Raw genomic sequence first — 57,671 nt, forward strand, 5'->3', positions numbered from 1 at the left:
TACCTATTCGCACGGTGATATCGCGCGCATCCTATCGACTTACGGCGACGAGCGCTTCGCCGGCAAGATCGCCTCGGCAGTCCTGCGTGAGCGGGAGAAGGAACCGTTTACGACTTCCGGTCGTCTGGTTGAGCTGCTCTACGAAACCATTCCGGCGGCATCTCGTCGTAAGGGCGGACACCCGGCCAAGCGTACGTTCCAGGCTCTTCGTATCGAGGTAAATCGTGAGCTTGAAGCTCTGGAAAATGTGCTGCCGCAGGTCTGCGATGCACTCGCAGTCGATGGGCGTGCAGTGTTCATGAGCTACCAGAGCCTGGAAGACCGCATCGTCAAGAAGGACTTTGCGGAGCGCGTGAAGTCGACAACCCCACCGGGGCTCCCGATGGAGCTTCCGGGGCATGAACCGCACTTTGCTCTCATCACGAGAGGTGCGGAAAAGGCGTCGGCAAGCGAGATCGAAGACAACCCCCGAGCCGCACCGGTGAGAGTTCGCTGTATCGAGCGAATTCGAGCCGATTGACCCAAACCTTTCAACCGCACCAAACGCACCCTTCACAATCTAAGTACTGGGAGAACTTTCGAGCATGGCAACGACAATCACGGAGCACGCCCCCACCCGGCGCACCTCCCGCGGCGCATCTGCAACCGTCGCCGGTGCCAAGACGAAGACTCGTCAGCGCGGCCGCAGCGCCCGCACGAAACAGGATCTTTATCAGCGCAGGCGGTTTGGGCGCACAGGTTCTCAGCAGGTCATCTCGGTGCGTGGGCGTCGCGTTACGACGTCCTCGAGGGATAACCACAAGTTTGCCGGTGCGGCCGTGATGATTATTCTCGTCGTTGCCGGAATCGTGGCGGCGATGTGGCTGTCGGGTATTTCGACCTCGACATCCTTGCAGCTGGATGCTGCGCAGACCAAGGAAAAGGAGCTGCGTAACCAGCTGGAGGTGCTCGAGCGGGATGTTGCTTACATGAAGTCAACCGGTGCTATCGCGCAGCGTGCTGTGGAAGAGGGCATGGTCAATCCGGAGCAGCCTGCCGTTTTGACGACTGATCCGGAAGGCAAGGTCGTGGAAGTGCGACCGGGCGATGAGAAGCAGCAGAAGATTATCGACCTCAACAGTGAGTCGCCGAATGTTCCGCATGCGCCGTCGTCGAACCCGAAGGACACCGAGAATGTTCCAGGGATGCAGGCACCGGCCATTGAAGAAGCGCACCCACGTCCCAACGGGTTGCCGGCAACCGCTCCGTATGCGCCGCAGAACCATGAGCCCGCACCAGCACCTGCGCCGGCTCCGGCACCCGCGCCTGAGGCTGAAGCTCCAGCGCCAGCTCCGGAAGCGCCCGAAGCGCCAGCCTCGGTGCCGGAAGTACCGGAAGCACCGGCACCCGAGCCAGCTCCAGCACCGTAGGAACTTAGAAACTAAACACGGCCAAACTGGCCAACTGTCCGATATTCTGGCGGTTCCACTGTTTCTGGTCAGGCGACTGTAGACTAATTAATTCAGTACTCGCGATGGCAGGGAATACCGCCTAACGTTATCGCGCGCGGGAGAATCGACTTAGTAGAAAGCACTAGCGCATGATTCGATCTGAAGACGACTACCCCAACCGTGGAGGGGGGTATGACTTCGGCGAACGTGCTTACCGAATTACATCCCGTGAGCGCAGAGACCAAAGTCGAGTTCGGGATGGTCAGCGCAGCCGGAGGCTCGATGCTAATACCAACCGAAGCGTGCCCCCGCGCGAAAAAATGCGCATTAGTAATAAGGACTTCATCCGGCGTCGCAACTGGCTGCAGTTTATAGGCGCTATCGCAGTCGTAGTGCTGGTCTCCCGTTTGGCTTGGGTGCAGCTCGTCGCAGGTCCTGACCTTTCTGCGGCGGCACAGAATCAGCGCACGGTGGAAGTTGTTGATGCAGCTCGGCGCGGTGCGATTCTCGACCGTAATGGAGCTCAGCTTGCCTTCACGATGGAGGCACGCAGTATTACCGTGCACCCGAACACTTTGCGCAAGTGGATTGGGGACGCACATAAGCAGCGCCCGGATGATGTCGCTGCCTACGATGAACGCCTCGAGCAGATCGCCAAGGATTTGCCGAAGCTACTCGACGTGGCCGACATCGACGCGGAGAAGTCGGGAAGCAGTCGCCGTCGTCAAGCGGAACCCGAAACCGAGGAGAACTCGGTGATGAGCGCGCCGTCCCGGGTGAGCTCGAAGGACATTCTAGAGAAGCTGCGCAATGAGGACAGCACCTACGAGGTGCTCGTGCGTAATGTCGATCCGGACAAGGCCGCCGCCATCGTGGAAAAGTATCCGGAACTGGTGGCGGAGCGTCAGGATATTCGCCAGTACCCGAATGGGGCGACGGCGGCTAACGTCATCGGCAAGATTGGCATGGATGGCGTCGGCCAGTTCGGCTTTGAAGCCTCTCGTGATGCCACTTTGCAGGGTATTAACGGTGGCAAGACCATTGATATCGCCTCCAACGGCGTGGCAATCCCGGGATCCACGCGCGATGTTCACGCGGCTGTGGACGGTACGACATACGAGCTGACCCTGGACCTCGACATGCAGTACTTTGTCCAGCAGCAGGTCAACCAGGCGAAGGCCAACTCGGGAGCGAAAGATGCGTCGGCAGTTGTGCTCGACGCGAAGACCGGCGAAGTGCTAGCAATGGCGCAGGCGGACACGGCTAACCCGAATAAGGATATGGGGGCCGAGCTCGAAGAGGGGCGCACTATCGGAAACTCCGCTGTATCGAACCCATTTGAGCCGGGCTCTGTAGCAAAGATCATTACCGCCGCGGCCGCTATCGAAGATGGCAAGACCACACCGGATGAGGTTCTGCAGGTCCCGGGCACGATTGATATGGCGGGTGTCACCGTGCGCGATGCATGGGAGCACGGCACGGAAGCTTTCACGACGACCGGTGTATTCGGCAAGTCCTCCAATGTCGGCACCCTAATGCTGGCAGAGCGTTTGGGTCAGGACCGCTTCGCTGAGATGCTGCATCTCTTCGGGCTGGGGCAGTCCACGGGTATCGAGTTGCCCAGTGAATCGTCCGGCTTTGTGCCACAGCGTCCGCAGTGGTCCGGCGGTACATTTGCGAACCTGCCCATTGGTCAGGGTATGGCCATGACACTGCTGCAGATGACAGGAGTTTTCCAGGCAATCGCCAACGATGGCGAGCGCATCCCGCCGCGTATGATTCGTTCGACAATTTCCCCGGACGGCACGAAGACGGCAACAGAGCGCCCGGAAACAGTGCGTGTGGTTAGCCCGGAGACCGCCCAAACTGTGCGCGCTATGTTTGAAGGCGTTATGCAGTCTGATCCCACGGGGCAGCAGTCGGGTACCGCGGCCGGCAATAGTATTGAGGGATACTCGCTCACAGGCAAGACAGGTACGGCGCAGAAGTTTGACCCCGACACCGGCGCGTACTCGAATTCCAAGTACCACATCACGTTTGCAGGCATCGCGCCTGCCGACGATCCCCGTTTTGTCATTGGCATTATGCTTGACGAACCCCAGCGTGGTGTCCATGGTGACGGCGGTCAGTCAGCAGCCCCACTGTTTAAGGACATCGCCGCTTGGGCGCTTAACCGCTACAACGTACCGCCGTCGCCACCCCGCGAGGGCAAGTTGTTGCTGCAGCCGTAACGAGGTCACCACCACAATGAAGTTACCGCGACAGCACTAATACACAGACTTTTATTACTTTGGTTTCTGCAAAGTGAATCTCTTGAATTTTTCCAACCTGTTGTACACCAACGACTGACTTGAAAGAGGGAACAGCCAATGACCGCCACCCTTGCGAAATTGTGTAACCTCGCGCATGGCCGACTTGACGGCATTACCGAATCCGCGGCGGCAGGAGCGGATATCGCCGCAATCGAACTCAACGCTGCCGAAGTGCCTGAAGGCGGAATGTTTGCTGCCGTCCCAGGTACTCGCACGCATGGTGCGCGCTACGCGCAGCAGTCGGCTGCTACAGCGATCCTGACTGATGAGGAAGGTCTGAAAATCCTGCGGGAAGCAGGGGAGACTCGACCAGTCCTGGTTGTCGACGATGTCCGGGCCGTCATGGGGCACGTTGCTGCAGAAATCTACGATCACCCCTCGGATTCACTGACCATCATTGGGGTTACCGGCACCTCTGGCAAGACCACCACGACCTACATGCTGGAGGGCGCGCTCCTGGCAGCTGGATGCTCGACAGGCATCATTGGTACTACCGGCACGCGCATCAATGGCCGTGCCGTTCCGTCGAGCCTGACTACCCCAGAAGCTCCGGCCCTCCAGCGCCTGTTCCACCAGATGCTCTCCGAGGGGGTGACGCACGTTGTCATGGAGGTTTCTTCTCACGCACTGTCGTTGGGGCGTGTAGACGGAGTCAGTTTCGAGGTCGGGTGTTTCCTCAACCTCTCGCAGGATCATCTGGACTTCCACAAGACCTTGGAAGAGTATTTCCAAGCCAAGGCCAAGCTCTTTGATCCCGCAGGTCCGACACATGCACCGAAGGCTGTCGTGTGCATCGACGACGACTGGGGTGTCCGCATGGCAGATATCGCTGCCGGCGACCCGGATGTCCAAGTCACCACTGTCCATACTCAGCATCGCGTAACCGACAAGACGCCAGCTGCCGAGGTCTTTGCAGAATGGCACGCCGCTGCAGCCACTGTCGCCACCAACGGTGTCCAACATGTGGAGCTAACGCGAAATAACACTGACACAGTTGAGGTGGAAGTTCCTCTGCCGGGTGCTTTCAACGTTGCCAATGCCGCAGTCGCATGGGCTGTGCTCGATGCGATTGGGCATGCCAATCACGCGGCCAAGAGCGGTCTGGCACAGGTGCGTGTGCCAGGCCGCATGGAGCGCATCGATCGCGGACAGGACTTCCTGGCTGTGGTGGACTATGCCCACAAGCCAGCCGCAGTAGCTGAAGTGTTGGCCACCTTGCGTGCACAGACCGAAGGTCGCGTGCTGGTTGTCGTCGGCGCCGGTGGCGACCGCGATAGTGCCAAGCGTCCAATTATGGGAGCTGAGGCTGCATACGGTGCCGATGTCGTCATCATCACCGATGACAATCCACGCTCCGAGGTGCCCTCTGAAATCCGTGCGGCCGTGGTCGCCGGTGCGAAGGAAGCGGTTGCCAGCGGCAAGGCCAGTTCTGACACGGTTGTTGAGGAAATCGGCGATCGCGGCCAGGCAATTCGCCGTGTCGTCGAGCTCGCCCACAGCGGCGACAGCATCGTGGTGGCAGGCAAGGGACACGAAACCGGCCAGAATATCGGTGGCGTAATTCACCCGTTCGATGACCGTGAACAGCTGGCCGAAGCACTCACACAGCGACTGGAGGGATCCGCTGATTGAGATTGCTGAAATCGCTGAGGAAGCGCACCACCTGACATGCCTACCGCGAACCATTCGCGGTAGGCGAATAAAATCAAGAAATCATCCTTTACTAGGCGCCTGGAACTCTAACCAACAAGGACTATAGACATCATGATTGCCCTGACCGCCGCGGAAATCGCTCACATCGTGGGAGGTGAACTCGCCCACGTCAATGATGACGCCACAGTGACTCAGCCCGCAGAATTCGACTCCCGAAAGATTCGCGAAGGCTCGCTCTTCCTCGCCCTGCCGGGCGCGCGTGTCGACGGCCACGACTTCATCGATCAGGCTGTAGCAGCTGGAGCGCCGATGGCACTGGCGGCACGAGATGTTGGGCAACCTGCGGTCGTCGTCAAGCCTCTTGGTAAGCAGGACTCCAATGCCGACGCATTTGCACACGATCCGGATGGTTCCGGGGCGGCGGTGCTGGAAGCGCTTGGTAAGTTGGCGCGTTACGTCGTCGACGAGCTGAAGAAGGATCAGCTGCATGTCGTCGGTGTGACGGGTTCGGCGGGAAAGACGTCGACGAAGGACATGATGGCGACGCTGCTGCGTACCGACGGTCCGACGGTGGCGCCGAAGGGGTCGTTTAATAACGAAATTGGGCATCCGTACACGGTGCTGCAGTGCACTCCGGAGACGAAGTACCTAGTTGCGGAGATGAGTGCGCGCGGAATTGGGCATGTGGCCCACCTTGCGCGCATCGCACCACCGACGATCGGTGCGGTGCTCAATGTTGGTACGGCGCACCTTGGTGAGTTTGGCTCGCGCGAGGCAATCGCGCAGGCTAAGGGCGAGCTCGTGGAAGCGCTGCCGGCTGCGGAGCAGGGCGGTGTGGCCGTACTCAATGCCGACGATGACTATGTCACTGGCATGGCTCCACGTACCCAGGCGAAGGTGGTGTTCTTCTCTGCCGATGAGAACTCCGAACGCCACGCAACCGCGGATTACCGCGCCACGAATGTGCAGCTCGATGATTTTGCTCGTGCATCTTTTGACCTGCATGTACCGGATGGGCGTACATTCCCGATCCAACTGCAGGTCTATGGTGCGCACCAAGTGGCCAATGCCCTGGCGGCGATTGCGGTGGCAGTGGAGTCCGGTATTGATGCTGAGCAGGTCACAAAGGCGATGGCCGCGCATGTGGCAGCGTCAGAGCGGCGCATGGATGTCCAGCAGCTCACTGGCAATATCGTCGTAATTAACGACTCCTATAATGCCAACCCTGATTCGATGCGTGCGGGGATTGACGCTCTGGCACGTACAGCAGCTAGCCCAACGCACCAGGACGCCTCATCGTGGGCCGTGCTGGGACAGATGGGTGAGCTTGGTGATTCCGCTGAAGATGAGCACTCGTCGCTTGGCGAGTACCTTGTGGGCCGCGGCATCGATCGACTAATTGCAGTCGGAGAGAGTTCTAATGTGCATGCCCTGGCCGACAAAGCGGAAGAGTTGGGGTTAAATACTTCTAGGGTGCCGGATACATCCACTGCCGCGGATTTGGTGGCGGCCGAGGTGCGTCCGGACGATGTGGTGTTAGTCAAGGCCTCCTATGCGGACGGTATGTGGCGGGTCGCGGACTCGCTGGCTGCCAAGGTTGGGACTACGCCCGAAGGTGAAAGCGGAGAGGAAAAGTAAGTGATTCAACTTATTCTCAGTGGTGCGATTGCATTCCTGGTGAGTGTCTTTTTAACACCAGTGCTTATTCGCAAATTCTCTGCTGAAGGTCTTGGCCAGGAGATTCGTGAAGAAGGGCCGAAGAGCCACCTGCGCAAGCGGGGAACTCCGACTATGGGCGGCATCGCCATCATCGCCGCAATCGTCGCTGGCTATTTCCTCTCACACCTCGTTACGTATATCCAGACTGGCGTGGGGCCGTCCGCCTCCGGTCTGTTGGTGATGTTCCTTGTTCTGGCGATGGGCGCATTGGGTTTTGCCGATGACTTCATCAAACTCTACAAAGGACGCAACCTGGGGCTGAACAAGACAGCGAAGCTGGTTGGGCAGCTGGCGGCAGCACTGATTTTCGGCGTGCTGCTGCTGCAGTTCCCGGATGCGTCTGGCTTGACTCCCGGTTCGACGAGCTTGTCGCTGATTCGAGATATTCCGTTCCTGAATCTGGCACCGGGGCCTGTGTGGTTCGGCATGATTGTCTTCCTGGTATTTGTCTTCATCGTCATTGCCGCATGGACGAATGCCGTCAATCTCACTGATGGCCTTGACGGCCTGGCCGCTGGCGCCACCGCGCTGCTACTGGCCACCTACACGCTGATTTCCTTCTGGCAGTTCCGTAACTCTTGCGAGGCTTCGCTGGGCAGCGGTTGCTACAACGTCCGCGATCCGCTGGATATCGCCGTTATTTCCGTCGCGGGTCTGGGCGCCTGTTTGGGCTTCCTGTGGTGGAATGCAGCGCCGGCAAAGATCTTCATGGGAGATACCGGTTCGCTGGCTCTTGGCGGTTTGGTAGCGGGTCTGTCATTTGTCACCAAGACTGAGCTGCTGATGGTTATCATTGGCTTCATCTTCGTGATGGAAGTTGCTTCCGTGGCAATCCAGATCGCGGTTTTCCAGACGACTGGCAAGCGCGTATTCCGCATGGCTCCTCTCCATCACCACTTCGAAAACGGAGGTTGGGCGGAGACAACTGTTGTCGTTCGCTTCTGGCTACTCGCAGGCATTTTCAACATGATTGGCGCAGCCATCTTCTACAGTGACTGGCTCTCTCAGGTAGGCGTATTTCAATGATTAACTCACCAGACCCGACCAACCTCACCGATATCCGAAATCTCGACTTAGTCGCTACGGTGCGCTCTGGTCGAGTTCTGGTGGCAGGAGCCGGAGTTTCCGGTCGCGGTGCCATTGCGATGCTCAAGGACATCGGCTGTCCGGAAGTTGTCGTCGTGGACGACTCCGCGCTCGGCGCACTGGTTGCCGCTGACTTTTCGGTTCGGCATGTCACAACCGCAGACGCTCGCGACGAGCTTGCCGACGCGGTTGCGATCGTGACCTCCCCGGGGTGGCGTCCGACCAGTCCGCTGTTCGGCGCCGCCGCTGAGGCCGGTGTCCCGGTATTCGGCGATGTGGCGTTGGCTTTCGCCGGCGACTGTGCCCAGCTGTGGGGTCCGAAACGGACCTGGCTGGTAGTCACCGGCACTAACGGCAAGACCACAACCACCTCCATGCTGGCCGCCATGCTCGGGGAGCAGGGCGCAGCTGTGGGCAACATTGGTGTGGCTCTGTACGACGCACTGACTGCTGAGCCTCGTATCGAGGTGTTGGCCGCAGAGCTGTCCAGCTTCCAGCTGCACTGGGCTCCAAACATTCGCCCAGATGCGGGAGTACTGCTGAACCTGGCGGAAGACCACATCGACTGGCACGGTTCTTACGAAAACTACGGTCTGGACAAGACCCGTGCGCTGCGCGGTACTGTCGCAATCTACGGTGCGGATGACGCAGATGTCGTCGAGCACGTGGAAAAGATGCTGAAAAACGACGAGCTCGGCAACTCCGTCGTGGGCTTTACCGATGGTCCCCCGGAGGCACACCAGGTCGGAGTTCGCGACGGCATGATTGTCGACCGTGCTTTTGGCGGCGGCGATGCCGCAGCTGACGACTCTGGTCCGGGCATTGTCATCGCACCGGTAGCGGGAATTTCTCCTCCCGGCCGGGCAGGTGTTCTCGACGCGGTGGCCGCCACTGCGATGGCGCGCAGTATCGGTACCTCACCGGAGCAAATTGCAGCGGAATTGGAGACTTTCGAAGTTCGCGCACACCGCGGTCAGATTGTCCATAAGGCAAATGATGTCGTGTGGATTGATGACTCCAAGGCCACCAACCCCCACGCTGCCGACGCTGCACTGTCCGGTCATGAGCGTGTCGTTTGGATCGTCGGTGGTCAGCTCAAGGGCGCGGAAATCTCGCCGCTAGTGGCGAAGCATGCTCATCGCCTGCAGGCCGCCGTGGTTCTGGGCGTCGATAGGCAACTAGTCAGCGATGCGCTCTCCCGCATCGCACCTGCTGTGCCGGTCGTTGTCATTGATGACACTGACAAGGTCGATGCCATGGCAAAGGTCTGTATGGCAGCTAGTGAATATGCCAACCCTGGGGATGTGGTGCTGTTGGCACCAGCTGCCGCCAGCTTGGACATGTACTCCGGAATGGCTGAACGTGGCGACTTGTTCGCGCAATGGGCGCAGAAGGTGACGTCAACTGATGGATAACTCCCGCAAGGCTCGTAATTTAAGCGCTAGTGCCGCGACGGCACAAAAGGGGACGAAGGCTACCAGTTCACAGCGGCCCTCGTCGTCTAGCTCTAGTGCTCGAGAGCGGCCGGCGTGGGTGGAGCGTTTTAACGACTGGAAGTCGCGTCCGCTGTTCGACTACCACCTGCTGATGATTATCGTCGCGCTGCTGACGTCAATCGGACTGGTGATGGTGCTGTCGGCATCCATGGCCAGCGCGGGTAATGACTCGGGCAGCGTGTGGTCGGTGTTCATCCGTCAGCTGGTCATGGTGGTGGCGGGTCTTATCTCCATGTGGATTGTGCTGCGAATGCGGGTGGAATTGATTCGCTCGCTATCGACAGCAGCGCTGATTTTGTCCTTTGTGCTGCTGGTTTTGGTGATTATCCCTGGTATCGGCATCGGCCTGGAGGAAACCGGTGCGCGTTCGTGGCTGAGTATTGGTGGTATCACCATGCAGCCATCAGAAATCGCGAAGATCGCGCTGGCACTGTGGGGTTCGAAGCTGCTGGCTGAAAAGGTCCGCACTGCTGTGTCCTATACCGATTTGTTCGGGCTGTTCGGTGCGGTCAGCTTCGTGGTATTGGCACTGGTGATGCTGCAGCGTGACCTCGGCATGGTTGCTTCCATGGCGTTCGTCGTGGTGGCGTTGGCGTGGTTTGCTGGCCTGCCGCGAGTATTCATCACCGGGCTGCTTGCCGCTGCGGCTTTCGCCCTGGTGATTTTTACCGTCACCGCGGGTTTCCGTTCGGCGCGAATCAGGGTCTACTTGGACTCGCTGCTCGGTAACTTCAACGATGTGCAGGGAGATGCCTACCAGTCCTACCAGGGCTTTCTTTCGCTTGCCGACGGATCTCTCACCGGTGTCGGTCTCGGTCAGTCGAGCGCGAAGTGGGGATACCTACCGGAGGCGAAGAATGACTTCATTTTCGCCATTATCGGTGAGGAGACTGGTTTTCTCGGCGCGCTGATGGTTATTTTGCTCTACGCAGCGCTCGGCTGGGTGGGACTTCGTATCGCCGGTCGTCAGAACGATCCGTTTCTCCGTCTGCTCGCGGGCACGATTACTGCTGCAACCGTGGTGCAGGCTTTCATCAACATCGGCTACGTCGTTGGTGCGTTGCCAGTGACTGGTCTGCAGCTGCCGCTGATTTCCGCTGGTGGTACATCGGCGATGGTGACGTTGTTCTCGATGGGTCTGCTGGCCACATGTGCCCGCCACGAATCGGAGGCAGTCTCTGCAATGCAGACTTCGGGACGTCCGGGGCTGGACAGGTTCCTGGGTATTCCGGAACCAATCCCGTATGACGAATCGCGTCGCCACGCGCCGAAGGTGCGTGCCCATCGCGATCCGCAACGCTTTGGTCCGCCCGTGGTGACCAGTGGAGCGCGTACTCCACGTGGCGAGGGGGCGCAGGTGCGGGAAACCTACAGTGGCCGAGCTGACCGACCCAACCGGGCCGGCCGTAGTGGAGGCAGCCGCAGTGGCCGAGGTGCCACCCCGCAGCGTGGCTTCCGAGCGTCCGGAAGCTCCGGAAACTCGGGCAGTGTTCGTGGCCGCGAAGTGGATTATTCCCCTCGTAGTGACGACGGACGGACGCGGGGTTTTACAGCGAGGTCGCCGCGGACTGGACGGTCACAGGGCTCCTGGTCGTCGTCAAGCTCAGGCCGGGGCAGTAGGATTCGGGGCGAAGGTCGTGGCGGACAGTCGCGTTCGCGCCAGCGCCCGGGCCGAAACAATAGGAACGGCGGTTCAGCACCGCGGAGGAGGAATCGATAACACCATGGCAGACAAGAATCTGGGCGCAGCCGCTGGGGCGAAAGGCGCTTCGGAGTCTGAGCAGTTTCTTAAGGAAGATGGCTCTGCTCCGACCATTGTGGTGGCCGGCGGTGGTACGGCTGGCCATATCGAACCCGCATTGGCTGTGGCGGATGCGATTTTGAACCTGCAGCCGGAAGCCCGCGTCATTGCACTCGGTACGAATCGGGGGTTGGAGTCAACCCTCGTACCGGCGCGAGGCTATGACCTGGAGCTGATTCCGCCAGTGCCGGTGCCGCGCAAGCCGACTGCGGATTTGTTCAAGCTGCCTCTCAACGTCGCTCGTGCAGTGCGTGAGACCCGCAAGGTTTTCAAGCGCATTGACGCTGATGCGGTCATCGGCTTTGGTGGCTACGTATCGGCACCGGCCTACATGGCGTGCCGTGCGGGGAAGAAGATTCCGTTCCTGGTTCACGAGGCCAACGCCCGTGCGGGTCTGGCCAATAAGCTCGGTGTCGCACTCGGGGGCGTCGGCTTGGCCGCCGTGACTGGCTCTGGTCTGAAGGCCGAGGTCGTTGGCAATCCCGTGCGTGCCAGCCTCGCGGCGCTGGATCGCGACGCCAAGCGTGCCGAGGCCCGCGAGTTCTTCGGTTTACCGCAGGAGGGACCGGTGCTCTTTGTCACCGGTGGTTCGCAGGGGGCACGTTCCATCAACGAAGCTGTTACCGGTGCAGCCGCAGAGCTCGCCAACGCCGGTGTATCTGTACTGCATGCCTACGGCAAGAAGAATCACGTCGAGGTCGAGGCTATCCGCGAGGACGCCCCCTATGTCGCTGTGCCGTACATCGACCGGATGGATCTGGCATACTCCGCCGCCGACCTGATTTTGTGCCGTTCCGGTGCGATGACGGTGGCTGAAGTCTCAGCTGTCGGCTTGCCTGCGGTGTACGTTCCGCTGCCACACGGAAATGGGGAACAGGCGCTCAACGCCACCGATGTCATCGATGCTGGTGGCGGTATTCTCATCGCCGACGAGTCGCTGACTGCGGCATCAGTTTCGGATATCGTGATTCCGCTGGTCACGTCCCCAGAAAAGCTTGCCGACGGGCGCCGCGCCCTGGCCAACATTGGACATGGTAACGCTGCGGAGAACATCGCCCGTCGGGTGCTGTCTGCGGCTGTGAACTCTAAGAAGTAAAGCGAGCATAAACATGAACGTTAATTTCGATGACTTTCAGCCGGTAACGGGAGAGCTGCCCGCAAGTGTCCACATGATTGGCATTGGCGGTGCCGGTATGTCCGGTATCGCTCGCATCCTGTTGGCGCGTGGCATTCGTGTTACCGGTTCCGATGTCAAGGAGTCCCGCGCGGTGGTGGGACTACGTGCGATGGGAGCCACCATCGCCATTGGGCATGACCGTGCGAATCTCGAGCTTGCTGGCGAGGGAGAGCTGCCGGACGCAGTGGTCATTTCCTTCGCTGCTATCCCGAAGACGAATCCGGAGCTGGCCGGTGCACATGAGCTGGACATTCCGGTGCTCAAACGCTCCGATGTGTTAGCGCTGTTGATGCAGGACCCCAAGGCTCTCCTGATCGCCGGTACTCACGGCAAAACCTCGACTACATCGATGACCGTCGCCGCTTTGCAGGCAGCTGGTTTGGATCCGTCTTTTGCCGTTGGCGGTCTGATGAGCAAGGCCGGTGTCAATGCTCACCAGGGCAGTGGCGATGTCTTTGTTGCTGAGGCCGATGAGTCGGATGCCTCGTTGTTGACCTACCAGCCGGAAGTGGCCGTAATTACCAACATCGAGCCCGATCACCTTGACTTTTTCGGTGACGACGAGACCTACTACGCCGTCTTTGACGCTTTTGCAGAGCGCATTAAGGATGGCGGTCATCTGGTCATCTGTGCTGAGGATCCGCATGCGGCCGCATTGGGCGAGCGCGCGGTGGAGCGCGGCATTAACGTGCTGGCTTATGGTGGGGAAGAAGCCTTGGCTCAACACCCGACGCTGCCGGTCGGTGCCGTTTTGCACGGCTGGACTCCGGTCGGTGGTGGTGCCCGCGTGGAGGCCACTGTTGGCTCGACATCGGTGAGGTTTGAACTTCATCAGCCCGGCCGTCACATGGCGCTCAACGCGCTGGCTGCAATGGTCGGTGGCGACTGCGTCGGGGCAGATTTGGGGCGTATGGCGCGCGGTCTCGGTGAATTCACCGGTGTCCGTCGCCGCTTTGACTACCACGGCAGTATCGGCGAGGGGCCATTTGTTGGCGCTCGTATCTACGACGACTACGCGCATCACCCGACCGAGGTCTCCGCAGTTCTCGGCGCAGCTCGGGAGTTGGTCACCGAGGCCGGTCGTGGCAAGGTCATCGCTGTGTTCCAGCCTCACTTGTACTCGCGTACTCGCAACTTTGCCGACGAGTTCGCTGCCGCCCTGTCTCTGGCGGACAAGGCCGTATTGCTCGATGTCTTCGGCGCCCGCGAGGAGCCACTGCCGGGCGTCGACGGCGCGCTCATTGCCAACAAAATGACCATCCCTGTGACGTATGAGCCGCATTTCACCAGCGTCCCGGCTCGCGTTCGCGAAATCGCCGAACCGCACGACGTCATCCTGACCATCGGCGCTGGCTCTGTGACGATGCTTGCCGACGAAATCGTGCGCGAGCTCAGCGGAGACAACGACGAACAGGTGGAGTCGTAGCACTGTGAAAACCAGCCGAAAGCAATCTCAGCAGACCGACGGTGCAGGCCGGGGCGCAACAGCGTCGCGGCGTCGGCGTTCAGCGCGCGCCCCGCGACGCGGCTGGCTCGTCGGCGGTGGCCTGGTCGCGATTATCGCCATCGTTGCAACGGTGGTGTGGTTTTCGCCGTGGCTGGTTGTGAAAAACATCGATGTTGAGGGCGTCGTCCACGGGGATAAAGACGCGATTGTCGAGGCCAGTGGTATCTCCGAGAATCAAAAGCTCATTCGCTTGGACACGGATGCCTCAGCGCGCTCCGTGGCGGGGCAGCCGTGGGTCGATAGCGTGACTGTCAGTCGTTCGTGGCCGCAGGGCGTGACTATTTCGGTACGAGAATTCACCCCGGTGGTGTTTGTCCGTGCCACTGACGGAGAGCATCTGTTTTCCGCAAATGGTCAGGAGTTCGTCACGGCAGCCCCGCCGGCGGGTGTCATCGAGGTTGTTGATGCACCTCGTGTGGATGAGCCAACAGACGGCAAAGTTGACCCCGAACCGCGCGTTATCAAGGCGGTTTTGAACGTCGTCAAGGCGTTGCCAGAGCCCGTTGCACACCGTGTGGAGCGGATTAGCGCTCCTTCCGAGGCAGAGATCAAGCTATTTCTGACCGATGGATACGAGGTGTACTTCGGGTCCTCGGATAATGCGGCAGAAAAGGCACGCGCGACGGAGATTGTGCTGAACCGTGGCGAGAAGATTTGGAATGTCTCCAACCCCCGACTACCCGCTGCTAAGGGAGAGTAGAGAATGGTGGTGTCTGGAGTGATTTCTGTGGCTAAACACTATCCCTCAAGTGCAGGTTTAAGGTAGCGACACGCGCTAAAAGGTCGCTGAATTATTTGCAGTTTTCGACCACAATGGGGTCAACAGCTTTTCGGCCATGATGCACTTCTTCCGTGCGGTGTCATGGAGAGCTGTACTGCCCGGCGGTGCCAATGCTGTCGTGCGGCCCATGTGCAACGTGGCTAGATGAAATTATTTAGGACCTATAGGAAAGGGCGAGAAACGCGCAATGACCTCCCCGAATAACTACCTCGCCGTTATCAAAGTCGTCGGTGTCGGCGGCGGTGGCGTCAATGCTGTCAACCGCATGATCGAGGAGGGGCTGAAGGGTGTCGAATTTATCGCAGTCAACACCGACTCGCAGGCCCTGATGTTCTCCGACGCTGATGTCAAGCTCGACATTGGGCGTGAGGCAACTCGTGGTCTGGGAGCTGGCGCTAACCCCGAGGTTGGCCGCACTTCCGCGGAAGACCACAAGGACGAGATTGAAGAGACCCTCAAGGGCGCCGACATGGTCTTCGTTACCGCAGGTGAGGGCGGTGGAACCGGTACCGGTGCAGCTCCGGTTGTCGCGAGCATCGCCAAGAAGTCCGGTGCCCTGACCGTCGGCGTGGTAACCAAGCCGTTCGACTTCGAGGGCAAGCGCCGTGCGCGCCAGGCCGCTGAGGGCATTGAAACCCTCAAGGAGGTCTGTGACACCCTTATCACCATTCCGAACCAGCGTCTGCTGCAGATTGGTGAGCAGGATCTGTCCATGATGGACGCGTTCCGCTTTGCCGACGAGATTCTTTACAACGGTGTCCAGGGTATTACTGACCTGATTACCATTCCGGGCATGATTAACGTCGACTTCGCCGACGTCCGCTCGGTAATGGCTGAGGCTGGCTCGGCTCTGATGGGCGTTGGCTCCGCACGCGGCGACGACCGTGTGATGAATGCCGCGACTCAGGCCATTAACTCCCCGTTGCTGGAGTCCACCATGGATGGTGCACAGGGTGTGCTTATTTCCGTCGCCGGTGGCTCCGATCTCGGCCTGATGGAGGTCAACGCCGCCGCGTCCATCGTGGAGGAAAAGGCTGATTCGGATGCCAACATCATCTTCGGTACCATTATCGACGACAACCTCGGTGACGAAGTTCGCGTCACTGTGATTGCTACCGGTTTTGAGCAGGGTAACGGCAACCCGCTGGACAAGCCAGCTGCAGGTGCCGCTGCACGTCCGGCTGCACAGGATGCCGAGGCGCGTCCGGCCGCTGAGCAGGCACCGCGACAGGGCAGCGCACTGCCGGGCGGTGACAACCTCGGCGCTCCGGCCCCGCGTGTGGAGGAAGAGCGCCCGGTCGCACAGCCGCGCGAGCGTGAGGATCGCGACCGCTTTGTCCCGCGCACCAACCCGAACAGCGGTGGTCTGTTCACCGATAACCCGACACCGCGTACGCAGGAAAACCGCAACTACCGTGGTGCTCACCGCGATGACCGCGACGACCGTCGTGGCGGCTACCAGGCTTCCAGTGACCTGCCGGAGTGGGGCTTCTAAGAAATCATGACTGAATCCCGCCGCAGCCGAAAAATTCTGACGAATCGGCGCGGCGGGTTTTCGCTGCCACCATATGATTCCTTCAATCTTGGAGATCATGTCGGCGATGACCCGTCCGCAGTCGAACGCAACCGCCAGCGCTTGGCCGATTCTCTGGGAATCGACCGTGCCCGCTTCGTCTACATGGAGCAGCTTCACACCAACACGGTCACCGTCGTCAACGAACCACAAACTGAGCCTGTCTCGGCTACCGACGCCATCGTCACGACCACGCCGGGTCTCGCGCTGGTAGTGCTCGTTGCCGATTGCGTTCCCGTCTTGCTTTCCGACGATTATGCGGGTGTCGCCGCTGCGGTACACGCAGGGCGGACCGGTGCCCGCAACGGAATCGTTCGTAAATCTGTCGAGAAGATGATTGAGCTCGGTGCCACGCCCGAGAATATCCATGCGCTTCTCGGTGCGGCGGCTTCTGGCCACAATTACGAGGTGCCTGAGTCGATGGCCGATGACGTCGATAAGCATTTGCCCGGAGCGAAGATGCGAACGAAGCAGGGGACTGCCGGTGTCGACGTGCGCGCCGGCCTGATGCGTCAGCTCTATGACCTCGGTGTACGGCATGTCAATGTCGAGCCCAGCTGCACTATTGACAATGAGCAGTACTTTTCCTACCGGCGGGAGGGGAAGACTGGCCGTCAGGCGGGCATCGTAATCCTGCCTGAGCAGGGCTAAGTTTCAAAGTTGTAATTTTGGCGCGCCAAATTTGCGCGTGTCTATGCGATATTGCCAACCCAGCCGGTAGGTTGTGGGTAGCACAGACTTAAATTCGCACACTAAGAAGGACGTAGCAGAAGATGGCTGATTTCTTCCGTGGGGTTTCAAATTTTTTCGGTCTTACCCCGACTGATGACGCGGCTTACGACGAGCACTACGACGAGTTTGACCGCCGTGACGAGGAGCGTTTTGATGACTCCTATGCCGACTCGCGTCGTGCGGAGCGCCACCGCTACGAGCTGCGCGAAGAGGCTCCACGTGAGACTGCAAGTGTGAACTCCCGCGAGGAGGACTACCGCTACGGCAACCTGCACTCCGTTGCTGAGACCAAGGAACCGGAGCAGGTCTTCATCAAGCCGGAAAGTGGTTTCCAGGACAAGTACTCCAAGGCTCCGGACATCGGTTCGCACTTCCGCGACGGTGACATTGTCACCTTCGATCTGAGTGAGCTTGACCCATCTGAGGCTAAGCGCTACGTCGACTTCGTTGCTGGACTGGTTTTCGGTCTGCGCGGTCGAATCAAGGCTGACGGCTCCGTGTTCACCCTGTACCCGCATGGCTGCGATGTCAACGAGGGCCAGTTCGACCGGATGTCCGGCTAGTCAGCCGGCTCGCATGGCTTGTTAGTGTTTCGTATTTCGATTAATTAGCTAGACTGTTTATTCGTGTCTTCACTACTGCTAGTTCTGCTAATCCTGCTGAAGCTTTTCACCTATCTGCTGTTGGCTCGCATTGTGATTGAAATGATTCAGTCATTTTCTCGCTCTTGGCGACCAGGCAGGGTGTTTTCGTCGATTGGCGAAGTTGTTTTTGTCATTACCGACCCGCCGGTGAAGCTGTTGCGCCGACTCATCCCGCCTATGCCGATGGGCAACGTGATGGTGGACATGTCTGTGCTTGTTTTGTTCTTCATCCTTATGATTCTGCGAATGGTGCTGCAGGTAGCTCTCGGCGCGGTGGCGTAAATATCGCTAACTGTTTGCTTGGGATCCACAATGTGGATTTCGGTGGAGCTGTGTTGTTTTGACTGTCCCGAATGCGATGTTCTCGGGCATTGAATTGCCGCCGGGGGTGTTAATCGGGGGCAACAATAGGAACCCGTTGGGGAATGTAATCCCCAATGGGTTTTTATTGTGTCGGGGGTAAAGTTCTGTGGCTAAAGGTGCAGGGTAAGGGCGAGGTTTAACGTTTTACTAGAACTTTGCCATTGGTTAGAACGTGGGGGATAGAGTCCTGCCCAAAATAAATGGGGTGAGGACTGTGACTAGAGCAGGTAGGATTGGCCGGGTAAACAGTACTACTGGAAATAATTCTCTTAAGATTTCTTAAGAACTGTCCGCTCAAAGTGTTAGGGGAACTCACCATGCCGTTGACTCCGGCTGATGTGCATAATGTGGCTTTCAGCAAGCCTCCGATTGGCAAGCGTGGTTACAACGAGGACGAGGTCGATCAGTTCCTCGACCTCGTAGAGGACGCACTGGGTGAGCTCCAGGATGAAAACGCTGAGCTGCGCCAGCGGGTTGAGGACCTTGAGGGTCAGCTAGAGCAGGGTGGCGGCGCAGACTACGCTGCTTCCGGTGCTGCCGCTGCGGCGCCGGCTGTCGATGAGGACAAGCTGCGCAAGGAAATTGAGCAGGAGCTGCGCGCTGAGTACAACGAGCGCCTGAGCGCTCAGCAGCAGGAGATTGAGGCTCACTACCAGGATCGTCTGGATGCTCTTGAGAAGCGTGCTTCTGAGGCAGAGGCTTCTGCACAGCAGGCTTCCTCCGCAGCTGCGGAGCAGCCGCAGGCAGTTGCAGCAAGCACCGGCACCGAGTCGCAGGAAGTTAGCCTCCGCGCTGCTCGTATCCTGCAGGCTGCTCAGGACACCGCTGATCGCGTCACCACTGACGCCGACGCTGAGGCCAACAAGCTTGTCACCGAGGCTCGTGAAAACGCTGACCGCACCGTGGCAGAGGCCAATGAAGAGGCCGAGCGCACTATCACCAACGCTCGCAATGAGGCAGAAGCAACTTTGGCTGATGCCAAGAAGCGCAGTGAGCAGCTGTTGGCTGATGCCCGTAACGAGTCTGAGTCGACCCTCACTGACGCTCGCCAGCGCAGCGAGCAGATGATCAGCGACGCAGACGCTCGCTCTAACGCCACCATCACCGCAGCGCAGCAGAAGGCAACCGCGCTGCAGGACGATGCAGAGCGCAAGCACCACGAGATCATGACCACCGTCAAGGAGCAGCAGACCGCTCTGGAGGGGCGCATCGAGGAGCTGCACATCTTCGAGCGCGAGTACCGCACTCGCCTGAAGACCTTCCTGGAGTCCCAGCTCGACGACCTGAACTCTCGCGAGTCGGCTGCCCCGGCCGACGGCTACAACAACTAATTACGTAGCCAACACGTAGAAAACCACCACGCTCGGCTCCCCAGGGAGGGGAGGCAGAGCGCGGTGGTTTTTGCTATCTTTCCCTGCGAACCAATCGCATTCTTTGTTCCGGTCAGGGTTGTAGTAGTTGCCTGAGACACTGCTATACTGACACCCATACGCGCAATGAGCCGGCCATCACCGGGGAGCGTTTCGGAAGAACAGTCCAGTAGAAAATGGGCCCAGTAGAACCGAACGGTTTGGCACCGTTACAAAGCCTTATTAAATAAGCGGGCTATCGCGTGAAGCCGCATGGTTCTTGTTCGCAAGAACCGTCGTAAAGCGTGATGCCAAGCGGGGTGGTACCGCGCGAGACTCCTTTTCAGCGTCACCAGTAACAACGCTGAAGGGGCTAGGCATGCGTCCCCGTGGTGAGTATTAATGATGTTCGACCACGGAAGTGACGTAGAAACGGTGTCTAATTCGAACGATGTAAATGCCTCTGCTGAGGCCACTCCGGCAGGTGGCGCGTATCCGCGCACTGCTGACTTTGGTAAGTACACCTCCAGCCCGAAGTTTCCGGAACTGGAGGAAAAGGTTCTGGAGTACTGGGGCAAGGACAGCACTTTCCAGGCCTCTATCGATCAGCGTAATGGTGCTGACGAATACGTCTTTTATGATGGCCCGCCGTTCGCCAACGGTCTACCGCACTACGGTCACCTGCTGACCGGTTACGTCAAGGACATTGTTCCGCGTTACAAGACCATGCGTGGCTACCAGGTTGGTCGCGTCTTTGGCTGGGACTGCCATGGTCTGCCGGCTGAGCTGGAGGCAGAGAAGCAGCTCGGTATTAAGGACAAGGGCCAGATCGAGGAAATGGGTCTGGCTAACTTCAACAAGTACTGCGCTGAGTCGGTGTTGCGGTACGCGGGCGAGTGGAAGGAATATGTCACTCGTCAAGCGCGTTGGGTTGATTTCGACGGCGGATACAAGACCATGGACATGAGTTACATGGAGTCCGTGATTTGGGCCTTCAAGGAGCTCTACAACAAGGGCCTGGTCTACCAGGGCTTCCGCGTGCTGCCGTACTCGTGGGCAGAGCACACCCCGCTGTCCAACCAGGAGACCCGCCTGGATGACTCCTACAAGATGCGCCAGGATCCGACCCTGACCGTGACCTTCCCGTTCACCGGTGCCAAGGCAGGCTCGGCAGCGGAGAAGACGCTGGCGGATACCCCGGTGCTCGCTGACACTGCGGCTATCGCTTGGACCACCACACCGTGGACGCTGCCGTCCAACCTCGGTCTGGCCGTTAACCCGAAGGTCACCTACGCCGTAGTTAAGGTCGGCGAGGATTCCTCCGTGCCGGAGTTTGCAGGTAAGACCTTCCTGCTGGCAGAAGCACTGATTGGTGCCTACGCCAAGGAATTGGGCAAGGAACACGAGGTCGTGGCTACCGTCGCTGGTGCTGACCTGGAAGGTCTGACCTATCAGCCGATCTTCGACTACTTCGCAGATCACCCGAACGCTTTCCAGATCATGGTGGCCGACTATGTCACCACCGAGGACGGTACTGGTGTGGTCCACCAGGCGCCGGCCTTCGGTGAAGACGATATGAACACCTGTAATGAATACGGCATTGATGTCATCATTCCGGTGGACATGGACGGTAAGTTCACTTCGCAGGTGCCGGAGTACCAGGGCAAGTTGGTCTTTGACGCCAACAAGGACATCATCCGTGACCTGAAGGCCGCTGGCCGCGTCGTCCAGCACCGCACCATCGAGCACTCCTACCCGCACTCCTGGCGCTCCGGCGAGCCCTTGATCTACATGGCACTGCCGAGCTGGTTTGTGTCCGTTACCAAGATTCGCGAGCGCATGGTGGAGCTCAACCACAACGAGATTGAGTGGATGCCGGAGCACGTCCGCGACGGTCAGTTCGGCAAGTGGCTCGAGGGCGCACGTGACTGGAACATCTCCCGTACCCGCTACTGGGGTTCGCCTATTCCGGTGTGGGTTTCCGACAACGACGAGTACCCGCGTGTCGACGTCTACGGTTCCCTCGATGAGCTGGAGGCGGACTTCGGCGTTCGCCCGACCACACTGCACCGCCCGGAGATTGACGAGCTGGTTCGCCCGAACCCGGACGACCCGACAGGTAAGTCCATGATGCGCCGCGTTCCGGATGTCTTGGATGTCTGGTTCGACTCCGGTTCCATGCCGTTTGCGCAGTTCCACTACCCGTTCGAGAACAAGGAGTGGTTCGAGTCCCACGCACCGGCCGACTTCATTGTGGAGTACATCGGCCAGTCCCGCGGCTGGTTCTACCTGCTTCACGTCCTGTCGGTTGCACTGTTCGACCGCCCGGCGTTCAAGAAGGTTGTCGCTCACGGCATCGTGCTGGGCGATGACGGCAACAAGATGAGTAAGTCCAAGCGCAACTACCCGGACGTCAACGAGGTCTTCGACCGCGACGGCTCCGATGCCATGCGCTGGTTCCTCATGTCCAGCCCGATTCTGCGCGGCGGTAACCTGATTGTCACCGAGCAGGGTATTCGCGAGGGCGTACGCCAGGCGCTGCTGCCGATGTGGAACGCATACTCGTTCCTGCAGCTCTACGCCTCCAAGCCGGCCGAGTGGTCGGTGGACTCCGACAACATCCTGGACAAGTACATCCTGGCCAAGCTTGCAGCAACCGTCCGTGCTGTCACTGAGTGCCTGGACAACACTGACATTGCTGCTGCCACCGATGAGGTCCGTCAGTTCTGTGACGCACTGACCAACTGGTACGTGCGTCGCTCCCGCGACCGCTTCTGGGCCGGCGATGTCAAGCACCCAGAGGCCTTCAATACCTTGTACACGGTGCTGGAGGTTCTCACCCGTGTGGCTGCTCCGCTTCTGCCGATGGCCACCGAGGTCATCTGGCGCTCGCTCACTGGCGGCCGCTCGGTGCACCTGGAGGATTGGCCGGACGTCGACAAGCTGCCGACCGATGACGAACTCGTTGAGTCCATGGACATTGTCCGCAATGTCTGCTCGGCAACATCGCGCATCCGCAAGGCCAACCAGCTGCGCAACCGTCTGCCGCTGAAGAAGCTGACCCTGGCATTCCCGGATGCCGAGCGTCTGCGTGAGTACACCGACATCGTTTCCTCCGAGGTCAACGTCGACAAGGTGGAGTTCACCTCCGACGTGGACTCGGTGGGACGATTCGAGGTCTCCGTCAACGCTCGCGTGGCCGGTCCGCGCCTGGGTAAGGACGTCCAGAAGGTCATTAAGGCTGTGAAGTCTGGCAACTACGAGGTTGTCGACGGCGCGGTTGTCGCCGATGGCATTCCGCTGCAGGAGGGCGAGTACACCCGCAACCTGGTCGCGATCTCGCCGGATTCCACCGCTGAGGTCGACGGCGTCAATGGTCTGGTCGTGCTTGACACTGAGCTCGACGAGGACCTGGAGTCCCGTGGTTGGGCCGCTGACCGCATCCGTGGTCTGCAGGATGCCCGCAAGAACGCTGGCCTTGAGGTCACCGACCGCATTTCGGTGAAGCTGCAGGTCCCGGCCGAGCGTGAGGAGTGGGCCAACCGCCACGCTGACCTCATCGCCCGCGAGGTTCTCGCAACCGCTTTCGAGGTCGTCGCTGGCGGAGAGTCGCTGAGCTACGACGTGGCGGACGGCTGCTCGGCGGATATTGCCAAGCAGTAGGGGAGAGTAATCTCTATGCCGACTTCCGGGCGGTGGGTTCTGCACATCGACATGGACGCGTTCTTCGCGTCCGTCGAGCAGCTCACTCGCCCGACTCTGCGCGGGCGGCCAGTTCTCGTCGGCGGACTGGGCGGTCGAGGTGTGGTCGCCGGTGCCTCCTATGAGGCCCGCGCGTACGGCGCACACTCGGCTATGCCGATGGCTCGCGCACGTCGTCTCATGCCACCGACCGCCGTGACGGTCAGCGCGCGCAAGGGCATCTACGGGCCGGTGTCGCGCCGCGTGTTCTCTGTAATCCGCGAGCGCGTGCCCGTGGTCGAGCAGCTCAGCGTCGACGAGGCTTTCATGGAACCCGAAGAGCTTCAGGGAGCCTCGAAGGAGCAGGTCATTGCCTGGGCGGAGCAACTGCGGGCAGATATCCGGCGGGAGACCGGCTTGGCCTCGTCGATAGGCGCGGGCGCGGGCAAGCAGTTCGCGAAAATTGCGTCAGGCCTGGCGAAACCCGATGGCGTGTACGTGCTGGACCCCGCACGCAATCACGAGCTTCTACACCCATTGCCGGTAGAGAAGCTCTGGGGCATCGGCCCTGTCACCGCTGCAAAATTGCACACGCTGGGTGTGGAGACGATCGGTGATTTTGCCGCCATGTCCCAGCGTGATGTCGAGGTTTCGCTGACATCCAAAACCGGTGTGATGCTGTGGCAGCTGGCGCAGGGGACGGACGATCGGCCGGTTAAGGAGCGCGATGTCGCCAAGTCTGTATCGGCGGAGTACACCTATCCTGAGGATTTGGAGTCGCAGGCCCAGCTCCACACCGCCGTCGATCGCGCAGGTGAGTCCGCATTTCGACGGCTCAAGAAAGATGGCCGTGGTGCTCGCACCATCACTTGCAAGGTGCGTCTGTCTGACCTGAGCATCCATACCCGATCTGAGACGCTCGCCTACGCCACACAGGATTTCGACACCCTCATGGCGGTGGCGCACCGAATCGCGTTCACGCCCGCGGAGGTCGGCCCAGTGCGACTGGTGGGCGTCGGTTTCTCCGGGCTGGATTCGCACATACAAGAAGTCCTGTTTCCTGAGCTCGACCGTGCTATCACCGTCGAAGATCGAGTGCCAGCACCTGCGCTTTCCGACGCTCCCGCCGGCCTGGTCGAGCTATCCGGAACCGGTGCGTTGCCGACCGTTCGGCTTTCCGATTCCAAGTGGGCACCTACCTCGGATGTGCACCACAGCGAGTATGGACATGGTTGGGTACAGGGTTCGGGGCACGGGATTGTGACCGTCCGCTTTGAAAGCCGCACCAGTGGCCCCGGGCGCATGATTACGCTGAAGGAAGACGACCCGGAGCTGCGCCCGTGCTCCGCGGTGTGCAGTTTGGACTGGCCGGAGTGGCTGGCATCCGACGAAGCAGCAGCTCTCGACTTGCCGCAACCTGAACGGGAAAGCGAAGACGAACTCGGCCCCGACGCGGATGCTTGATATGGCTGACTGCCTCGATGCCGTTCGCGGCGCTCTGTTTATGCGCTGTCCGTAAACTGGGGCACTATGACTACCGAATCCCGCATTGCAGAGCTTGAGACAGCTCGCCGCGCCTCGTTGCGCAACACCGATCGAGATCCGAATCCGTCGACCACACTTCCCGACGACGGTCTGGATAACCGCCAGCGCATGCTGAACGGTCAGTGGTATATCGCCGATCATCCGGAATCACAGGCTCTGAACGCGCGAATTGGCCAGGTGGCCGCTGAATTTGAGGTCGCATTCCGCGAAGACCAGCAGGCAGCACAGCAAGTGCTAGCACCGGCACTGGGGTCTTTCGGAGAGAGCAGCACCGTTCGCCCGCCGATCTACCTGGACTACGGCGATAACATCCACATCGGCGACAACGTTTTCATCAACTTTGGGCTCACCGCACTTGACGTGGTGAAGGTAACAATCTGCGACTATGCGCAGCTCGGGCCCAACGTACAGCTGCTTCCACCAGTACACCCACTGGGAGCTGAGGCCCGAGCCGCTTATCTAGAGTCTGGAGATGAAATCATCATCGGACGCAATGCCTGGATCGGTGGCGGAGCCATCATCCTGGGCGGTGTTCACGTCGGCGACAATTCTGTGGTCGCCGCGGGTGCCGTGGTGACTAAGGACGTTCCCGCGGGCGTAGTCGTGGCTGGAAACCCGGCGAAAATCATCCGCATCATCGAGGCGTGAATTAGAACAGCGTCTGCGGATGCACATTCGCAGCCAGCGCGGCGGCGAGAATGATGCGCGCCTGCGGTGCATGCACGCAACCAGCGCTAATCACACCGTGCCGAGCCAGCGTCGCACCGCCACCGGCACCGCCGTAGGCGGCGTGGACATCACCGCGCGGAACGCGCGTTGCCATCACGACGGTCACATCAGCCGCAATGGCCCGGTCAATGGCAGCGGCAAACTCATCGGAGACATTGCCCGACCCCAGGCCCTCTACGACAATGCCGCGTGCACCGGCGGCGACTGCCGAATCCAGCAGTGATCCATCTGCACCCAAGTAGGCGGGGATAATCTCTACCTTCGAGCCCGCCAAAGCCGCCAGAGGCAGCGGATCTGGACGAACCGGCTCCTCCGGTGCATTAGTGGCAAAAGCCAAAGGATCGGTTGTGTGCCACTTCGTCGCACCTCGTACCGGCAAGACTGCGTGGCCAAAGACAATAAGAACGCCAATTCCCTGCGCAGAGGCATCGGAAGCAATGGTCACGGCCTCAAAGAGGTTCCCCGGCCCGTCGGTTTCCGGATGATCATAGGGAAGTTGTGCACCAGTAAAGACAACCGGACGCGAGTCAGCATGGAAAATATCGGCAGCCATGGCCGTTTCCTCCATCGTGTCCGTGCCATGAGTTACGACGACACCGTCCACGGAGTCGTCGTCAAGCACTTCGTGAATAGTGGCGAGAATACGGTCAACGTCGGTGAACGCGAGATTCGACGAGTCCAGCATCCCGAGCTCACGAACCTCCAGCTCTAACATGCCCTCTGGATAACGCTGCGCGACCGCTGCGACAAGCTCCGTGCCCGAGATGGTCGGGGTTAGCGCACCGCTGTGATCCGTGGTGCAGGCGATGGTGCCGCCGGTGGTGATGACAACGATTCGGCGAGGGGAGGCCGTGCTAGACGAGGCCGAGCTAGCCGGGGAATGATCCTGAGTCGACATGTCCACCATCTTACCCAGGCGATGTTTTGGCCTTGTGTAGGATTATGGAAGGCGTGAAGCCAGCAAATCTTCATGCAGATTTTATTGGAGTAGTGCACATATGAAAGTCCCCTGCAACCAGCGCGTTAGCGGAATGCGTTGGCGCACAGCGCGTGGTGTGACAGTAGCGGCGATTGTCTCGGTCAGCGCACTTGGGCTCGCTGCCTGCGGTGGCGGCAATACTGCAGCGCCGACGACTGAATCGAAGACATCCAGCTCGGCGGAACCAGTCATCATGCTGCCGACGCGCGCAGAGCTTAACGACGTCCTCGCACGCCTTATCAACCCCGATTTACCTATCGAGGAAAAGGCGCTGACCATCGAGGACGGAGATACTGCCGGCGATTTCTTCGACATTGTCACCAATAGTGCCAATGAGCAGGAAATTAGCTTTGATGTCATTGATCCGATCACGCCTGGCTTCACGACGAAGCAGGCCGTAGCCGGTGTCAATATCCTCCGCCCGGAGGAAGATCCGATGCTCGTGGATCAGGTGGACTTCATTTACAGGGATGGCCGTTGGATGCTGAGCAAGGAATGGGCCTGCAACCTGGCGTCGACGCTTGATCCGGAGCACAAGCCGGGGTTCTGTCTCGCGCCGGGCGAAACCCCTCCGCCGCCGCCTGAGCCGGAGGAAGAAGCCCCAGTTGAAGAGGCTCCGGTCGAGGAGGCCCCAGCACCGGTCGAGGAGCCAGCCCCGGCTCCGGCGCCCGAACCACCCGCTGAGGAAGTTCCGCCACCCGCGCCTGTACCGCCGGCTGAGGAGGTCCCGCCTCCTGCGCCGGCTCCGGCTCCGGCGGAGGACGCGCCTCCTCCGCCTCCACCGGCTTAGGCGCCATCGGGCCAGGTATCACAGCCTAGTCCGGTCGGGTGCACTGGGCAGACAAAAGAAAGTGTCTAGGTTTATGACAGTTCCGCCCATTTTTTGGGCAGAAAAGTGACATAAACCTAGACACTTTCTCGTCTTCTAACCTTGCGCTGGCCAGAGCTATTTCTTCTGGGCTACTTCTTCGACCCGCTGCCGTCCTTAAACTCCAGCCCGCGGTGCGTCTGCTGAGTGATGCGCACATCGGAGTTGCCGTCGCCGTAGGTCACGGAGGTCACAAAGTCGATGTTGCCCTTCATCGGAAGCGGCTTAGTCAGGTCGATGGTGACGCGGTCGGCAAGCATGTCAGTCGTGGCCTCGACAACCTTCAGTGCACCCTCGCCGCCAGTGTCCAACTCGGTGACTGTCGGAACCTGCTTGACATCGACCTTCAAATTAACAATGTCGCCCGCACGGCTGAGCAGGGTATAGGTCACTTTCTGCGTCATCGTGGTCTGGCCTTCGACCTCGCTTTCGACCGTCCAGGTCGCATCCTTTCCGATGTCCTCGGAGGGGAAGACGATAGGTACGGAATGCAGCTGCTGCAGCGCCATCTCCACACCAGCTCGAGCAGTGTCGGTCGCCTTCTCCGGCGCTCCCAGCTTGAGTTCTTTGACCTCACCAGTGGCCGTTGTTGACCAATCAGAGATAAAGCCCTGCGCGGTCGCGATATCCTCATTCAGCTCATCGTTGGAGCCGTGGGGTTTACCCACCTCTGACGTCACCACACGAGTATCGTCATCGCTGGTAACAGTACTAGTCAGGGGGATTTCCAGGCGGGTGTCCGGGAACGTCTGGTCGCTATCGGCGTTTCCGCCACGCTGCGCGAAGCCCTGCGTCACCGCCACGGTCGACTCCTGCTCCGCGCCGTCGTCCTTCCAACGCACGCTCGCCAGCTCACCGCTACCAGCACTGGTCAATTCGACCTTGGGTTGTGCAACGTCCACGGGTTGCGTTTCCACCGAGCTTTCCGACGAGCACGCGGCCAATGACACCACAGTGGTAGCGGCAACAACAGCGGTGCCGACCCTCGCCAGCAGGCCATGCTTGGTGTGACCAGGCTGGTCGCTGCGGCTAGGTCGACGGAACCACGAGGAGGTGGATTCTCCTGCACGTCGTAAAGCAGAGGAGGCCGGAACAAACTGAGATTGGAAACGTCGAGTCACACCGGTTAGCGTACCGGTTTCGCGGTGGATAGGAACCACCCGGGCGGTGTCAGTTGGCTGAATATGGGTTTGTTAGGCCATTATGGGACAGTGACTAAGAAGGAAACGAGGACATATTTCCCGCGGCGGGGGATTCTCGCTGCGGTTATTGTGTCAGTTGCGATTATCGATCAGCTGACCAAGATTATCGCTTTGAAGACTCTCGATGGCCGTCCTGCGGTGCAGGTCATTGGCGATCTCTTCGAGTTGCGGCTCGTTTTTAACCCCGGTGCAGCCTTTTCCTTTGGCACGAACGCCACCTGGGTTTTTACCACGTTGCAGCTGGTTTACATCCTGGCTGTGATGTGCTTTTCCCATTGGCTGCGCAGTCCTATATCGGCGACTGCAGCGGGGCTTATTGCTGGTGGTGCGCTGGGCAACCTCATCGATAGGCTGTTTCGGGAACCCGGTTTCTACGTCGGCCACGTCGTCGATTTCCTGTCGGTGAAGGGTTTTGCCGTATTTAATATCGCGGACTCCGCGATTACAGTGGGCGTTATTATCCTCGTTATCTGGATGGTTTTTTCCAAGGAGCCGGATCTCTTCGCTGATCAGATTGCAGCGGAGAAGAAATCTGCCCAAAAGGATCAGAAGCAGTCGGCGGAGGGAGGACAGCAGTGAACGACAATGCAGTAAATACCGGTGCAGCACTCGGGGGAGCGCACCAGCCCGACCGAGAAACCCGGCAGATGCCCGTTCCACCGGGCTTGGCCGGTATGCGGGTAGACGCCGGTGTGGCTAAGTTGCTGGGGCTCTCGCGCACAGCGGTGGCTGATTTGGCAGCGGCTGGGGACATCACGGTCGATGGCGTGAGCGTTGGTAAGTCCGACCGATTGGAAGAAAACGCTTTCCTCTCTGTGTTGTTGCCGCCGGTGGAAAAGCCATTGGATCCCAAAGAGGAACTCGTCGAGGGCATGGACGTGCTCTACCACGACTCCGATTTGGTGGCTGTTCACAAGCCTGTCGGTGTGGCCGCACATCCGTCGGTCGGTTGGGAAGGCCCAACGGTTATCGGCGGACTGGCGGCTGCTGGTTTCCGCATTTCTACCTCCGGTCCGCCCGAGCGAAAAGGCATCGTGCATCGCCTCGATGTTGGCACCTCTGGCGTGATGGTTGTCGCCTGCTCCGAACGGGGCTACTCCGTGCTCAAGCGGGCGTTCAAAAACCGTGAGGTGTCCAAGACCTATCACGCTCTGGTTCAGGGGCATCCGGATCCGCTGTCGGGGACAATTGATGCGCCGATTGGCCGTCATCCTTCGGCGGGTTGGCGCTTTGCCGTCCGCCAGGATGGCAAGCATGCTGTGACGCACTACGAAACGCTTGAGGCCTTCGCCCCAGCAACGCTGCTGAAGGTGAATCTAGAGACTGGGCGCACGCACCAGATTCGCGTGCACTTCTCTGCGCTGAATCACCCATGCTGCGGCGATCCCATGTACGGTTCCGATCCGGCATTGGCCAAGCGGCTGGGGCTCAACCGCCAGTGGCTTCACGCGGTCTCGCTTGGTTTCCACCATCCGGCAGATGGGCGCTGGATGGAAATCGAATGTCCATACCCAGATGATTTGAACCACGCATTGGAAGTTTTGAGGCAGAGCGCATGACGCAGACCCCATCGGGATCCAAGAACCCACCACGCCGTGAAACTCGTGCGAAAAGCACTGGTGACGGCAGTATTTCGCCAGTGATGGCACTGATCTCTGGTTTCTGTGTTGTCATATTGGTGATTGTTTTAGCAGTCGCTTCGACTTCCGATCGGGTAAGCAAGCCGCAAAATCTCAACGGCGATGCGCTCGGCCCGGACCCGTGGGAAGCAACCGAGCAGTACGTAGAGCGTGCCGACGAGTCCCTCGCGAATATGAAGAAAGAGGACTACCGGCTAAAGACCGGCCAGCCAGTCGTGGAGGACCCGAAGTTCTGGGCGATGGTGACTTTTGACCGGCTGCTCGATGCGCAAGAAGCGGCACAGGTCTATGAAAAAGAGCCCTCTCTGCGAGTGTCGACTGCAATCATCGGCGGTGTGAGCACCCGGTATTTGCCGCAGCCGAGTAAAACAGCGAGCGAAGAAAAGCTGCTGCAAGATCAGCTGGAGTTAGCAGCTGCTTACGCAGACGTCGCGATTGACGACGAACGGCTCGGCTTCAACGGGTTACTGGTCTATGGTGACGCTGAATCGTTGATGGATGTCAAGAAAATGCCCGATGTGAAAGCTGTCGAGGCGCTGCCATCAGATGCGGCGCGTGGCCGTTTTGGTATTCGCCCGGTGCTGAGTTCCGGCTTCACGGATAAAGATCCGCTCTTTGCGCCGGGGCTGAGCCAGAACTAAGCGGTCAGAACTAATAGAAGCCAGAACTGAGTGCCCAAATCCAAACGACTAGGATGAAGCGGCTAGAACTCTGCCGCCAGTACGCAGTCAGTTTCAACGAGAACGAAAAGGAGTCAGTCAACAGTGATTCAGGCATTCGGTGCGTACCTTTTGTGGGCGCTGTTTCCGCTCTATTTCCCCTTGCTGGAACCAGCAGGGGCCGTAGAGATTTTGGCGCACCGATTCGTCTGGACCCTTGTCTTTATGGTCATTGCCCTCAGCTTCATGCGCGCATGGCCAGAGCTGAAGGCCGCGAGTGCCAAGACCTGGGGCACTATTTTTATTGCCGCACTGTTGATCTCCGTCAACTGGGGTGTGTACGTCTACCTGGTCAACAATGGGCAGGTGGCGGAGGCCGCGCTCGGCTACTTCATCAACCCGCTGGTCAGCGTTTTGTTGGCGATGATTTTCTTCCGTGAAAGCATCTCGCGGTTGCAGCTCGGCAGTGTCATCCTGGCAACCATTGCGGTCATTGTTCTCACAATCGGTGTGGGACATCCGCCGTTGGGTGCGCTGGCGCTGGCGTTCAGTTTCGGTTTTTACGGACTAATGAAGAAGCGGGTATCGCTTTCCTCTGCAGCTTCGCTGACGGCCGAGTCCGCCGTAATCACACCGATTGCGCTGGCCTACATCCTCTGGTTGACCTACAACGGGCAGAGCACCTTTACCTCCGAAGGAACTGGTCACGTGCTGCTCATGATGAGCGCCGGTGTTGCTACCGCCATTCCGTTGCTTCTCTTCGGCGAAGGTGCCAAGCGCCTGCCGTTGGCCACATTGGGCCTGATGCAGTACCTGACTCCAGTTCTCCAAATCACCCTGGCAGTCACTGTGCTGGGCGAGCAGCTCGAACCGGAGCGCTGGATCGGGTTCTTCATCATCTGGGGTGCCGTCGCGCTGTTCATCTGCGATCTCATCCTGAAGATGCGGCGCCAGAGGCGGGTTCGCCGGGAACTCCGCAAGGCCGGTGTTGAACCGGCCGCGGTTTCCGACGATGCCGCCGACCAGACGGATGGGGCGGTTACCCGGGACGTCGTAAAGCCGGCAGATAATTAGCAGAAAAGTTCGCGCAGGTGCTCGTTGAGGAAGATTCCCTGCGGGTCGACCTTTTCCCGTAGTGCCTGGACCTCGCCGAACAGCGGATAACGTTCCGCGAAATCCTCCGCGCGGAGCGTGTGCAATTTGCCCCAGTGCGGGCGACCTTCGTGGGCCTTGAAAATCGGCTCGATGAGGTTGAAGTACTCTCGATAATTTTCCTTCCAGTAGCGGTGGATGGCGATGTAGGCACTGTCGCGACCGTACGCAGTGGATAGGGCCACATCATCGGCTTTCGCGGAGCGCACCTCGATGGGGAAGGAGACTTTCATCCTCTTGCGGGCAATCGCGTCGCGGATTTCCCCGAGGACATCGGAAGCGGCCTCGAGCGGGACGGAGTACTCCATCTCGGAAAAACGCACTCGGCGCGGCGAGACAAAGACCTTGTGCGCCTCATTGGAGTAGCTGCGCTCTGGCACGGTGTTGGTGGCAATCCGGTTGATGGTATCGGTCGTAGCGGGAATGGCCTTAGCAATCTCGCAGCACGCCAAGAGTCCCATGTTGTTGACGACTTCGTCGTTAAGATACGTACGCGCGCTGCCCAGGCGCTGCTTCAGGCTATTGCGGCTCGGGCGGCGGTGGCGCTGCGGTTCAATGCGAGTATTGTGCTTGACCAGCGTCTCGCGCTGTCCCGGGAACCAGAAAAACTCCAGGTGGTCAGCTTCTTTGCAGCGCTCGGCGAAACTCTTGCGTAGGGAATCAAACTCTTCGCGGTGCTCGTCGGCGTGCAGATCAAACGCTGGCACGACGGACATCGTGACCTCCGTAAGCACGCCGAAGACACCCAGTCCCAGCCGTCCGAGGCGGTAGAGCTCGCCGTCGATTCCCTCAGCGTCCGGATGGCAGTGCCTGACGACGCCATCCGCGGTGACAATCTTGAATCCTTTCACGGTGCCTGCGAAGCCGGTGAATCCAAGCCCGGTGCCGTGTGTGCCAGTAGAGATAGCACCGGCCAGCGACTGCGGATCGACATCGCCCTGGTTGGGAAGTGCCCAACCGAGCGGGCGCAGAATACCTGGAGTGTCGCGCAGGCGAGTGCCGGCACGCAGCGTGGCGGTCTGGTTGGCGGCGTCGAGTTCGACCAGACCAGAGCAGCGGTCGAGTTGAATGCGGTGCCCATCGGTGGTGGCCACGGAAGTAAAAGAATGACCGGCCCCTAGCGGGCGCACCGTAGTTCCTTCGGTCTTCGCCGCTTTAATTACCGAGATAACGCCCTCATCATCGTGCGGCTGATGAGTGTAGGACGGGGTGCACGATTGCGTGTGCGCCCAATTGCTCCAATGAGAGTTGGCGACGGCTTTTGCCTGCGCACGCCGACGTACGCGTGGTACGCGGGACTCAACTGTAGAGACTGTGAAGCGGGCGTTGTTGCGTGAATTGCTCATGTGAAGATCAATCCCTTTCCTCGGTACGTGGGCCAGTGGGCGATGATGGCGCCATCTCGAACTGCAATGACTTCTTGTGTGTGCTCGGCTATTTCGCCGGCCTTGGCGTGGCGGAACCACACGGGATCTCCCAGCGAAATTGCGTCGGCGGTCTTGCCGAGCAGCGGAGTCTGCACCTCACCTGGTCCTTCCTCTGCCGCGTAGCGCAGGCCAGTGGGGTACCAGGGGGTTGGCAGCCGGTCAGCTCCCGCCGGTCCAGAGGCAATTCGACCACCGCCGGACACCGTGACCACGCCCTTCTTAGGGCGTCGCGTCGCCGGCAACACAAACCAGGACGCCGGGCGCAGATTGAATGCGCGATAGTTATCGAAGAGGGTTGGTGCCAGGAACCCCGACCCCGCCGCTGCCTCGGTGACTGCGGCCTCGGCGCACGTCGACTCCAGCGACCCCGTGCCACCACCGTTGACAAACTCCAGCGGCCCCGCCACTTTCTCGACTGCAGCGACAACCTTCGCGCGGCGCTTTGCCAATTCCTTCTTTGAGACGGCCTGCATCACTCGAATTGCGCGCGCACGCAGGGAGTTTCCGGCATCGCCCACTCCGGCAATGTGTCCCTCATACATCATGATTCCGGCCAGCTGCAGCTCCGGGTGGGCAATGATCTGCTTGGCAAACGCCGCTGCCTGCTTCGGCGAGAACAGGCTTGAGCGCAGCGTACCGATATGCACGCCGGAGAGGGGACGAAAGGATGCGTCGACGTCCATGCACACGCGGATTGGCGCATTTTCGCTTGCCGACGTCGCCAGCGCCTCCAGATGCTCGGGACGGTCAACCATTACGCAGATGGCGGCACGCGCTGCATCATCGTCGGCAAGCTCTGAGATAGCGCGGGCGTCAAGCGTTGGGTAGGCGACGACGATGTCGTCACTAATGCCTTCTCGGAATAGGTACAGCGCCTCTGCCAGCGAATATGCAAGCACGCCCTGGAAACCGGGGAAGGCCAGGACGTGCGAAATAAGCTGTGGAATGCGAATCGATTTCGAGGCCACGCGAATAGGCATCCCGTTTGCACGGCGGAGCATATCGCGGGCATTGGCTTCGACCGCCGCGAGGTCGACGACGACTGCGGGAAGGGAAGTGCAGTTAAGTAGCGTGTCGGTAGCTAGTGGCGGGCGGGCTGTCTGGGGCATCTGCGGCGGCAGCGCCTCAGGCAGGTGAGACATCGATGTCGGAGCCGGGCGGGATGTGTCCGAGGACTCCGGGGCAGAAGCTCGAGAAAGTTTCATGCCCTAAAACGTAATCATTGGAAACCTGTACTGTCTTTGATTTTGAAAAGAAAGTCAGAATTTCCCGGGTCTGTGCTTTATTAGACCAGCCAGCTGTAGCGGGCGGCATCCATGTTGGAGGTGATGACATCGCCATCGACGAGGTAGCCGGCAGCAACGGGGCGGCGGTCGATGGTTGCAAGAACCTCGTCAAGCTCGGGCTTGGGGAAGTAGGTGAAGTGGCCATCGGAAAGTGGTGCGAACACTGTATTGCTCCTTTGGTTCTTTGCTCGAGGGTAGTGCGTTTCTCTATGGCCGCGAGGAAATATGAGGACTTCCTCACAAACCGTGGTGTCGAGTATTGTCAACTGGTTTTGAAAAGTAAAGGAAGTGGTGCGGTGATGTTAAACACATCTTTAGCCATAACTGTGCAGACATAAGGGGCTGCTTCATTTTGAGTGTTCGAAGGAATCGTGTTCAGTCCGGGCGATTGTCTACAATCTGGACTCATGGCTAACTCCTCCTTCGTGCACCTCCACAATCACACCGAGTACTCCATGCTCGACGGTATGGCGAAGATTGATTTGCTTGCCGACGAGGTTGCGCGACAGGGAATGCCTGCGGTCGGTGTCACCGACCACGGCAATATGTTTGGCTCAAATGCTTTCTATCGGCAGATGAAGTCCAAGGGCGTCAAGCCGATCATCGGCATTGAGGCCTATATGGCGCCGGAGAGTCGTTTTAATAAAAAGCGCATTCAGTGGGGTGAACCGCATCAGCGTCGAGATGACGTCTCCGGTCGCGGTTCCTACTTGCACCAGACCATGTTGGCCGCGAATGCGCAGGGTCTGCGGAACCTGTTCTACCTGTCGTCGATGGCGTCGTATGAGGGGCAAATTAGTAAGTACCCGCGTATGGATGCCGAGTTAGTGGCGGAACGCGCCGAGGGCATTATCGCAACCACTGGTTGCCCGTCTGGTGATGTGCAGACTCGTCTGCGCCTGGGGCAGTTCGACGAGGCTCTGCAGGCCGCCGGTATGTGGCAGGACATCTACGGCAAGGAAAACTACTTCCTTGAACTGATGGATCACGGGCTGGATATTGAGACCCGTGTGCGCAGTGAGCTGCTGGAGATTGGGCGGAAGCTGAACCTGCCGCCGTTGGTTACGAATGACTGCCACTATGTCACCCGTGACCAGGCCAAGGCTCACGAGGCTATGCTCTGCGTGCAGACGGGTAAGACGCTCAATGACCCGGACCGTTTTAAGTTCGACGGTGATGGCTACTTTATTAAGTCCGCTGAAGAAATGCGCGCGACCTGGGATCATCTAGTCCCGGGTGCCTGTGATAACACGCTGCTCATCGCCGAGCGCGTCGAGGATTACGACGAGCTGTGGGAAGAGCACCCGCACGATCGCATGCCGAAGGCGGACGTTCCGGAAGGGGAGACGCCGACGACATGGCTGCATCACAACGTGATGGAGGGGCTGCGCAAGCGCTTTGAAGGGCGCGAGGTACCGGAGGAGTACATCCGGCGCGCGGAGTACGAAATTGAGGTGATTGACGGTAAGGGCTACCCGTCGTACTTCCTTATCGTGGCGGAGTTGATCCGCCATGCCCGTGAGGTGGGCATCAAGGTCGGTCCGGGGCGTGGTTCCGCTGCCGGTTCTTTGGTTGCATACGCGACGTGGATTACCAATATCGACCCGATTGAGCACGGTCTTCTCTTCGAGCGATTCCTGAACCCAGAGCGTCCGTCCGCGCCGGATATCGATATCGACTTCGATGACCGCCGCCGCGATGAGATGATTCGCTACGCGGCAGATCGCTGGGGCGAAGACAAGGTGGCGCAGGTGGTCACCTTCGGTACGGTGAAGACCAAGCAGGCTCTGAAGGACTCGGCGCGTGTGCAGTTCGGTCAGCCGGGTTACCAGATTGCAGACCGCATTACTAAGGCGCTGCCACCTGCGATTATGGCTAAGGACATTCCGCTGAGCGGCATCGTCGACCCGGAGCACCCACGCTACGGCGAGGCCGCCGAGGTTCGTCAGCTTATTGAAACCGACCCGGATGTGGCTCGAATTTACGAGACAGCCCGTGGTCTCGAGGGCGTCGTTAGGCAGACCGGCGTGCACGCTTGTGCCGTGGTGATGGCGTCGGTGCCACTCTTGGATCACATCCCGATGTGGAAGCGACAGGCTGACGGCGCGATTATCACTGGCTGGGACTATCCGGCGTGTGAGGCCATCGGTCTGTTGAAGATGGACTTCCTGGGGCTTCGAAACCTGACGGTTATCGGTGACTGTATTGAGCACATCAAGTCCAACCGAGGCGAGACAGTTCTGCTCGATGACCTTCAGACCGATGATCCAAAGGTCTATGAGCTCCTGTCACGTGGTGACACCCTCGGCGTGTTCCAGCTCGATGGTGGCGGAATGCGTGAGCTGCTCAAGCGCATGCAGCCAACGGGTTTCGACGACATCGTGGCATCGCTGGCGCTGTACCGTCCGGGGCCGATGGGTGTGAACGCGCACTTTGACTACGCGGATATTAAGAATGGTCGCAAGCCTTATAACGCCATCCACGCGGAACTGGATGAGCAGCTGAAGGAAATCCTGGAAGAAACACACGGCCTGATCGTGTACCAGGAGCAGATCATGAAGATCTCGCAGAAGCTGGCGAATTACACCGCGGGCCAAGCAGATGGTTTCCGTAAAGCCATGGGTAAGAAGAAGCCTGAGGTGCTGGCCAAGGAGTTCGTGAACTTCGAAGGCGGCATGTTGGAAAATGGTTTCTCTAAGGATGCTGTCCAGAAGCTGTGGGATATTATTCTGCCCTTCGCTTCGTACGCGTTTAACAAGTCTCACGCGGCGGGCTACGGCCTGGTGTCCTACTGGACCGCGTATCTGAAGGCCAACTACACCGCTGAGTACATGGCGGCGCTGTTGACCTCGGTGGCGGATGATAAGAACAAGCTGGCTATTTATCTGTCGGACTGTCGCCACCTTGGCATTAAGGTGCTGCCGCCGGATGTCAATGAGTCGGGTATGGACTTCGAGCCGGTCGGTGAGGATATTCGCTTCGGCCTTGGCGCTATCCGCAACGTCGGCCATGATGTGGTCGCGTCGATTGTGAAGACGCGCGAGGAGAAGGGCAAGTTCACGTCGTTCTCGGACTATTTGGACAAGATTGAGACGCTGCCGTGTAACAAGCGCATCACCGAGTCGCTGATTAAGGCCGGCGCTTTCGACTCGCTGGGGCACCCACGAAAGGGCCTTGCGCTCATTCACGAAGAAGCCATTGACTCGGTGCTGTCGACCAAGAAGGCTGCAGACAAGGGACAGTTCGACCTGTTTGCGGGCTTCGGTGGGGAAGAGGACACCGGATCGGAGAGCATCTTTGAAATCCGTGTGCCGGATGAAAAGTGGGATCGCAAGCACGAGCTGACCCTGGAACGAGAAATGCTGGGCCTCTATGTCTCCGGTCATCCACTCGATGGGTTCGAAGAATCGCTGGCCGCGCAGACCGATACCGCTTTGACCACGGTCGTCGGTGGGGAAGTCGCTAACAACACCGAAATCACTATTGGTGGCATTGTCTCTAGCGTTGACCGTCGCGTGAATAAGAACGGTCAGCCCTGGGCGATTATCGGTATTGAGGACCACAACGGCGCGCGCGTGGAAATCATGGCTTTTGCGAGGACCTACGCGATGATTGCCACCAGCATTGCTGAAGACGCCATTGTGCTTATTCGTGCTCGCGTTCAGTACCGCGATGACCGCATGAGTGTGGTCTGTGATGACCTGAAGCTGCCGGATCTTGGCCGTAATGGCTCCACTTCGGCGCCGCTGCGTTTGACCATGCGCACTGATCAGTGCACTCCGGAGATGATTGCCAAGCTGAAGTCAGTACTGCTGGACAACCCAGGCGACTCCGACGTTTACCTCAAGCTTGTCGACGGCGATTCCCACACCACTTTGGTTCTCGGCGAGCACTTGCGGGTTGACCGGGACGCCAGCTTGATTGGTGATCTGAAGGCGACGATTGGGGCCAGCATTTTGGGGTAGCTTATCGTGGCCCTGATTGTCGCAACCGGTTGTATGACCGAGTAGAGTCATAGCTCATGAGTGAGAATTCCGTGCCTGCTTCCCAGACCGAACGCCGACTTGTCCACGCGGCCGATATTCAGATTGCGCAGGCACGAATTTCTTCGGTTATTGCGGCCACTCCGCTGCAGTTCAGCCCACGTCTTTCCGAAATCACCGGCGCTAAGGTATTCCTCAAGCGGGAAGACCTCCAGGACGTGCGCTCGTACAAGATTCGCGGTGCCTACAACGCCATGGTTCAGGTCACCGACGAAGAGCGAGCAGCAGGCGTCGTTGCGGCATCTGCAGGAAACCACGCTCAAGGCGTGGCATATGCCTGTCGTCAGCTGGGTATTAAGGGGCGCATCTATGTGCCCAATGCCACGCCGAAGCAGAAGCGCGACCGTATCGCATACCACGGCCGCGATGCCGTTGAGATTGTCGTTGTCGGAGACTCCTTCGATGAGGCCGCCGCTGCTGCTCGTGCCGACGCACAGCGCACTGGTGCAACCATGGTGGAGCCATTCGACTCTTTCAACACCATCGTCGGACAAGGCACTGTCGCAGCTGAAATCATTGCGCAGCTCTCCGGTCAGGGGTTGACTCTGGATACCATCTGCGTACCGGTCGGCGGCGGTGGTCTGCTCAGCGGTGTCACCTCGTACCTGTCGGATATGTCGCCGAACACCCAGGTCATGGGCGTGGAACCTGCGGGCGCAGCTTGTATGCGAGCAGCCCTGGAGAACAACGGCCCGATTACGTTGGGTCACACCGACCCGTTCGTCGATGGCGCCGCGGTGGCCCGCTTTGGTGATCTGCCATGGCACATCCTGGAGGCCAACCGCAATCGTGTCCATCCGATGATTGCGCCAGAGGGCGCGGTCTGTGAGGCGCAGCTGGATCTCTACCAGAACGAAGGGATTATCGCTGAGCCGGCCGGTGCGCTGTCTGTGGCAGCTCTGGAGCAGATGCAGTTCGAGCCAGACGAGGTTGTTGTCTGCATCATCTCGGGTGGCAACAACGACGTGCTGCGCTATGCCGAGATCATGGAGCGCTCGCTGGTCTACCGCGGCCTCAAGCACTACTTCCTGGTGAACTTCCCGCAGAAGCCCGGCCAGCTGCGTATGTTCCTCAGCGAGGTTCTCGGCCCGGATGACGACATCTCGCAGTTCGAGTACCTCAAGCGGAACAACCGCGAAACTGGCGCGGCGCTCGTCGGTATTGAGCTGCGTCATGCTTCTGACCTCGAGGAATTGCTGGCACGCATGGATGCCTCGCCGCTGAAGTGCCGCCGACTAGTGCCCGGCACACCAGAGTATGACTTTTTGACCTAGACTTGCTGGGTCCAGCTGGGAAACTTCCGAGGGAGTCCTCCCAGATCCATTAATTAAATGAATCTTTTCGAGCAAGCTTTGTAGCGAAAGGGAGCGTCCACCCACAATGACTGGGGCAAGCAGTGTCGACCAGGATGTCCGAGTGGAAAATACCGTGATTGTCGAAATGTGGCTGGCTGCCGCAGAGCAGGATCTGGCCACCCGGATTCCAGGGCTGCTGGAATCTGCCACACAGGCCAAAGTTGAGCCATTGTTTGTCTGGTCAGGGCTGTCGATGGACGAGGTTGAGCGTATCGACCGCTTCTTGGGAACGCTCCTGGCCCATCATCTGGCTGGTGGTACCGCTGCCGATATTGATGCTGCGAAGAGCGTCGTTGACAATCACCCGCTGGTCACCCTCGCCTCGCTGGTAGGGCGCGCCGCGCGTGTTGCGTCGGCAAGCGAAATGTGGCTGGACTGGCCGGCGGCTCTGCAGCTGAATCCAGACGCCGATGCCACCGGCGCGCTCATCTCGCACCTCGCCGCCGCAGTGCCGACAATGCTAGCCAATGCCGGTTTGCCTAACGACGTCGACAGCAACCAGGCCGACTCGGATGAGCTGCAGCAAGCGGCACAGGTGCTTTTGCTGCACGCGGGAGTTCAGCTGTCAGTGATGCCATTGATTATCGAGCGCTGTGAGGAGCTTGCGGGCGTATCGGAGCTGACCAATCCTTCGGCCAATGACCTGGTACAGGCGTTGTCGAAGGTACATCCGCTGCTCGAGGGGCTGCTGACCGAAATCGCGGAGGCGGAAGATGGTGCCTACCCGCTGGCGCTGCGTCAGTTGGCCAGGACGGCACCCCGCCAGGCACACAAGTTGTTTAAGGCAACCCTCGGTTACGCCATTGCCACCGCCGCTGATCCGGCCAACTGGGAAGCTCGGGAAGAGCTGGGCCAGCTCGACGCGGGGCTGCCGCCCATACTGGTGGCCGCTGCGCGTGAAGAGCTGCGTATGCGTCCGGCGGGTACTGCGAACCGTCGTGAAGCCGTGGGCGTGGTGGCAACGACCGGTCGCCCACAGCTGTACTTCGATGAGCTGACACAGACCGTTGGCGTACAGCTACCGACGCCGCTGGACCCGGCGGGGCGGACCTGGCGCGTCACCTTCGGCGGCACGGTAGCAACGACGCCGGTGGTGGGCCTGCAGGATTCGCTGCCACGTCCAGTGGTGACCATTGATGAGCCGGTGCGCGATGTGCTGGTGGAAATCGGCGATGAGAAGCACTGGCGAGTCCCGGCGATTAGCACTGAGGACCCGATTCTCATTTTCGGTGCCGACGGTCAGTCGGTCACAGACAAGGTCTCGCTGCACTCGACTTCCGCCACGGTGGTCTACCCGGTTGATGCCACACTCGTTGACCCCGTCACCGGTGCTGAGGTGCCATTGCTATCGGACCCACGCCCATTCAACTGGGAGCTGTGGCAAGTCGCTGAGATCGATCTTCGCGATGTTCATGCAGTTCAGGTTCGTCGGTCCGGGGCGGCTGGCGAGGTTCGGTCGGCGTCACCGCAGCGTCAACCGCGAATGACCATGCCCCACGCGCGACTCGACGGCACGGTGTCTGCCTACGGCACCCCGGTTTACGCTGGCGGTCCGGTTGCCGTGTTTCCGCCGACGCTGTCCGGGAAGGATGAGTCCTGGCGTGCCATCGTCACCGATTTTGGCGGTTACGGTGCGTTTACCACGGATTCCGTCATGGTCTATGACCTCGAGGTACCCGCCGCGGGTGGCGAGGTTGAGATCCTTACCGATGATGATTACCCGTGGGTCGGCGAGTTCGTGGTTCGCCTGGTCAATCCGCGTGGCCGCAGCTTCCAGAAGCACTTCGCCATTGCGGAGCAGGCTGACCTCACTATCACTTACAGCGGTGGTGGTGACGGCTTCCGCATCCCGACCATCGATGGTCTGAGCCCCGCTGACATTCGCGTTGTCTCCGGTGACAAGCCGCTCGACGCCGAGCCCGCTATCGTGCGCCTCGGGGCGGACGAAGTCACAGGTACCGTCGAGCTTTCCACCGACGAGGGCGCATGGCTGCAGTTGCAGGTCACGCCAGGCACTCTGCAGTTTGAGGTTCCGCTTGCCGACGAATCCGTCGCCCGCCGCACCACTACCTTGGTCACCCGCCCGAAGCGTGTCGATGCCTTCGGCAAGATTGTCGTCAATGCCCCGGGCGAGTTGCGCCATGCGCATGTTGCAGTTTCCAGCGGTGAGCGCGACATCTGTCGCGTCCCCATCAAGCGTTTCGGCGATACTGGCTACGCGGAGTTCGGCAAGTTTGCCGACCGTATCTCTCTGCTGAAGGCCTTGCGTATCAGCTTGGACTGGACTCGTGTGACGGGACGTAAGCGCCTGTCTGTACCGCTGGTGGAGGCTTCCTCCCGCGATGCCATCCGTCAGATTGCCTTCAACGATGAAGCCACTGACATCATCGAGGTTGATGTCGCTGACGATGTTTCGCATTTGCCGATGACCCTGTGGCTCTGGGCCGCCGGTCAGCCGTGGCGCGAACCCGTCGCCCTGGAAGTCGTGGAGGGTGAATGCGAGCTTCCCGACGAGCTCCGCGGCCTTGGCCCATTCGTCGCGCAGGTGACTTTCGGTGTGGAGAAGGAACGCCACCCGCAGTGGCCGGCGGCCGGGTCGACCATTTTGCATCATGTTGATGATGCCGAGGCTGTCGACCTTGATGGCGAGGACACCGATTCCGTTGCTCGCGCGCAGGAACTGTGGGGCGAGCTAAATCAGGATCAGCTCGCACGTTTGTGGACGCTACTGGCGACCTTGCGCGCCGGTCGTGCAACCGACATGGCGCAGGCGAATCCGCTGCTGGCCGCGCCTAGGTTGGGTGCGATCTTGTGTGCTGAACCACGCGCTGGTCTGGCAGCGTTGAACCGCTCAGTCATCGCGTTGGACGATCAGCCGGGTATGTTTATCGCCTCCGGACTCGTTCTGGGAGACTTCAGCGCTACTAAGCCAGTGCCGGGGCGTCGCCGTGTGCCGTGGCTCGGTGCCTTGGCAGCATTGGCGGATCTCACTGATGAGAGCGTGGACCGTTCTCGTCAGCTGGATTACCTACGTACGACTGGTGGCCAGGGACTGCTGGACATTGCCGCCAGCGGCCAGGACACCACTCTGGAGTCCGCCACTATCGACCAGAGCTCGGTGCAGATTACCTCGCTGCCGGAAGCGCAGGCCAGCGCTATTTTATCGCAGGTCTTTGATTCCTACCGCATGGTCCCGGGTCCGCTGACCGACGATGACGCTCGCTTCACCGCAATTTACGAAGTGGTACGCAATCGCGCTGAGATTGTGGAATCCGGTGTGATGACCCAGCTTGCCGCTGCCTCTCGGGTGTTGTTTAAGACGGTGTCGAAGGCGTCTCCACGACTGCGCAAGGCGGTCAATGTGCGCTTCCACAAGCTCGATGGCATCGATGCGGATGATCCTTCGCTGCACTGGACTCTGGTGCCGGGAACGTCACTGCTTATTGCAGTGGCTGCCCGCGTATTGGCCCGCACTCAGGCTGAGAATTCTGATGCCAGTGTCGCCGCTGTCCGTGAGCTGATTCCGATGTGGGCTCAGCTGGCGGACCTGGTTCCGACGTTGGTGATGAGCGATATTCTCATCGCAGACGCGTTGGTGGCTCACGCCCTCCACGGTGATGTCACCGAGCTGCCGTGGCCAGCATCCGAGTCGGGTGCTGATGTCGAAGCTGATGCTGACGCTGCGGCCGACGCGAATCCTGAAGGCACGGCTGACGCGGAGGACTAGCCTGTTTGACTAGCTGAGCGAGACGACAGCGTAGCCCCACGCTGGAAGTGAGATTTCGGGACCAGCAGCTTCGTCATTGACGATGCTGGCTGCTGCGTCTTCAAAAGTGTGCAGCAGGTGGGCGGAACCGAACTCGGAATCCAAGTTGACGCTGGTTTCGGCGTCTGAGAAGTTCGCGACCAAAGCGACAGTTTCAAAGGCATCTGAGCCTCGGGCACCCATTTCGCGCTCATCCTGACTGCGCACAACAACAAGGCACCGATTGTCCTCGTCATACTCGGTCACTACAGATGCTGACCACGGAGTGCGAAGCGACGGGTGAGACTTCCGCAGCGCGAAGAGATCGCGGTAGGCCGACAGAATAGTGGCGTGCGAGCCCTCCGAGACCTCCTGCCAATTGAGCTTCGAGCGATTAAAGGTCTCTGGATCCGATGGATCGAATACCTCCTTCGGATCCCACCCGGCACGGGCAAACTCACGTAGGCGTCCCTCGCGCGTGAGCCGCTGCAGCTCCGGATCTTCATGGGAGCAGAAGAAAGCAAATGGGGTAGAGGCACCCCACTCCTCACCTTGGAAGAGCATCGGGGTGAAAGGACTGCATGCGATAACTGCTGCCTTTAAAACCTGCTGCGCCGGGGTGAGGTTCATCGACGGACGGTCACCGACAGCGCGGTTACCCGTTTGATCATGCGTGGTTGTGTACGTCACAAAAGCATGCATGGGCTGGACAGACAGGTTAAAGGGGCGGCCGTGAGTACGACCGCGGAATGTCGACATTGTGCCCGTGTGCCAGAAGCCGGTTTCCAAAGCGCTAGCCAGCGCTTCCACCGAACCAAAGTCCGAGTAGTAGGCGTGGTCTTCGCCAGAGATCAACGTGTGCAGCGCATGGTGGACGTCATCATCCCACTGAGCGTTGAGGCCAAAGCCACCGGCAGCCCGCGGGCGGACCAAGCGCGGATCATTTTGATCGGACTCTGCAATCAAGGAACGCGGAATACCAGTCTCGGCTGCGACAGTGTCTGCGACAACCTGCATCTGCTCCAGAATGTGGAATGCCCCCTCATCATGCAGAGCATGGACTGCGTCCAGGCGCAGACCGTCGACGTGGTAATCCACCAACCATTGGCGCACTGCATCCAAAATGTAGGCACGCACCTCATCAGAGTTGTCGCCGGTGAGATTGACAACCTCACCCCAACCCGTCGAACCACCAGCGGTGTAGGGCCCGAAAAATCCCACATAGTTGCCGTCTGGACCGAAGTGGTTATAGACCACATCCAAAATGACGGCCAACCCCTTGCGATGGCACGTATCAATCAGCTTTTGTAGGCCCCGCGGGCCACCGTAGCCCTCGTGGACACTGTGCCAGGACACACCGTCATAGCCCCAATTACGGTCACCGCCGAAAGGCTGCACTGGCATCAGCTCAATGTGTGTCACTCCCAGCTCAATCAGATGGTCTAGATGTTCCACCAAACCTTCGAAATCGCCAGAATCGCTGAAGGTACCCACATGCAGCTCATAAATCAGACCTCCTGGCAGAATCCGACCCGACCAGGCCGAGTCCTTCCACTTATAGGCACTCAAGTCAACGACCTCGGAGAAACCATGCGGACCATCCGGCTGGGACTGTGAACGCGGATCCGGCAGCGGTATTGTCCAGTCACCGACAGCGGGGGAGGAGCCGTCCCCCGATTCGCCATCAGGCGCGCCGTATCCCGCATGTGCCCGCAGCGAAAAGGCGTAGCGATCCCCCGGTGTGCGAGCCACGTCAGCTTCGAACCAACCGGAGTTGGCGCCGTAGCCATTGGTGGCATCAGCGATTGGATGCATATCAAAAATCGCAGGCGCGTCAGGATTACCCAACAGCAGACGGACTTCGGAAGCGTACGGGGCCCAGACTCGGTAGTTGCTCATGAGCACCATGGTAGGTCAGTCAGCGGATTGACACAGTGAAACTTTTTCGACCACTGCGGATTTGAGGTGAGCCCAAGGTGAGGTCGAGATAGTAGCGACCGACGGTGATTGGGTGTGCACGAAGCCCATACGCAACAATGGACACTATGACCACCGAGCCATCCACTTCGACCGAAGCGACGCAGAATCAGCGTGACATCGAGCTGATTGTCCCCGCCGACGGTGACATCGTCACGAATGAAATCGAGATTAAGAAATCGCGCTTCATTACGTGGATTGCGCGTGCCGACGACGAAGATAGCGCCCGAGAGGTCATTAATTTGGCCAAGGCGGAGTACCCGGATGCTCGCCACCACTGCAGCGCATACATTCATGAGGTCGTCGGAGGAAATCGGGTGGAGCGATCCTCAGATGACGGTGAACCTGGTGGCACGGCAGGGCGCCCGATGCTCGATGTGCTCCAAGGCTCTGGAATGACGAATGCCACCGCCGTAGTAATCCGCTATTTTGGCGGCATCAAATTGGGCACGGGCGGGCTTGTAAGGGCTTATTCGGATTCGGTCTCAGAGTGTCTAGAAAAAGTCACGCGCATGCGTCGAGTGCAAAGAGCCCTGAGAGTAGTGAGTGTCTCCGCTGCAGATGCCGGTCGCATCGAGGCAGAATTGCGTGCTCGCGGCTATGAGATTGTGGAAACGCGGTGGGGGCAGCACGTGGAGTTTTCCATCGCAGTGACTGCCGATGGGATTGCCCAGCTTGACGGCGAAATGCAGGCGCTGACTAAGGGAGCTAGCGAGCCGTCTACGGACGGTGGCGAAATCTGGTGGGAGCTGCGCGCCTAACAGCCACTAACCCTGGTTCGGGGACTCCTCGCCGTTGTGTGCGCCGCGATGACGCTTGAGAATTTCCACCAGTTCGTCCTTGTTTTCCGCAATCTTTTCCGGCCGACCGAAGACACAGACCGCTGCCACAGTAGCGCCGTCTTCCTCCACTGCGATAGAGACACCATCGACGCCACCGCCTTCGGCAATACCCGGGGCAGCACAGACGCCGGTCTCTGCGATTTCCCCAGCCTGGCGGAGGAAATCATCCACATAAACCTGGTCTTCCGGTCGCGCGGAGTTCAGGTAGGACCACAGTTCGCGCTTTTCAAACCGACTCATCAAAACCCAACCTGCAGAGGTGCGCAGCAGCGAGCGTGGCAGGAAGTTCTCCGTCAGGTACTGGTAGCGCATGGATTCACCGACGGTTTTGAGGTAGAAAAGCTTGCCACCAACCGGCAGTGCCAGCACGGTAATCAAGCCAGTTTCGTTGTGAATCGCCTCAAGCTCGGCCGTCGGAACGTGGACCATGCGACGACCGGCCATGACATTGAGCAGAAACGGCGCCATGCCGAGCGTGTAACGCTTGTTGGACTCGTCAAGGTAACCTGTCACAGTCAGACCGTTGACAAGGCCCTGCGTGGTACTGAGCGGATAGTTCAACGTGTGGGCGATGTCTGTGAGGGTTAGACCTTCGTTAGAGCGCGCAACGAGTTCGAGGATCGCCGCAACGCGGTCGACCATACGGTGGCGGGGGCGGACAGTTTCTGTCATAGCGCTAACTCTAGCAACCTAGCTACGCCATTGTATTAATTACCTACTCAAATAGGAATATTTAGCAGGCTTGCTATATCTGTCGGGATTTTTCCCGAATTGTACGCCCTATCGACCTATGCGATGCGTCAGGGTGACCAGAACGCTCTAATATGTACTCCATGAGCTATCTTCAGCCCCAACCTCAGAACCCCATTGAGCTCCGCAAGAACGCGGTGCGAAAGTACTCCCGCAATGCCGTTGTATGGGCAGGCAGCGGTGTCGTCGGCGGTGCAGTGCTCGGACTTCTAGCCGGAAGCATGTCGCTATTCCTCATCCTGGCAGTAGTCGGCCTGGTCGGTGGTTTTCTCAATTGGCAAAAGGTTCAGCGGATCGTCAACTACAAGGATCCGCAGTAAGTGCCTGCTCAGCAGCAATTGTCTACCGAACCAGTGCGTATCGATGCCTGGATCTGGGCGGTCAGGTTGCTGAAAACTCGCTCATTGGCCGCAGATGCGTGCCGTGGCGGCCACGTCAAAGTCAACGGCGAGGCCGTGAAACCCTCAGTTCTAGTCGTCCCAGGGGACAGAGTGCGATTGTGGGCAAACCACCGCGAACACATTGTTGAGGTCACCAAGACTGTGAAGAAGCGGGTCGGAGCTCCGGTGGCCAGGCAGTGCTATATCGACCACTCTCCGCCACCGCCTCCGAGGGAGATTCTCGCATCGATGCCGATGCGCGACCGCGGTGCCGGGCGGCCTACGAAGCGCGATCGCCGTCAGCTCGATCGTCTTCGGGGACGTCGCTCATAGGCATCCCGGCCTCAGCTAGTTGCTGCAATCGTGCGCGCAAACGAGCTGGTCGGCGCTTCGGGTTATGGCTGGTATCCGCAGTGGCCTTGATGTGCTTGTCGCCGCGAGCCGCTAGTAGCAGGTCATCGATAACACGCACATGACCTGGGTTAAAGCGGTACTTCATGGCCTTGCTTACCGCGCTGAGACGCTGCGGATTAAGTAGCTCTCGCAGCTGCCCGACAGTGCGAATGCCATTGCGCTCCAGCAGTTCTTCTGCCCAGCCGTAATGCTCTGATTTCGAGCGGGGTGCATCGGGAAGCAACATCGTCAGCACTCCGGGTAGGGTTTCCTCAGTCACCACAATGTCATCGGCTGTGGTCTTTGCCGGAACTGAGGGCTGTTCGCCCTCTCCTTGCGCGGAATCGTCTGGCGTAGATTCCTCCAGCACGGCAACGACTTGGTCGAACTGCTGATCCGCGAGCTCAATAAGGCCAGCGGCCAGCGCAAAAGCTCTATCAATCCGCGGGTCTGTCGCTCCCTCAGGGGCCTTGTAACGAATATCGTGCTCAAACTCCGCCCACGCATGCTGCAGCACAGTGCGCAGTTGCACCTCAAACTGCATATCCGCATATGGAGCTAGCTCTGACGGCGCCGCCGTCGACACCTTGCAGATCAAGTGCTGGGAGCCGTATCCCAACCGGCCGCTGATTCGTGTCTCCGCGGTCTTGTCGATCGTGCGCAGCACAGTCAGCGAATCTCCCAGCGCATCCATAATCGCGGGAATCTCCGTCGAATGGTACGTGGTTACACGCACGCCGATGATGTCGTGGATATCGTGCCACGGGTCAGGGTAGACGTAGCTGCCGTCCGCTTCACGACGCAGGGCCTTCTGCCGCAATGAGCGGAAAGACTTCACCCGCGCCGTGACATTGTCAAAGGCCAAACCGGCATCGGAGAGAATCTCTTTAATCGCATCGACAAAGTCCTGTGCGGCAGTGGGGTGCCGAGTTGCCCACGAGTCGTACTTCGACTGCAGCGCACGTGTAACCTCTCGATCCTCCGCCAACTGAGCCTTGCGGGTCTGCTCGCGGGAATCGTCGGCAAGCGAATCCTTCATCCGATTAGTCGTCATCGTCCTCGCGTACCAGCAGTGCTACTGGGAAGGAGCTGAACAGAGAAGCCACGGCGATGGTGCCCGACCAGGTATGGCCGGTGAAACGGTCGGTCCAGAATCCCTTGGGAAGTGTCACTGTAGTGTCGCCCCAACCGCCTTCGCGCTGCAGCCCCAGCGGACGGCGCGTCACCAGCGCGATAACATCTTCCGGCTCGCCCTTCGGTCCACGTGCTGCACCGACCAGGTGACGCTCGCCCACACCAACGGCGAATACTGGCTGGTAGGCACCGCCGACGAAGGACTCCGGGCGCTCCGCACGCAGCTTCACGCCGTGGTGAGTCACCATCAGCTTTGCGACGTCCGCATCGGCATCCGTAAAGTCCTCCGGCAGCTCAGCTGGGTGCTCTGGACTCTTAGTCACCGACGTGACCTCATCGCGGGCAACCTTATCCAGCGCCGCGACGCGCGCATCGTAGTCGACGAAGCGGCGGTTGTCGGGATCAACCAGGGAGTCCTCGGTGAACTCCGTCCCCTGGTAGGTATCGGGGATGCCGGGGCCGACAAGCTGGAGGAGCTTGCGCGACAGAGACGTGGTCAGGGCAGCTGGCGCAATGGAGCGGACGAACTCTGTGATGGAGTCGGTCAGGGGGCCGTCGAGAAGCGCGTCAATCCAGCTGCGGATGCCGAGTTCGAACTCCTCGACCGGCTCCGTCCAGGAGGTGTGCACATCTGCCTCGCGGATGGCCTTGATGGCGTAGTCGTGGAGGCGTTCGCGCAGTTCATCGGTAATTACGCCGTCGGTCGGCCAGACTCCGATGATGTTCTGCAGCAGGAAGTAGCCGGTGGCATCGTCCGGGGCGGGGGTGATGGCCATCCAGTTGCGGACATTTTCGGCCCAGTCTCCGGAGACATCGGAGAGCTGGAGAATGCGGGCTCGGACATCTTCGCCGCGCTTGGTGTCGTGAGTAGACAGCGTGGTCATCGTTCGTGGCCAGAGGCGAGCACGTTCCGACTGCAACAGGTGGAATTCCGCTGCCGACATACCGTAGCGACCGAGATCACCGCCAACTTCGTTTAGGCTGATCAGGCGACAGGCGCGGTAGAAGGTGGTGTCTTCGACACCCTTTGCCATGACCGCGCCACAGACCTGCGCGAACCGCGTGGCGGCCTCACCACCGGCTACCAAACCTGCCGAAATGAGGTCGAGAGCAAAGACGCGCGAGGGGAAACGCGCTGCCATTTCGCCAATGACCGTGGAAGCCACTCGCGACAGGGAGACATAGTCCGAACGGTAGACAGGCATGGCAGCGACCAGCTTGCAGATGGTGTCGATAAGTACCTCATCGCTGACGCTGGTACCGCTGATAGACCAGTTATCGCGGCGCAGGGCACGCGCTAGACGACGGACCTCCGCAGCCAGCTCGTGAGCAGCGACATCGTGCTTGAGAGCCTGTGCGGTTGCTTGCACGGCAGTCTTGTCCCAGGTTGAGCCGGACTGCTGCAGAGCCAACATGCTCATGGCGTCTCGGGAGTCGCGGTTGACGAAGACATTGTCGAACTCACGCAGGGCGTCGTAACCCGTGGTGCCGTCAACCTGGAGCCTCGGATCCAGTGGCTCTTCGGCACCCAGAATCTTCTCGATAACCAGCCACTTGTCATCGCCGAGTAGACGGCGCAGCTCACTGAGGTATCCGAATGGGTTGCTGAGGCCATCCGGGTGGTCAATGCGGACACCGTCAATGATGTCCGCAGCTAGCAGCTCGCGGATGATGCGGTGTGTGTGCTCGAATACCACCGGGTTTTCCTGGCGGATGCCGGCCAGACCGTTGACGCTGAAGAATCGACGGTAGCCAATGACCCCGTCCTTCCAGCACATCAGACGATAGGCCTGGCGATCATGTACTTCCTGCGGGGTGCCGTCCTCGGTGCCAGGGCGCACCGGGAATGTGTTGTCGTAGTAGCGCAGAAGTGGCTCGTCGCCAGAGGTGTCGAGCTCCAGCTTGTCGATATCTTCCGGGGAGCCCAGAATCGGCAACCCCATCTTGCCGTTGGCACCGTTGTCCTCGTGCCAGTCGATGTCGAAGTAGGGCTCGAACTGAGAATCCTTGCCATAGGTCAGAACGTCCCACCACCAGGCATTGAGCTTGGGCTCCTCCACACCGAGGTGGTTCGGTACCAGGTCGATAATGATGCCCAGACCGGCCTTGTGCGCCACCTGCGCGAGCTTCTGCAGCTCTTCCATGCCGCCGAGCTCCGGGTTCACAGTCGTCGGATCGATGACATCGTAGCCATGGTTCGACTCCGGCACGGAAGTGAGGATAGGCGACAGATACAGGTGTGAAATTCCGAGGTCTGCCAAGTAGCCGACCTGTTCAGCCGCGTCAGCGAACGTGAAAGCGCGCCCGTTTGGATCGGCCTTGGGGCCACGGAGTTGGAGACGGTAGGTGGACGTAATTGGTCGGCGACTCATGTTCCCCTTTATACCGCCCACCAGGAAAAGCTGCTGCCTGACCGCTGTGGCAGCAGCTAGACCCAGAGCCTGCGCCCGCCGTCCGAATGCGAATTTCTTTCCGTGAACGTGGCCTAGAAGGGCGGCATTCCGTCATCGCCGGGCAGGGAAGTGGAACCAAACAACGGAACCGACTCACTGGAGTTGTTTCCGTCGCTGGCGCTAGGTGTCCCTTCCGCAGTGTCTCCTGTTTCGGACGCGCCATCCTCTTCCGGATTCAGCCCGAGTGCAGTAAAGAGCTCCTTCTCGCTCCAAATCTGGATTTCCTGGCCTTCGGCCTGCAGCTGTCGAGCCCTCTTCTCCTTCGACGTCACCGAATCCCACGGACCGGCGACCAATATGGTTGTTTTCTTCGTAACACCCTTATTGATATTCGCACCTGCAAAGGCAATCTTGTCCCACAGAAAACCCTTGTCATACGGTGCAAAATCGCCCGTCAGCGTCACACGCTGCTGGTACAGAAGGCCGCTTGGATCCGCGTCCGGATTCGGGTCTGGAATGGTGTCCGGTGTCTTGGCTGCATCCCATTTCGCATTGCGACGCGGCCGACGTGACGGCGCGGAACTGCCGGACTGCGCACCAGCACTAGCACCAGTGCCCGCGTTGGTTCCGGCTCCAGTGCTGGCGACACCAGACGGGTCATAGCGCACCATCCGTACTCGTCCACTGCCAATCTGGCCCAAGCTCAGCGAGACCTTCTTGCTCAAATCAGCCACCGATGTCGCGCGCTGCTGCTCCATCAACCACAGCGCTACCTCAGCACATGCGACCGCATCCGCCGTCGCATCATGATGATTCTCCAGTGACGCTCCCGCGGCCTCCGCCAACGTCGGCAGCTTCAAGTTGGGCAGCCCCAACTGCATCTGCCGAGCCCACATATAAGTACACGCAAAATTCAACTTCGGTGCTGGAATGCCTTCCGCCCGGCACGCTCGCGACAGGGCTGTGAAATCAAACCGCGCATTGTGAGCAACTACGTCCAAATCCCCGACGACGTCAACAAACTTCGCCAGCTGCTCCGGAAATGACGGATCACCGGCCACATCTGCCGCCGTGATGCCATGAATCGCGACATTGGCTTCATCAAAATACTCCAACCCCTTTGGCGGACGGCACATCCAGGAATAACGCTCCGTCACCTTCCCGCCACGCACGACCGCAACGCCAAGCTGAACAATCGAACCGGTGTCTTCGTTCGCTGTCTCTACATCGAACGCCGCAAACGGTGCGATGTCCGACACCGCAACCGCATCCCCCGAAGGAAGCGGCGCAAAAGGCACAGAGCGCTTTACGACGTCGCCCGCGCCCTCAACCACACTCACGCCTTCGGTGACCGCCGCGCGCTGTGCCACCCACGGCATCAACGTGGAAGTAAAAGCATCAGCTGAACTGTAGAACTCCGGATTCTTGGCCATCTCCGCCATGAGATCTGCCAGCAACTGCGCTGCTGCCTGGCGATGAGACATCACACGGGCCTTTGGCAAAGCTACTCCGAGGTCTACCGTGCCGGGGAAGAAGCGGTTGGCCGGAGTGTAGACACCGTTTTTACTTGCCGATGCGACCTCGGCAACGTCGGCAAGCGGGAGGGGCTTCGCGGGGGCGGTGCTAGCCGTGTTGATGGTGTGGGTAAGGTGGAGCCCATCTGCGGTAATAGTCACCGTGTCGCCGGTGAGCTCGAAGACGACGGCGGGCTCGGAGGATGGCGTGGTCGTAGTCATGCACTAGATGGTAGCGCCGATGGCGGATTGAGCCCCATAGAGGCTGCGGTACCTGCGGTTCTAGCCGAGTACATGTGGCTTCCGACAATGTGGAAATGTCCACAGAAATAGGAATATTTATGGAGTGTTCGGACAGTGGGGGTGTCTGTACCCCTGAAAACCACATGTTTTGGGAGGTTAAATGTCCGGATGCATTTTGAGCGGGCGCTCCTTATACTTTTCGACGAACGGCGGTAACTGGTCGTTCGAGCTTTCGAGCTCAAGCGAAGGGCAAAGCGGAAACAACGTATGCCAGTGAAGCGATGAAATAAGGAGTAAACATTTTGAGCACGCATCCTGTGCACCCTGGTTCTATCTTGAACGATAATTTCCTCGAGCCGCGACACCTCTCTATCTACCGACTGGCTCTTGCCATCGGCGTGCCAAGCTCAACTCTGGAGCGCTTTCGCACCGGCCGCACTGCGGTCACCACTGACCTCGCAAATCGACTGTCCGACTACTTTGACACCGAGCCGGAGTACTGGTTGAACTCTCAGGCGGAGTTTAATATGCGCGCATCTGCGTAAGAAGACTTCACGCCAGCTCGGCTCCCGCGGTGCTGTGTTGATCCAATGCGAGTTACTGACTGCGTTTATGGCTGGCGGCGGTGGGGGCGATGCGAGTTACTGACTGCGTTTATGTCCAAAATGGCCCGAAAAATGGCCTGAAAGTGTCATAAACTCGCACAGTTTCAAATTTGCAGCCCTCAATTTTTGCTACGTAACCCTGTTTTGAGTTGAACTCAGAGCCGAAAATCCCCTGTCAGTGGAAGAAAAGTCTTCCGCCGACAGGGGATTTTTGTGTAGGATCCAACGCGGACGCGGCTAGTGTCGCTCGATCAGCACGATGGTCGAACGGGCCGGCACGCGGAGCTCGCCTTCCGGCTCAACGATGCGCTCGCGAGTCGGTCGACCCGTAATCTCTGTGGTGTCGATGATGACTTCCCAGCTGTGTGCGTATTCGGTGCCCGGAATTTGGAACATGATGTCCTCGTGGTGGGCGTTGAAGCACAGGAGGAAGGAGTCATCTTCAATCCGGTGACCTCGGCGATCAGGTTCAGTGATGGCATCGCCGTTGAGCCAGACCATCAACGACTTGCCGAAGTCGAAGTTCCAGTCATCGGTAGTCATGACACGACCCTCATAGGTCAGCCAGGCAATGTCACGATCATCGGTTTCCGCACCGAGCGGGCCACCGCGCAGGAAGCGGCGGCGCCGGAAGACTGGGTGTTCTGCACGCAGTTCAGTCAGGAACTGGGTGTATTCGACCAGTTCAGAGTTAGTACGAGTCTGATTCCAGTCCACCCATGACAAACGGTTGTCCTGACAGTAGACGTTGTTGTTGCCCTTCTGGCCACGTCCCATTTCGTCGCCATGGCTAATCATCGGAGTGCCCTGGGACAGTAGGAGAGTGGTCAGGAAGTTACGATGCTGACGGGAGCGCAGAGAAAGAACGCGCTCGTCGTCGGTCGGGCCTTCCACGCCGCAGTTCCACGAACGGTTGTGGGACTCGCCGTCGCGGTTGTCCTCGCCGTTGGCCATATTCTGCTTCTCGTTGTAGCTGACCAAGTCGTTGAGAGTGAAACCATCGTGCGCGGTCACGAAGTTAATCGACGCAGTTGGGCGGCGGTCATTGTTTGCATACAGGTCCGAGGAACCGGTGATACGCGAAGCGAACTCGCCGAGCGTGGATGGCTCACCGCGCCAGAAGTCACGGATAGTGTCGCGGTATTTACCGTTCCATTCAGTCCACTGCGGTGGGAAGTTACCGACCTGGTAGCCGCCTTCGCCGACATCCCACGGCTCTGCGATGAGCTTGACCTGGCTGACAATCGGATCCTGCTGCACCAAGTCAAAGAAGGCGGAGAGGCGATCCACATCGTGGAATTCTCGAGCCAGGGTGGAGGCCAAATCGAAGCGGAAGCCGTCGACATGCATCTCGGAGACCCAGTAGCGCAGCGAATCCATAATCAGCTGCAGGGAGTGCGGGTGGCGCACGTTCAGGGAGTTACCGGTGCCGGTGTAGTCCATGTAGTGCTGTCGGTCACCCTCGACCAAACGGTAGTAGGCCTCGTTGTCGATGCCTCGGAAGCAGATGGTTGGGCCCATGTGGTTGCCCTCAGCGGTGTGGTTGTAGACCACGTCGAGGATAACCTCAATCCCCGCATCGTGAAATGCGCGCACCATGCCCTTGAACTCGCTGACTGCGCCGCCTGGCTTTTGGGAAGCCGAGTAGTCCTGGTGTGGCGCCAGGAAGCCGAAGGTGTTGTAGCCCCAGTAGTTGCGCAGCCCCTTTTCACGCAGGTGGTCGTCCTGGAGGAACTGGTGGACAGGCATCAGTTCGATAGCCGTGACACCAAGGTCCTTGAGGTAGTCAATGATCGCCGGATGAGCGAGACCGGCATAGGTACCGCGTAGCTCCTCAGGAATCTCCGGGTGAGTCATGGTCATGCCCTTGACGTGGGCCTCGTAAATCACGGTCTCGTTGTACGGCGTGCGAGGTGCGCGGTCAGCGCCCCAGTCGAAGAATGGGTTGATGACCACGGAGGTCATGGTGTGCCCCAGGCTGTCCTCGGTGTTGCGCTTCGAGTGGTCATGAATGTCGTAGTTGAACAGTGATGGGTGACCGTCGAATTCGCCGTCGAAAGCCTTGGCGTATGGGTCGACCAGCAGCTTGTTGGGGTCACAACGCTTACCGTTTGCCGGATCGAATGGGCCGTGTACACGGTAGGCGTAGCGCTGACCCGGCATGATGGACGGGATGTAGCAGTGCCAGATATGCGCATCGACTTCTTCCAGCGCAATGCGTGTTTCTTCGCCTTCGGCGCTAATCAGACAAAGCTCCACCTTTTCCGCAACATCGGAAAAGAGCGCAAAGTTGGTGCCAGCGCCGTCGTAGGTAGATCCGAGCGGGTAAGGCTCACCCGGCCATACTTGATAATCGCCGACTGTATTTGCTTGGTTCATGTGACTACCTTAACCGCTTTGTAAAAAACATGAGCCATTTTCAGTCCCGTGTGGGCGCGCAAACCGTCCTATTCGTCGAGCGCACTTCGCAGAAACGACCCCCAGACAAAAAGTCGAGTTGAACGGTTAAGCGCGTAAAGTTCGCGCGAAAATAAGTATTTAACCCTGCAAGTGGGCAATTTGACACTCTAAACGCACCTTGGTGGGCGCCGAATCCCCAATATTCGCGGTCACCAACGCGCGAAGATTCCCAAAGGCCTTTACTTTTGGAATTATGAGTCCACGAACCATTGGTGTAACGGAAGTAGCGTTCCGAGACGCTCATCAGAGCCTCATGGCAACGCGAATGGCTATGGAAGACATGGTCGATGTCTGTGAAGAAATGGACAAGGCCGGTTTTTGGAGTGTGGAGTGCTGGGGTGGCGCAACCTTCGACGCTTGCATTCGCTTCCTCAACGAAGACCCCTGGGAGCGACTGCGGACATTCCGCAAACTGATGCCGAACAGCCGCCTGCAGATGCTGCTGCGCGGTCAGAATCTCCTCGGCTACCGCCACTACGAGGACATGGTGGTTGACAAGTTCGTCGAAAAGTCCGCTGAAAACGGCATGGACGTATTCCGTGTTTTCGACGCCCTCAACGATCCACGCAATCTCGAGCACGCCATGCGCGCGGTCAAGAACGTCGACAAGCACGCGCAGGGCACGATCTGCTACACGACGTCTCCGCTTCACGACGTCGACGGGTACGTTAAGCTCGCTGGTCGTCTACTGGATATGGGGGCGGACTCCATTGCGTTGAAGGACATGGCAGCGCTGCTGAAACCCCAGCCGGCTTACGACATCATCCGTGGCATCAAGGAAACTTACGGCGAGGACACCCAGATTAACGTCCACTGTCACTCGACCACCGGTGTCACCATGGTGACTTTGATGAAGGCCATCGAAGCTGGTGCGGATGTCGTGGACACAGCAATTTCGTCGATGTCGCTGGGGCCGGGACACAACCCGACCGAGTCGCTGGTGGAAATGTTGGAGGGAACCGACTACACCACCGACCTGAACATGGATAATCTGATCACCATTCGTGACCACTTCCGCAAGGTGCGTCCGAAGTACGCAGAGTTCG

Annotated in this window: 43 protein-coding genes (2 of these 43 cut by a window edge); 32 read left to right on the forward strand and 11 right to left on the reverse strand. The window is 59.4% G+C overall.

The window, feature by feature from the left end; genetic code table 11:
• From rsmH to QP978_RS04095, 19 genes are all read left to right on the forward strand, one after another.
• Positions 1-520 carry the end of a 16S rRNA (cytosine(1402)-N(4))-methyltransferase RsmH gene (gene rsmH / locus QP978_RS04005; protein WP_070767281.1) on the forward strand. 521 nt of this gene lie to the left of the window's left edge, so the window shows 520 of its 1,041 coding nt (coding positions 522-1,041); its start codon lies off the left edge, out of view; the stop codon is at positions 518-520.
• Positions 521-584: 64 nt separating this feature from the next.
• Entirely contained in the window at positions 585-1,409 is an 825-nt protein-coding gene (gene ftsL / locus QP978_RS04010) for a cell division protein FtsL (RefSeq protein ID WP_070605644.1), read from the forward strand.
• A 170-nt stretch (positions 1,410-1,579) separates the two neighbouring features.
• Complete coding sequence (locus QP978_RS04015; RefSeq protein ID WP_083296885.1) at positions 1,580-3,661, forward strand: peptidoglycan D,D-transpeptidase FtsI family protein; 2,082 nt, start codon at positions 1,580-1,582, stop codon at positions 3,659-3,661.
• Between the two features lie 138 nt (positions 3,662-3,799).
• Positions 3,800-5,374, forward strand: a complete 1,575-nt coding sequence (locus QP978_RS04020; RefSeq protein ID WP_049192947.1) for a UDP-N-acetylmuramoyl-L-alanyl-D-glutamate--2,6-diaminopimelate ligase — start codon at positions 3,800-3,802, stop codon at positions 5,372-5,374.
• A gap of 132 nt (positions 5,375-5,506) precedes the next feature.
• Entirely contained in the window at positions 5,507-7,033 is a 1,527-nt protein-coding gene (locus QP978_RS04025) for a UDP-N-acetylmuramoyl-tripeptide--D-alanyl-D-alanine ligase (RefSeq protein ID WP_284856864.1), read from the forward strand.
• Positions 7,034-8,140 (forward strand): phospho-N-acetylmuramoyl-pentapeptide-transferase, encoded by a 1,107-nt coding sequence (mraY, locus tag QP978_RS04030; protein ID WP_016423002.1) that lies wholly within the window; start codon positions 7,034-7,036, stop codon positions 8,138-8,140.
• Positions 8,137-9,615, forward strand: a complete 1,479-nt coding sequence (gene murD, locus QP978_RS04035) for a UDP-N-acetylmuramoyl-L-alanine--D-glutamate ligase (protein ID WP_284856865.1) — start codon at positions 8,137-8,139, stop codon at positions 9,613-9,615. Before mraY ends, murD begins: the two co-directional genes overlap by 4 nt.
• Entirely contained in the window at positions 9,608-11,416 is a 1,809-nt protein-coding gene (gene ftsW / locus QP978_RS04040) for a putative lipid II flippase FtsW (protein ID WP_049190464.1), read from the forward strand. Before murD ends, ftsW begins: the two co-directional genes overlap by 8 nt.
• A gap of 4 nt (positions 11,417-11,420) precedes the next feature.
• Entirely contained in the window at positions 11,421-12,593 is a 1,173-nt protein-coding gene (gene murG / locus QP978_RS04045; RefSeq protein ID WP_070605641.1) for an undecaprenyldiphospho-muramoylpentapeptide beta-N-acetylglucosaminyltransferase, read from the forward strand.
• 13 nt (positions 12,594-12,606) lie between these two features.
• Positions 12,607-14,100 (forward strand): UDP-N-acetylmuramate--L-alanine ligase, encoded by a 1,494-nt coding sequence (gene murC / locus QP978_RS04050; RefSeq protein WP_284856866.1) that lies wholly within the window; start codon positions 12,607-12,609, stop codon positions 14,098-14,100.
• A gap of 4 nt (positions 14,101-14,104) precedes the next feature.
• Positions 14,105-14,881: a cell division protein FtsQ/DivIB gene (locus tag QP978_RS04055; RefSeq protein ID WP_284856867.1), complete on the forward strand. Its 777-nt coding sequence runs from the start codon at positions 14,105-14,107 to the stop codon at positions 14,879-14,881.
• Positions 14,882-15,149: 268 nt separating this feature from the next.
• Positions 15,150-16,457 carry a cell division protein FtsZ gene (gene ftsZ, locus QP978_RS04060; protein ID WP_284856868.1) on the forward strand — a complete coding sequence of 436 codons (1,308 nt, stop codon included), beginning with the start codon at positions 15,150-15,152 and terminating at the stop codon, positions 16,455-16,457.
• Positions 16,458-16,463: 6 nt separating this feature from the next.
• The gene (gene pgeF / locus QP978_RS04065; RefSeq protein WP_049190457.1) at positions 16,464-17,186 is read left to right on the forward strand and encodes a peptidoglycan editing factor PgeF; all 723 of its coding nucleotides are present in this window, start codon (positions 16,464-16,466) and stop codon (positions 17,184-17,186) included.
• A gap of 122 nt (positions 17,187-17,308) precedes the next feature.
• Complete coding sequence (gene sepF / locus QP978_RS04070; protein WP_048731168.1) at positions 17,309-17,830, forward strand: cell division protein SepF; 522 nt, start codon at positions 17,309-17,311, stop codon at positions 17,828-17,830.
• Positions 17,831-17,893: 63 nt separating this feature from the next.
• Positions 17,894-18,193 (forward strand): YggT family protein, encoded by a 300-nt coding sequence (locus QP978_RS04075; RefSeq protein WP_048731166.1) that lies wholly within the window; start codon positions 17,894-17,896, stop codon positions 18,191-18,193.
• Between the two features lie 398 nt (positions 18,194-18,591).
• On the forward strand, positions 18,592-19,605 hold the full coding sequence (locus QP978_RS04080; RefSeq protein WP_049170271.1) for a DivIVA domain-containing protein: 1,014 nt from the start codon (positions 18,592-18,594) through the stop codon (positions 19,603-19,605).
• A gap of 420 nt (positions 19,606-20,025) precedes the next feature.
• Positions 20,026-23,286 carry an isoleucine--tRNA ligase gene (gene ileS, locus QP978_RS04085; protein ID WP_284856869.1) on the forward strand — a complete coding sequence of 1,087 codons (3,261 nt, stop codon included), beginning with the start codon at positions 20,026-20,028 and terminating at the stop codon, positions 23,284-23,286.
• A gap of 15 nt (positions 23,287-23,301) precedes the next feature.
• Complete coding sequence (locus tag QP978_RS04090; protein WP_070607015.1) at positions 23,302-24,768, forward strand: DNA polymerase IV; 1,467 nt, start codon at positions 23,302-23,304, stop codon at positions 24,766-24,768.
• A 66-nt stretch (positions 24,769-24,834) separates the two neighbouring features.
• A complete protein-coding gene (locus QP978_RS04095) occupies positions 24,835-25,497 on the forward strand; it encodes a sugar O-acetyltransferase (protein ID WP_082149817.1) in 663 nt (220 codons plus the stop codon).
• Between the two features lies 1 nt (position 25,498).
• Here the strand turns inward: QP978_RS04095 and QP978_RS04100 are convergent, their stop codons facing one another.
• Positions 25,499-26,476, reverse strand: a complete 978-nt coding sequence (locus QP978_RS04100; protein WP_070607110.1) for an asparaginase — start codon at positions 26,474-26,476, stop codon at positions 25,499-25,501.
• Between the two features lie 133 nt (positions 26,477-26,609).
• Between QP978_RS04100 and QP978_RS04105 the strand changes: the two genes are divergently transcribed.
• Positions 26,610-27,347 (forward strand): WKL family lipoprotein, encoded by a 738-nt coding sequence (locus QP978_RS04105; protein WP_284856870.1) that lies wholly within the window; start codon positions 26,610-26,612, stop codon positions 27,345-27,347.
• Positions 27,348-27,517: 170 nt separating this feature from the next.
• Here the strand turns inward: QP978_RS04105 and QP978_RS04110 are convergent, their stop codons facing one another.
• Entirely contained in the window at positions 27,518-28,546 is a 1,029-nt protein-coding gene (locus QP978_RS04110) for a hypothetical protein (protein WP_284856871.1), read from the reverse strand.
• Between the two features lie 90 nt (positions 28,547-28,636).
• Between QP978_RS04110 and lspA the strand changes: the two genes are divergently transcribed.
• The 4 genes from lspA to rarD all read left to right on the forward strand — a co-directional run bounded on the left by lspA (position 28,637) and on the right by rarD (position 32,000).
• Positions 28,637-29,206, forward strand: coding sequence for a signal peptidase II (gene lspA / locus QP978_RS04115; protein WP_005510314.1), 570 nt, complete (start codon positions 28,637-28,639; stop codon positions 29,204-29,206).
• Between the two features lie 68 nt (positions 29,207-29,274).
• Complete coding sequence (locus QP978_RS04120; protein ID WP_284856885.1) at positions 29,275-30,186, forward strand: RluA family pseudouridine synthase; 912 nt, start codon at positions 29,275-29,277, stop codon at positions 30,184-30,186.
• Positions 30,183-30,908: a hypothetical protein gene (locus QP978_RS04125; RefSeq protein WP_048734791.1), complete on the forward strand. Its 726-nt coding sequence runs from the start codon at positions 30,183-30,185 to the stop codon at positions 30,906-30,908. Before QP978_RS04120 ends, QP978_RS04125 begins: the two co-directional genes overlap by 4 nt.
• A gap of 123 nt (positions 30,909-31,031) precedes the next feature.
• The gene (gene rarD, locus QP978_RS04130; RefSeq protein ID WP_048734788.1) at positions 31,032-32,000 is read left to right on the forward strand and encodes an EamA family transporter RarD; all 969 of its coding nucleotides are present in this window, start codon (positions 31,032-31,034) and stop codon (positions 31,998-32,000) included.
• Here the strand turns inward: rarD and QP978_RS04135 are convergent.
• The 3 genes from QP978_RS04135 to QP978_RS04145 all read right to left on the reverse strand — a co-directional run bounded on the left by QP978_RS04135 (position 31,997) and on the right by QP978_RS04145 (position 34,955).
• On the reverse strand, positions 31,997-33,424 hold the full coding sequence (locus QP978_RS04135; protein ID WP_048734784.1) for a D-arabinono-1,4-lactone oxidase: 1,428 nt from the start codon (positions 33,422-33,424) through the stop codon (positions 31,997-31,999). The genes rarD and QP978_RS04135 overlap by 4 nt on opposite strands.
• On the reverse strand, positions 33,421-34,710 hold the full coding sequence (locus QP978_RS04140; protein WP_284856873.1) for an alanine racemase: 1,290 nt from the start codon (positions 34,708-34,710) through the stop codon (positions 33,421-33,423). The genes QP978_RS04135 and QP978_RS04140 overlap by 4 nt, the downstream gene beginning before the upstream one ends.
• 80 nt (positions 34,711-34,790) lie before the next feature.
• Positions 34,791-34,955, reverse strand: a complete 165-nt coding sequence (locus tag QP978_RS04145) for a hypothetical protein (RefSeq protein ID WP_005510327.1) — start codon at positions 34,953-34,955, stop codon at positions 34,791-34,793.
• Between the two features lie 243 nt (positions 34,956-35,198).
• Between QP978_RS04145 and dnaE the strand changes: the two genes are divergently transcribed.
• The 3 genes from dnaE to QP978_RS04160 all read left to right on the forward strand — a co-directional run bounded on the left by dnaE (position 35,199) and on the right by QP978_RS04160 (position 43,916).
• Entirely contained in the window at positions 35,199-38,756 is a 3,558-nt protein-coding gene (gene dnaE, locus QP978_RS04150; protein WP_284856874.1) for a DNA polymerase III subunit alpha, read from the forward strand.
• Between the two features lie 56 nt (positions 38,757-38,812).
• Positions 38,813-40,108, forward strand: a complete 1,296-nt coding sequence (gene ilvA, locus QP978_RS04155; protein ID WP_070856473.1) for a threonine ammonia-lyase IlvA — start codon at positions 38,813-38,815, stop codon at positions 40,106-40,108.
• Positions 40,109-40,214: 106 nt separating this feature from the next.
• Positions 40,215-43,916: a hypothetical protein gene (locus QP978_RS04160; RefSeq protein ID WP_284856876.1), complete on the forward strand. Its 3,702-nt coding sequence runs from the start codon at positions 40,215-40,217 to the stop codon at positions 43,914-43,916.
• Positions 43,917-43,925: 9 nt separating this feature from the next.
• On the opposite strand, the gene treZ is transcribed toward QP978_RS04160, so the two are convergent.
• A complete protein-coding gene (gene treZ / locus QP978_RS04165) occupies positions 43,926-45,842 on the reverse strand; it encodes a malto-oligosyltrehalose trehalohydrolase (protein ID WP_284856878.1) in 1,917 nt (638 codons plus the stop codon).
• A gap of 128 nt (positions 45,843-45,970) precedes the next feature.
• Here treZ and QP978_RS04170 point away from each other — a divergent pair, with 128 nt between their 5' ends.
• Positions 45,971-46,672, forward strand: coding sequence for a YigZ family protein (locus QP978_RS04170; RefSeq protein WP_502870674.1), 702 nt, complete (start codon positions 45,971-45,973; stop codon positions 46,670-46,672).
• A 6-nt stretch (positions 46,673-46,678) separates the two neighbouring features.
• Here QP978_RS04170 and QP978_RS04175 read toward each other — a convergent pair whose 3' ends face one another.
• The gene (locus QP978_RS04175) at positions 46,679-47,425 is read right to left on the reverse strand and encodes a helix-turn-helix domain-containing protein (protein WP_048734728.1); all 747 of its coding nucleotides are present in this window, start codon (positions 47,423-47,425) and stop codon (positions 46,679-46,681) included.
• Positions 47,426-47,577: 152 nt separating this feature from the next.
• Between QP978_RS04175 and QP978_RS04180 the strand changes: the two genes are divergently transcribed.
• Positions 47,578-47,823: a hypothetical protein gene (locus QP978_RS04180; protein ID WP_005510313.1), complete on the forward strand. Its 246-nt coding sequence runs from the start codon at positions 47,578-47,580 to the stop codon at positions 47,821-47,823.
• Positions 47,824-48,216 (forward strand): RNA-binding S4 domain-containing protein, encoded by a 393-nt coding sequence (locus QP978_RS04185; RefSeq protein ID WP_016422972.1) that lies wholly within the window; start codon positions 47,824-47,826, stop codon positions 48,214-48,216. It abuts the gene before it with no gap.
• Here the strand turns inward: QP978_RS04185 and QP978_RS04190 are convergent.
• The 3 genes from QP978_RS04190 to QP978_RS04200 all read right to left on the reverse strand — a co-directional run bounded on the left by QP978_RS04190 (position 48,164) and on the right by QP978_RS04200 (position 53,539).
• Positions 48,164-49,330, reverse strand: coding sequence for a GTP pyrophosphokinase (locus tag QP978_RS04190; protein WP_070600824.1), 1,167 nt, complete (start codon positions 49,328-49,330; stop codon positions 48,164-48,166). The two genes, QP978_RS04185 and QP978_RS04190, sit on opposite strands and share 53 nt — an antisense overlap.
• Complete coding sequence (gene treY, locus QP978_RS04195; protein ID WP_070600825.1) at positions 49,320-51,782, reverse strand: malto-oligosyltrehalose synthase; 2,463 nt, start codon at positions 51,780-51,782, stop codon at positions 49,320-49,322. Before treY ends, QP978_RS04190 begins: the two co-directional genes overlap by 11 nt.
• Before the next feature lie 113 nt (positions 51,783-51,895).
• Positions 51,896-53,539: an exonuclease domain-containing protein gene (locus QP978_RS04200; RefSeq protein ID WP_070600826.1), complete on the reverse strand. Its 1,644-nt coding sequence runs from the start codon at positions 53,537-53,539 to the stop codon at positions 51,896-51,898.
• Positions 53,540-53,862: 323 nt separating this feature from the next.
• Between QP978_RS04200 and QP978_RS04205 the strand changes: the two genes are divergently transcribed.
• Positions 53,863-54,105 carry a HigA family addiction module antitoxin gene (locus QP978_RS04205; protein WP_005510305.1) on the forward strand — a complete coding sequence of 81 codons (243 nt, stop codon included), beginning with the start codon at positions 53,863-53,865 and terminating at the stop codon, positions 54,103-54,105.
• A 297-nt stretch (positions 54,106-54,402) separates the two neighbouring features.
• On the opposite strand, the gene glgX is transcribed toward QP978_RS04205, so the two are convergent.
• Positions 54,403-56,544: a glycogen debranching protein GlgX gene (gene glgX, locus QP978_RS04210; RefSeq protein ID WP_070600827.1), complete on the reverse strand. Its 2,142-nt coding sequence runs from the start codon at positions 56,542-56,544 to the stop codon at positions 54,403-54,405.
• Positions 56,545-56,818: 274 nt separating this feature from the next.
• Here glgX and QP978_RS04215 point away from each other — a divergent pair, with 274 nt between their 5' ends.
• On the forward strand, positions 56,819-57,671 hold the 5' portion of the coding sequence (locus tag QP978_RS04215) for a methylmalonyl-CoA carboxytransferase subunit 5S (protein ID WP_070841042.1). It continues 644 nt past the right edge of the window; the window shows 853 of its 1,497 coding nt (coding positions 1-853); its start codon is at positions 56,819-56,821; its stop codon lies off the right edge, out of view.

This window comes from Corynebacterium sp. MSK035 (assembly GCF_030232615.1).
In the GTDB taxonomy this organism is placed as follows: Bacteria; Actinomycetota; Actinomycetes; order Mycobacteriales; family Mycobacteriaceae; genus Corynebacterium; species Corynebacterium jeikeium_D.

Bases quoted from the DNA above. Each gene is read 5' to 3' on its own strand.
- ftsL (WP_070605644.1), top strand. From the start codon at position 585: ATGGCAACGACAATCACGGAGCACGCCCCCACCCGGCGCACCTCCCGC.
- QP978_RS04015 (WP_083296885.1), top strand. From the start codon at position 1,580: ATGATTCGATCTGAAGACGACTACCCCAACCGTGGAGGGGGGTATGAC.
- QP978_RS04020 (WP_049192947.1), top strand. From the start codon at position 3,800: ATGACCGCCACCCTTGCGAAATTGTGTAACCTCGCGCATGGCCGACTT.
- QP978_RS04025 (WP_284856864.1), top strand. From the start codon at position 5,507: ATGATTGCCCTGACCGCCGCGGAAATCGCTCACATCGTGGGAGGTGAA.
- murD (WP_284856865.1), top strand. From the start codon at position 8,137: ATGATTAACTCACCAGACCCGACCAACCTCACCGATATCCGAAATCTC.
- ftsW (WP_049190464.1), top strand. From the start codon at position 9,608: ATGGATAACTCCCGCAAGGCTCGTAATTTAAGCGCTAGTGCCGCGACG.
- murG (WP_070605641.1), top strand. From the start codon at position 11,421: ATGGCAGACAAGAATCTGGGCGCAGCCGCTGGGGCGAAAGGCGCTTCG.
- murC (WP_284856866.1), top strand. From the start codon at position 12,607: ATGAACGTTAATTTCGATGACTTTCAGCCGGTAACGGGAGAGCTGCCC.
- ftsZ (WP_284856868.1), top strand. From the start codon at position 15,150: ATGACCTCCCCGAATAACTACCTCGCCGTTATCAAAGTCGTCGGTGTC.
- pgeF (WP_049190457.1), top strand. From the start codon at position 16,464: ATGACTGAATCCCGCCGCAGCCGAAAAATTCTGACGAATCGGCGCGGC.
- sepF (WP_048731168.1), top strand. From the start codon at position 17,309: ATGGCTGATTTCTTCCGTGGGGTTTCAAATTTTTTCGGTCTTACCCCG.
- QP978_RS04080 (WP_049170271.1), top strand. From the start codon at position 18,592: ATGCCGTTGACTCCGGCTGATGTGCATAATGTGGCTTTCAGCAAGCCT.
- ileS (WP_284856869.1), top strand. From the start codon at position 20,026: ATGATGTTCGACCACGGAAGTGACGTAGAAACGGTGTCTAATTCGAAC.
- QP978_RS04090 (WP_070607015.1), top strand. From the start codon at position 23,302: ATGCCGACTTCCGGGCGGTGGGTTCTGCACATCGACATGGACGCGTTC.
- QP978_RS04095 (WP_082149817.1), top strand. From the start codon at position 24,835: ATGACTACCGAATCCCGCATTGCAGAGCTTGAGACAGCTCGCCGCGCC.
- QP978_RS04100 (WP_070607110.1), bottom strand. From the start codon at position 26,476: ATGTCGACTCAGGATCATTCCCCGGCTAGCTCGGCCTCGTCTAGCACG.
- QP978_RS04105 (WP_284856870.1), top strand. From the start codon at position 26,610: ATGCGTTGGCGCACAGCGCGTGGTGTGACAGTAGCGGCGATTGTCTCG.
- QP978_RS04120 (WP_284856885.1), top strand. From the start codon at position 29,275: ATGCCCGTTCCACCGGGCTTGGCCGGTATGCGGGTAGACGCCGGTGTG.
- QP978_RS04125 (WP_048734791.1), top strand. From the start codon at position 30,183: ATGACGCAGACCCCATCGGGATCCAAGAACCCACCACGCCGTGAAACT.
- QP978_RS04135 (WP_048734784.1), bottom strand. From the start codon at position 33,424: ATGAGCAATTCACGCAACAACGCCCGCTTCACAGTCTCTACAGTTGAG.
- QP978_RS04140 (WP_284856873.1), bottom strand. From the start codon at position 34,710: ATGAAACTTTCTCGAGCTTCTGCCCCGGAGTCCTCGGACACATCCCGC.
- dnaE (WP_284856874.1), top strand. From the start codon at position 35,199: ATGGCTAACTCCTCCTTCGTGCACCTCCACAATCACACCGAGTACTCC.
- ilvA (WP_070856473.1), top strand. From the start codon at position 38,813: ATGAGTGAGAATTCCGTGCCTGCTTCCCAGACCGAACGCCGACTTGTC.
- QP978_RS04160 (WP_284856876.1), top strand. From the start codon at position 40,215: ATGACTGGGGCAAGCAGTGTCGACCAGGATGTCCGAGTGGAAAATACC.
- treZ (WP_284856878.1), bottom strand. From the start codon at position 45,842: ATGGTGCTCATGAGCAACTACCGAGTCTGGGCCCCGTACGCTTCCGAA.
- QP978_RS04170 (WP_502870674.1), top strand. From the start codon at position 45,971: ATGGACACTATGACCACCGAGCCATCCACTTCGACCGAAGCGACGCAG.
- QP978_RS04175 (WP_048734728.1), bottom strand. From the start codon at position 47,425: ATGACAGAAACTGTCCGCCCCCGCCACCGTATGGTCGACCGCGTTGCG.
- QP978_RS04180 (WP_005510313.1), top strand. From the start codon at position 47,578: ATGTACTCCATGAGCTATCTTCAGCCCCAACCTCAGAACCCCATTGAG.
- QP978_RS04190 (WP_070600824.1), bottom strand. From the start codon at position 49,330: ATGACGACTAATCGGATGAAGGATTCGCTTGCCGACGATTCCCGCGAG.
- treY (WP_070600825.1), bottom strand. From the start codon at position 51,782: ATGAGTCGCCGACCAATTACGTCCACCTACCGTCTCCAACTCCGTGGC.
- QP978_RS04200 (WP_070600826.1), bottom strand. From the start codon at position 53,539: ATGACTACGACCACGCCATCCTCCGAGCCCGCCGTCGTCTTCGAGCTC.
- glgX (WP_070600827.1), bottom strand. From the start codon at position 56,544: ATGAACCAAGCAAATACAGTCGGCGATTATCAAGTATGGCCGGGTGAG.